51 protein-coding genes and 1 tRNA gene (1 of these 52 cut by a window edge) are annotated in these 55,825 nt (G+C 73.0%); 23 read left to right on the top strand and 29 right to left on the bottom strand.

All coding sequences use genetic code 11. The features are described from left to right. Window positions 1–350, bottom strand: the start of a protein-coding gene (locus tag KZX45_RS17915) for an aldolase/citrate lyase family protein (protein ID WP_248259120.1). It extends 943 nt beyond the left edge of the window; 350 of the gene's 1,293 nt are visible here — the first part of the coding sequence; its start codon is at window positions 348–350; its stop codon lies off the left edge, out of view. A gap of 116 nt (window positions 351–466) precedes the next feature. Here KZX45_RS17915 and KZX45_RS17910 point away from each other — a divergent pair, with 116 nt between their 5' ends. Beyond that, the gene (locus KZX45_RS17910) at window positions 467–1,219 is read left to right on the top strand and encodes an IclR family transcriptional regulator (protein ID WP_248259119.1); all 753 of its coding nucleotides are present in this window, start codon (window positions 467–469) and stop codon (window positions 1,217–1,219) included. A 136-nt stretch (window positions 1,220–1,355) separates the two neighbouring features. Here the strand turns inward: KZX45_RS17910 and pucL are convergent, their stop codons facing one another. The 3 genes from pucL to uraD are packed head-to-tail and all read right to left on the bottom strand — an operon-like array spanning window position 1,356 to window position 3,207. After that, a complete protein-coding gene (gene pucL, locus KZX45_RS17905; RefSeq protein ID WP_248259118.1) occupies window positions 1,356–2,315 on the bottom strand; it encodes a factor-independent urate hydroxylase in 960 nt (319 codons plus the stop codon). Window positions 2,316–2,371: 56 nt separating this feature from the next. Further along, a complete protein-coding gene (uraH, locus tag KZX45_RS17900) occupies window positions 2,372–2,710 on the bottom strand; it encodes a hydroxyisourate hydrolase (RefSeq protein ID WP_248259117.1) in 339 nt (112 codons plus the stop codon). Beyond that, complete coding sequence (uraD, locus tag KZX45_RS17895; RefSeq protein ID WP_248259116.1) at window positions 2,707–3,207, bottom strand: 2-oxo-4-hydroxy-4-carboxy-5-ureidoimidazoline decarboxylase; 501 nt, start codon at window positions 3,205–3,207, stop codon at window positions 2,707–2,709. The genes uraH and uraD overlap by 4 nt, the downstream gene beginning before the upstream one ends. Before the next feature lie 264 nt (window positions 3,208–3,471). Between uraD and KZX45_RS17890 the strand changes: the two genes are divergently transcribed. After that, a complete protein-coding gene (locus KZX45_RS17890; RefSeq protein ID WP_248259115.1) occupies window positions 3,472–4,017 on the top strand; it encodes a DoxX family protein in 546 nt (181 codons plus the stop codon). A gap of 81 nt (window positions 4,018–4,098) precedes the next feature. Here KZX45_RS17890 and KZX45_RS17885 read toward each other — a convergent pair whose 3' ends face one another. The 5 genes from KZX45_RS17885 to KZX45_RS17865 form a co-directional block, all read right to left on the bottom strand. Further along, on the bottom strand, window positions 4,099–5,520 hold the full coding sequence (locus tag KZX45_RS17885; RefSeq protein ID WP_248259114.1) for an NAD-dependent malic enzyme: 1,422 nt from the start codon (window positions 5,518–5,520) through the stop codon (window positions 4,099–4,101). 190 nt (window positions 5,521–5,710) lie between these two features. Next, a complete protein-coding gene (gene gatB / locus KZX45_RS17880; protein WP_248259113.1) occupies window positions 5,711–7,216 on the bottom strand; it encodes an Asp-tRNA(Asn)/Glu-tRNA(Gln) amidotransferase subunit GatB in 1,506 nt (501 codons plus the stop codon). After that, on the bottom strand, window positions 7,213–8,721 hold the full coding sequence (gene gatA, locus KZX45_RS17875; RefSeq protein ID WP_248259112.1) for an Asp-tRNA(Asn)/Glu-tRNA(Gln) amidotransferase subunit GatA: 1,509 nt from the start codon (window positions 8,719–8,721) through the stop codon (window positions 7,213–7,215). Before gatA ends, gatB begins: the two co-directional genes overlap by 4 nt. Further along, a complete protein-coding gene (gatC, locus tag KZX45_RS17870; RefSeq protein WP_248259111.1) occupies window positions 8,718–9,017 on the bottom strand; it encodes an Asp-tRNA(Asn)/Glu-tRNA(Gln) amidotransferase subunit GatC in 300 nt (99 codons plus the stop codon). Before gatC ends, gatA begins: the two co-directional genes overlap by 4 nt. A gap of 31 nt (window positions 9,018–9,048) precedes the next feature. Next, window positions 9,049–9,468, bottom strand: coding sequence for a pilus assembly protein CpaE (locus KZX45_RS17865; RefSeq protein WP_248259110.1), 420 nt, complete (start codon window positions 9,466–9,468; stop codon window positions 9,049–9,051). Window positions 9,469–9,649: 181 nt separating this feature from the next. Here KZX45_RS17865 and KZX45_RS17860 point away from each other — a divergent pair, with 181 nt between their 5' ends. Beyond that, complete coding sequence (locus KZX45_RS17860; RefSeq protein ID WP_248259109.1) at window positions 9,650–10,939, top strand: phosphatidylserine/phosphatidylglycerophosphate/cardiolipin synthase family protein; 1,290 nt, start codon at window positions 9,650–9,652, stop codon at window positions 10,937–10,939. A 21-nt stretch (window positions 10,940–10,960) separates the two neighbouring features. On the opposite strand, the gene KZX45_RS17855 is transcribed toward KZX45_RS17860, so the two are convergent. Further along, window positions 10,961–11,467, bottom strand: a complete 507-nt coding sequence (locus tag KZX45_RS17855; protein WP_248259108.1) for a GNAT family N-acetyltransferase — start codon at window positions 11,465–11,467, stop codon at window positions 10,961–10,963. A gap of 196 nt (window positions 11,468–11,663) precedes the next feature. On the opposite strand from KZX45_RS17855, the gene KZX45_RS17850 reads away from it, so the two are divergent. Then, window positions 11,664–12,056, top strand: coding sequence for a VOC family protein (locus KZX45_RS17850; RefSeq protein ID WP_248259107.1), 393 nt, complete (start codon window positions 11,664–11,666; stop codon window positions 12,054–12,056). 20 nt (window positions 12,057–12,076) lie between these two features. Here KZX45_RS17850 and ligA read toward each other — a convergent pair whose 3' ends face one another. Together ligA and KZX45_RS17840 are read right to left on the bottom strand one after the other, a co-directional pair. Beyond that, window positions 12,077–14,491 (bottom strand): NAD-dependent DNA ligase LigA, encoded by a 2,415-nt coding sequence (gene ligA, locus KZX45_RS17845; protein ID WP_248259106.1) that lies wholly within the window; start codon window positions 14,489–14,491, stop codon window positions 12,077–12,079. A 55-nt stretch (window positions 14,492–14,546) separates the two neighbouring features. Then, window positions 14,547–15,104 (bottom strand): MarR family winged helix-turn-helix transcriptional regulator, encoded by a 558-nt coding sequence (locus KZX45_RS17840; RefSeq protein WP_248259105.1) that lies wholly within the window; start codon window positions 15,102–15,104, stop codon window positions 14,547–14,549. A gap of 85 nt (window positions 15,105–15,189) precedes the next feature. Between KZX45_RS17840 and KZX45_RS17835 the strand changes: the two genes are divergently transcribed. Further along, on the top strand, window positions 15,190–17,040 hold the full coding sequence (locus tag KZX45_RS17835) for an ABC transporter ATP-binding protein (protein ID WP_248259104.1): 1,851 nt from the start codon (window positions 15,190–15,192) through the stop codon (window positions 17,038–17,040). Window positions 17,041–17,178: 138 nt separating this feature from the next. Here the strand turns inward: KZX45_RS17835 and ehuA are convergent, their stop codons facing one another. The 4 genes from ehuA to ehuB form a co-directional block, all read right to left on the bottom strand. Then, a complete protein-coding gene (gene ehuA, locus KZX45_RS17830; protein WP_248259133.1) occupies window positions 17,179–17,940 on the bottom strand; it encodes an ectoine/hydroxyectoine ABC transporter ATP-binding protein EhuA in 762 nt (253 codons plus the stop codon). Window positions 17,941–18,040: 100 nt separating this feature from the next. Then, on the bottom strand, window positions 18,041–18,694 hold the full coding sequence (ehuD, locus tag KZX45_RS17825; protein WP_248259103.1) for an ectoine/hydroxyectoine ABC transporter permease subunit EhuD: 654 nt from the start codon (window positions 18,692–18,694) through the stop codon (window positions 18,041–18,043). Between the two features lies 1 nt (window position 18,695). Next, window positions 18,696–19,415: an ectoine/hydroxyectoine ABC transporter permease subunit EhuC gene (gene ehuC, locus KZX45_RS17820; RefSeq protein ID WP_248259102.1), complete on the bottom strand. Its 720-nt coding sequence runs from the start codon at window positions 19,413–19,415 to the stop codon at window positions 18,696–18,698. Between the two features lie 10 nt (window positions 19,416–19,425). Next, complete coding sequence (ehuB, locus tag KZX45_RS17815) at window positions 19,426–20,331, bottom strand: ectoine/hydroxyectoine ABC transporter substrate-binding protein EhuB (RefSeq protein WP_374112614.1); 906 nt, start codon at window positions 20,329–20,331, stop codon at window positions 19,426–19,428. 443 nt (window positions 20,332–20,774) lie between these two features. Between ehuB and KZX45_RS17810 the strand changes: the two genes are divergently transcribed. From KZX45_RS17810 to KZX45_RS17790, 5 genes are all read left to right on the top strand, one after another. Beyond that, a complete protein-coding gene (locus KZX45_RS17810; protein ID WP_248259100.1) occupies window positions 20,775–22,031 on the top strand; it encodes a sensor histidine kinase in 1,257 nt (418 codons plus the stop codon). Further along, complete coding sequence (locus KZX45_RS17805) at window positions 22,028–22,720, top strand: response regulator transcription factor (protein ID WP_248259099.1); 693 nt, start codon at window positions 22,028–22,030, stop codon at window positions 22,718–22,720. The genes KZX45_RS17810 and KZX45_RS17805 overlap by 4 nt, the downstream gene beginning before the upstream one ends. A gap of 177 nt (window positions 22,721–22,897) precedes the next feature. Continuing rightward, a complete protein-coding gene (locus tag KZX45_RS17800; RefSeq protein ID WP_248259098.1) occupies window positions 22,898–23,647 on the top strand; it encodes an ABC transporter ATP-binding protein in 750 nt (249 codons plus the stop codon). Further along, window positions 23,644–26,238 (top strand): FtsX-like permease family protein, encoded by a 2,595-nt coding sequence (locus tag KZX45_RS17795; RefSeq protein WP_248259097.1) that lies wholly within the window; start codon window positions 23,644–23,646, stop codon window positions 26,236–26,238. The genes KZX45_RS17800 and KZX45_RS17795 overlap by 4 nt, the downstream gene beginning before the upstream one ends. 115 nt (window positions 26,239–26,353) lie before the next feature. Continuing rightward, entirely contained in the window at window positions 26,354–30,025 is a 3,672-nt protein-coding gene (locus KZX45_RS17790; RefSeq protein ID WP_308221768.1) for an FtsK/SpoIIIE domain-containing protein, read from the top strand. Here the strand turns inward: KZX45_RS17790 and KZX45_RS17785 are convergent. Continuing rightward, window positions 29,986–30,372, bottom strand: coding sequence for a hypothetical protein (locus KZX45_RS17785; protein ID WP_248259096.1), 387 nt, complete (start codon window positions 30,370–30,372; stop codon window positions 29,986–29,988). The genes KZX45_RS17790 and KZX45_RS17785 overlap by 40 nt on opposite strands. 284 nt (window positions 30,373–30,656) lie before the next feature. On the opposite strand from KZX45_RS17785, the gene KZX45_RS17780 reads away from it, so the two are divergent. Next, a complete protein-coding gene (locus KZX45_RS17780) occupies window positions 30,657–30,905 on the top strand; it encodes a WhiB family transcriptional regulator (RefSeq protein ID WP_248259095.1) in 249 nt (82 codons plus the stop codon). A 188-nt stretch (window positions 30,906–31,093) separates the two neighbouring features. Here KZX45_RS17780 and KZX45_RS17775 read toward each other — a convergent pair whose 3' ends face one another. Beyond that, the gene (locus KZX45_RS17775; protein ID WP_308221767.1) at window positions 31,094–32,578 is read right to left on the bottom strand and encodes a PAS domain-containing sensor histidine kinase; all 1,485 of its coding nucleotides are present in this window, start codon (window positions 32,576–32,578) and stop codon (window positions 31,094–31,096) included. A gap of 130 nt (window positions 32,579–32,708) precedes the next feature. Between KZX45_RS17775 and KZX45_RS17770 the strand changes: the two genes are divergently transcribed. Then, entirely contained in the window at window positions 32,709–33,206 is a 498-nt protein-coding gene (locus tag KZX45_RS17770) for a DUF2505 domain-containing protein (protein ID WP_248259094.1), read from the top strand. Window positions 33,207–33,437: 231 nt separating this feature from the next. Here KZX45_RS17770 and KZX45_RS17765 read toward each other — a convergent pair whose 3' ends face one another. Further along, complete coding sequence (locus tag KZX45_RS17765; protein WP_248259093.1) at window positions 33,438–34,874, bottom strand: glucose-6-phosphate dehydrogenase; 1,437 nt, start codon at window positions 34,872–34,874, stop codon at window positions 33,438–33,440. A gap of 128 nt (window positions 34,875–35,002) precedes the next feature. On the opposite strand from KZX45_RS17765, the gene KZX45_RS17760 reads away from it, so the two are divergent. Genes KZX45_RS17760 through KZX45_RS17750 form a run of 3 tightly spaced genes read left to right on the top strand, consistent with a single transcriptional unit; the run spans window position 35,003 to window position 36,971 of the window. Next, a complete protein-coding gene (locus tag KZX45_RS17760; RefSeq protein ID WP_248259092.1) occupies window positions 35,003–35,470 on the top strand; it encodes an OsmC family protein in 468 nt (155 codons plus the stop codon). Beyond that, a complete protein-coding gene (locus tag KZX45_RS17755; protein ID WP_248259091.1) occupies window positions 35,467–36,177 on the top strand; it encodes a hypothetical protein in 711 nt (236 codons plus the stop codon). The genes KZX45_RS17760 and KZX45_RS17755 overlap by 4 nt, the downstream gene beginning before the upstream one ends. Further along, window positions 36,177–36,971, top strand: coding sequence for an aldo/keto reductase (locus tag KZX45_RS17750; RefSeq protein WP_248259090.1), 795 nt, complete (start codon window positions 36,177–36,179; stop codon window positions 36,969–36,971). The genes KZX45_RS17755 and KZX45_RS17750 overlap by 1 nt, the downstream gene beginning before the upstream one ends. A 91-nt stretch (window positions 36,972–37,062) precedes the next feature. Here KZX45_RS17750 and KZX45_RS17745 read toward each other — a convergent pair whose 3' ends face one another. Continuing rightward, window positions 37,063–37,599: a flavodoxin domain-containing protein gene (locus KZX45_RS17745; protein WP_248259089.1), complete on the bottom strand. Its 537-nt coding sequence runs from the start codon at window positions 37,597–37,599 to the stop codon at window positions 37,063–37,065. A gap of 466 nt (window positions 37,600–38,065) precedes the next feature. Here KZX45_RS17745 and KZX45_RS17740 point away from each other — a divergent pair, with 466 nt between their 5' ends. From KZX45_RS17740 to KZX45_RS17730, 3 genes are all read left to right on the top strand, one after another. Continuing rightward, window positions 38,066–38,512 carry an Hsp20/alpha crystallin family protein gene (locus KZX45_RS17740; protein ID WP_248259088.1) on the top strand — a complete coding sequence of 149 codons (447 nt, stop codon included), beginning with the start codon at window positions 38,066–38,068 and terminating at the stop codon, window positions 38,510–38,512. 268 nt (window positions 38,513–38,780) lie between these two features. Continuing rightward, complete coding sequence (locus tag KZX45_RS17735; RefSeq protein ID WP_248259131.1) at window positions 38,781–39,554, top strand: thymidylate synthase; 774 nt, start codon at window positions 38,781–38,783, stop codon at window positions 39,552–39,554. Next, on the top strand, window positions 39,554–40,084 hold the full coding sequence (locus KZX45_RS17730) for a dihydrofolate reductase (protein ID WP_308221766.1): 531 nt from the start codon (window positions 39,554–39,556) through the stop codon (window positions 40,082–40,084). The genes KZX45_RS17735 and KZX45_RS17730 overlap by 1 nt, the downstream gene beginning before the upstream one ends. Window positions 40,085–40,141: 57 nt before the next feature. Here the strand turns inward: KZX45_RS17730 and KZX45_RS17725 are convergent, their stop codons facing one another. From KZX45_RS17725 to KZX45_RS17715, 3 genes are all read right to left on the bottom strand, one after another. Continuing rightward, window positions 40,142–41,080: a VOC family protein gene (locus tag KZX45_RS17725; protein ID WP_248259087.1), complete on the bottom strand. Its 939-nt coding sequence runs from the start codon at window positions 41,078–41,080 to the stop codon at window positions 40,142–40,144. A 371-nt stretch (window positions 41,081–41,451) separates the two neighbouring features. Continuing rightward, window positions 41,452–41,528: transfer RNA gene (locus KZX45_RS17720), tRNA-Met, on the bottom strand. Window positions 41,529–41,672: 144 nt separating this feature from the next. After that, on the bottom strand, window positions 41,673–44,708 hold the full coding sequence (locus KZX45_RS17715) for a UPF0182 family protein (RefSeq protein ID WP_374112613.1): 3,036 nt from the start codon (window positions 44,706–44,708) through the stop codon (window positions 41,673–41,675). 180 nt (window positions 44,709–44,888) lie between these two features. Between KZX45_RS17715 and KZX45_RS17710 the strand changes: the two genes are divergently transcribed. Further along, window positions 44,889–45,455 (top strand): PPA1309 family protein, encoded by a 567-nt coding sequence (locus KZX45_RS17710; RefSeq protein WP_248259085.1) that lies wholly within the window; start codon window positions 44,889–44,891, stop codon window positions 45,453–45,455. A 137-nt stretch (window positions 45,456–45,592) separates the two neighbouring features. Here the strand turns inward: KZX45_RS17710 and KZX45_RS17705 are convergent, their stop codons facing one another. After that, window positions 45,593–46,909, bottom strand: a complete 1,317-nt coding sequence (locus KZX45_RS17705; protein WP_248259084.1) for a S16 family serine protease — start codon at window positions 46,907–46,909, stop codon at window positions 45,593–45,595. 152 nt (window positions 46,910–47,061) lie between these two features. On the opposite strand from KZX45_RS17705, the gene KZX45_RS17700 reads away from it, so the two are divergent. Together KZX45_RS17700 and KZX45_RS17695 are read left to right on the top strand one after the other, a co-directional pair. Next, complete coding sequence (locus KZX45_RS17700) at window positions 47,062–48,558, top strand: zinc-dependent metalloprotease (protein WP_248259083.1); 1,497 nt, start codon at window positions 47,062–47,064, stop codon at window positions 48,556–48,558. Between the two features lie 127 nt (window positions 48,559–48,685). Then, complete coding sequence (locus tag KZX45_RS17695; protein ID WP_248259082.1) at window positions 48,686–49,789, top strand: thiamine biosynthesis protein ThiF; 1,104 nt, start codon at window positions 48,686–48,688, stop codon at window positions 49,787–49,789. A gap of 118 nt (window positions 49,790–49,907) precedes the next feature. On the opposite strand, the gene KZX45_RS20410 is transcribed toward KZX45_RS17695, so the two are convergent. The 3 genes from KZX45_RS20410 to KZX45_RS17680 form a co-directional block, all read right to left on the bottom strand. After that, window positions 49,908–50,288: a WhiB family transcriptional regulator gene (locus KZX45_RS20410; RefSeq protein WP_308221765.1), complete on the bottom strand. Its 381-nt coding sequence runs from the start codon at window positions 50,286–50,288 to the stop codon at window positions 49,908–49,910. A gap of 119 nt (window positions 50,289–50,407) precedes the next feature. Next, window positions 50,408–50,563 carry a hypothetical protein gene (locus KZX45_RS17685; protein WP_248259081.1) on the bottom strand — a complete coding sequence of 52 codons (156 nt, stop codon included), beginning with the start codon at window positions 50,561–50,563 and terminating at the stop codon, window positions 50,408–50,410. Between the two features lie 289 nt (window positions 50,564–50,852). Continuing rightward, window positions 50,853–52,892 (bottom strand): ATP-dependent DNA helicase UvrD2, encoded by a 2,040-nt coding sequence (locus KZX45_RS17680; protein WP_248259080.1) that lies wholly within the window; start codon window positions 52,890–52,892, stop codon window positions 50,853–50,855. A 322-nt stretch (window positions 52,893–53,214) separates the two neighbouring features. Between KZX45_RS17680 and KZX45_RS17675 the strand changes: the two genes are divergently transcribed. Continuing rightward, window positions 53,215–53,475: a mycoredoxin gene (locus KZX45_RS17675; protein WP_248259079.1), complete on the top strand. Its 261-nt coding sequence runs from the start codon at window positions 53,215–53,217 to the stop codon at window positions 53,473–53,475. Window positions 53,476–53,654: 179 nt separating this feature from the next. On the opposite strand, the gene nudC is transcribed toward KZX45_RS17675, so the two are convergent. Next, window positions 53,655–54,623: an NAD(+) diphosphatase gene (gene nudC, locus KZX45_RS17670; protein WP_248259078.1), complete on the bottom strand. Its 969-nt coding sequence runs from the start codon at window positions 54,621–54,623 to the stop codon at window positions 53,655–53,657. Window positions 54,624–54,879: 256 nt separating this feature from the next. Here nudC and KZX45_RS17665 point away from each other — a divergent pair, with 256 nt between their 5' ends. Further along, complete coding sequence (locus tag KZX45_RS17665) at window positions 54,880–55,275, top strand: nuclear transport factor 2 family protein (protein ID WP_248259077.1); 396 nt, start codon at window positions 54,880–54,882, stop codon at window positions 55,273–55,275. 38 nt (window positions 55,276–55,313) lie between these two features. Here KZX45_RS17665 and KZX45_RS17660 read toward each other — a convergent pair. Continuing rightward, on the bottom strand, window positions 55,314–55,825 hold a 512-nt coding region (locus KZX45_RS17660), incomplete at its 5' end, for a DUF222 domain-containing protein (RefSeq protein ID WP_248259076.1).

Below are 55,825 nucleotides of genomic sequence, written 5' to 3'. Positions count from 1 at the left end.
ATGCGCAGGTCCTCGACCGGCTCGCGGTCGAGCTTGGCACGCACCCGGTCGGCGACCGCGTCACGGAGCTCCGGGGGCACCCCGGCCGCGTCGAGCACCGCCTCGACCCCGCCCGCCCGGGCGAGGGCGGCCTGCGCCTGCTCGCCCCACTCCCCGGCGAGCCCGGCGTGGTAGCGGTCGGCCGGGACGTAGACGGTGTGGACGGGCTGACGGCTCACGTCGTCGCCCGGATAGTCCCGCTCGAGGCGGGCGTCCACGGGTGCGAGGAGATCCTCGACGGCGCGGAGGGCGGCTTCGTCCAGCGTGGTTCTCGTGGGTGGATCGTCGGAGCTGCGGCCGGGCACACGCATGGTCAGGAGTTTCCTTCCGGATCTGGCGCTGAACTTTCGACATGTGGAAGACTGGTTCCGCACGGTCGGCGGGACCGCGAGGCACCGGGCGACGCCCCGAACGGCGGGAGGCAAGGATGGCTGAGAACACCGGGGTCCAGTCCGTGGACCGGGCCATCGACCTGCTCGAGATCCTGACGGACGTGGGCGGCGACGCCACGCTGAGCGAGCTGGCCACCAGCACCGGCCTGCCGCTGCCGACGATCCACCGTCTCATGCGGACCCTGGTCAACCGCGGCTACGCGCGGCAGCTGCCCTCGCGCCGCTACACCCTCGGGCCGCGGCTGATCCGCCTCGGCGAGAGCGCCGGCCGCCAGCTGGGGGCCGGGGCCCGCCCCCACCTCGAGCGCGTGGCGCGGGAGCTCGGCGAGACGGCGAACATGGCCATGATCGACCGTGACATGGCCGTCTACGTCGCCCAGGCGTCGTCCTCGCACTCGATGCGCATGTTCACCGAGGTCGGCCGCCGCGTGTACTGCCACTGCACCGGCGTGGGGAAGATGGTGCTCGCGCAGCTTCCCGACGCCACGGTGCGGGAGATCGTGGCGCGCACGGGCATGCCGGCGGCCACGGACCTCTCGATCACGAACGTCGAGGATCTCCTCGTCGAGCTCGCCAGGATCCGCCAGCGCGGCTACGCCGTCGACGACGGCGAGCAGGAGATCGGCGTGCGGTGCTTCGCCGTCGCCGTCCCGGACGCCCCCACCCCCTCGGCCGTCTCCGTCTCCGGGCCGGCGGCGCGCGTCACCTTCGAGTTCGGCGAGAAGGCCGTGCCCGTGCTCCACGAGGCGGCCCAGCGGGTCGCCGGCGAGCTGCTCAGCGCGCGCTGAGCAGCCCTCAGCGCGCGCCGAGCAGCTCGGCCGCCCGGACGTCGTCGCCGTCAAAGGCGCAGCCGCAGCGGCAGCCCCCGCTCGACCGTACGACTCCGGACGCAGACCCACGCCCGTCCGCCGTCCCGCGGGCCGGTCAGCAGAAGCCGGTCACGGTGGCCCAGGCCCGGGGCTCAGGCTGGACCTCCGAACGCCGGACCTCCGCCTCGATGAGGCCGTAGGGCCGGTCCGCGGCGTAGAACACCTCGTTCGGGTTCTCCAGGCCGAAGGGCTTGAGGTCCACGAGGAAGTGGTGCAGGTTCGGCATCGAGAACTTGATCTCGCCGATCTCCGGGTGCGCCTCGAGCACCCGGGCGCCCATCTGGTACAGCGTCTGCTGCAGGGCGTAGGAGTGCACGTCCGCGAACGTCTCGAGCAGGATGCGGCGCACGTCGCCGTAGACGGCGTTGAAGTCGACGTCGTCGCTCAGGTAGCGCCACCGCGCGGTCACCGACGTGGCCAGGATCCGGTCGTCCGTCTCCTCCAGCGTCGTGTAGCGGTCGCGCGGGAAGCCCTTGAACTCCGACCCGGTGGACTTCAGGACCGACAGGTCCTCCAGCCCGGCCACGACGAACACCTCGTCGCCGTCCCGCTGGACGACGGCGGTGCGCGTCTCCGTGCCGCCCTTGACGAAGGAGTGGTTGTGCTCGCCGCCCGCCGCGTCGTTGAGGAGCGAGGTGCGGATGCGCTCCCAGGTGTACTGCTTGACGCCCCAACGCCCCCCGGTGACCCAGTCGAAGGAGGTGGTGAAGTGCTCCGAGAGGCGGATCGCGAACTCCTCGGGAGAGCCGATGCCGTCCTTGGCGAGGGCGAAGACGGTGTTCTTCTGGGTGTCGGTGGCCACGACCGGGGAGTTGTCGCCCTCGGTGTGCGCCACCGTGAAGTCGCCGCGCAGCTGGGAGGTCACCGAGAGGTCGGTGATGCGGTGGCGCGGCTGGTCCCGGTCCACCTTGACCAGCCGCACCTCGGCCTTGCCGTACTGGTTCTCGCCCAGCACGATCGAGCCGTCGCTCCTGGGGGCGCCGGAGGCCGCCGGGTCGGTGAGGGTCTCGCTCATTTCTCGCTCCTTCGATGGGTGGTGCGGCGGACGGACGGGAGGCGTGCGGCGGACGGTCAGCTTCCGCGGTACGTCGAGTAGGCGAACGGGCTGAGCAGGATCGGCACGTGGTAGTGGTCCTGCCCCTCCTCGACGACGAAGTCGATCGTGACCTGGGGGTAGAACGTGCGCCGGCCGTGGGCGGCGAAGTACTCCCCGGTGGCGAAGACGAGGCGGTAGGTGCCCGCCTCGAGCCGCTCCGGGCCAAGCTCGCGGTTGCGCCCGTCCTGGTCGGTGACGCCGGCGGCGACCTCGGTCACCCGGTCGGCGTGGTGGCGCGAGAGCCGAAGCCCGACGCCGGCGGCGGGGACGCCGGTGACGGCGTCGAGGACGTGGGTGGTGATGTGCGACGTCATGAGAGCTCTCCCTGGAGTCTGAGGACGGCGATCTCCCGGAGCTGCTCCGCGGCGGTCCGGCGCTCCGTGGCGCGGTCGTGGGTCAGGCGTTCGTCGAGCGCGGCGAGGATCTCCTCGGGCCCGCGGCCGGCGGCCCGGATGAGGAAGACGTGCCCGAAGCGTTCCTCGTAGGCGCGGTTGCCCTCGGCGAGCCGACGGGCGAGATCCTCGTGCATGCCGGCCACGCCTGCCTGCTCGCGACGGGAGTGCTCGGCGTCGGCCGCCTCCCCCTCCGGCCGCTCCCCGATCCGGGGGTGGCGCGCCAGCGCGGCGTCGACCTCCTCGTCCGTCCACGGGTCGGCCGCGGCACGGGCGGCGGCGACGGCGTCGGCGACCGTGGCGTACGGCCTGCCCCGCACGACCTCCTCGGCCCAGCGCGGGACGGTCGCGCACGCCAGCAGCAGCGCCCTGGCCTCCGCCGGGTCGGCCGCGTTGAACCGGTCGAGTCCTGGGGCCACGAAGTCCTCCGGCGATGTCGTCGAGATTTTCACATGTTGGAAGCACGCTTCCAATCCCGTGCAGTCAACTCGGCCCGGAACCGGGTGTCAAGAGGCCGGGACGAGCGGTCCTGCACTCCGGACCGCGCGGCTACGGGCATCTCCCCCGATCGGTCGGTGACAACTCCGACGGACGGGACGTTAGCCCCAGGAAACGGACATTTGGGCGCGCCATGCTCTTACTCAAGAGCTTCATCAGGTGACAACCGCTCGAAGGAGAGCACGATGGCTACCACGACCCCGCACCGCACAGCGCGAGCGGTGACCTACCAGGAAGACATCATCACCTCGTCCGCGGCCCGCAAGACGCTGGCCGTCGGCCGGATCATCATCGGGTGGGTCTTCCTCTGGGCCTTCATCGACAAGCTGTTCGGCCTCGGCTTCGCCACCCCGGCGGAGCGCGCGATGCTGAACGGCGGCACCCCTGCCCAGGGATACATCAACGGCATCGAGGGGCCGTTCGCCGGCTTCTTCCAGCTGTTCGCCAACCCGTTCGGCGACTACCTGTTCATGCTCGGCCTGCTGGGCATCGGCGTCGCGCTGATCACGGGCTGCGGGCTGAAGATCGCCGCCGTCACCGGCACCCTGCTCATGCTGTTCATGTACCTGGCGGCCCTGCCCTTCGTGGGTGAGCACGGGACCAACCCGATCACCGACTCCCACTGGGTCGAGGCCATGCTGCTGATCATCCCGGCGGTCACCCTCGCGGGCGACACGTGGGGGCTCGGCAAGTGGTGGGGCGGCAAGGTCGGCAACAGCTGGCTCCGCTGAACCACCGATGCCGACGGGTCGTACCGACCCGGCACGACGAAGGCCCTGGCCGCACGGCCAGGGCCTTCGTCGTGCCGGAGGTCAGCGCACCTCGGCGGCGTCGGCGCGCTGCTCGTCGAGGTGGCGCTGGGCCTCGGTCCGCACGGCGTCGGCCACGGCCTCCGCCACCCGGGTGTCGAAGACGCCGGGGATGATGAACGCCGGGTTGAGCTCGTCGTCGGAGACGACCTCGGCGATCGCCACCGCCGCCACCCGCAGCAGCTCCGGCGAGATGTGGGTGGCGCCGGCGTCGAGCAGCCCGCGGAACAGGCCCGGGAAGGCCAGGACGTTGTTGATCTGGTTCGGGTAGTCCGACCGGCCGGTCGCCACCACGGCCGCCGTCTCGCCGGCCTCGATCGGGTCGACCTCGGGGGTGGGGTTGGCCAGGGCGAAGACGATCGCGTCGTCGTTCATCGTCGCCACGTCCGCGCCGGTGAGGATGTTGCCCGCGGAGACGCCGATGAAGACGTCCGCCCCCGCCAGGCCCTCCTTCAGCGTCCCGGTGAACTCCTCCTCGTTGGTGTTCTCGGCGATCCACCGGCGGTACTCGTCGCCGTTGGTGGCGCCCCTGTGGAGGGCGCCCCCGCGTCCGAAGCCCACGATGTGCCGGGCGCCCTGGGCCTTGAGCAGCTTGATGATCGCCGAGCCGGCGGCCCCGACGCCGGAGACGACGATGCGCACCTCCTCCATCGACTTGCCGACCACCTTCAACGCGTTGATCAGCGCCGCCAGCACCACGATCGCGGTGCCGTGCTGGTCGTCATGGAAGACCGGGATGTCCAGCTCCTCGCGCAGTCGCGCCTCGATCTCGAAGCACCGCGGCGCGGAGATGTCCTCGAGGTTGATCCCCCCGTAGACCGGTGCCATCGCCTTGACGATCGAGATGATCTCCTCGGTGTCCTTGGTGTCCAGGCACACCGGCCACGCGTCGACGTGCCCGAACTCCTTGAACAGGGCGGCCTTGCCCTCCATCACCGGCAGCGCAGCCGCCGGACCGATGTCCCCCAGACCCAGCACCGCCGTGCCGTCCGTGACCACCGCGACCGTGTTGCGCTTGATCGTCAGCCGGCGCGCGTCCTCCGGCTTCTCCGCGATCGCCAGGCACACCCGCGCGACACCCGGGGTGTACGCCCGCGACAGGTCGCGCCGGGTCTTCAGCGGCACCTTCAGCGCCACCTCGATCTTCCCGCCCAGGTGCATCAGGAACGTCGAGTCCGACATCTTCAGCACCTGCACGCCCTCCAGGGCGTTCAGCGCGTCCCGCACGCGCTCCCCGTGCTCGCCGTCCACCGTGTCGCACGTGACGTCGACCGTCAGCTTCGTCGTCGAGGAGTGCACGATGTCGACCCCCATGACCGCCGCACCGGCCTCCGCGACGGCCGAGACGACCGTGCTCGTCGCCCGCTGCGACGCCGGAACCTCCACCCGCAGGGTGATCGTGTAGCTAGGGCTGGGGAGTGCCATGTCTGAAGCCTTCCGGGCGGGGTGAAAGTGCGTTGCATCCTATCCCGGCGGTCCGCGCAGCAGCCCCGGCCGCGCCCCGCGCGCCGCGCTCGCCCGCTCCCCGCGCGCCGTGCCCCGCCCAAATCGGCATCCGGCGGGGACGGCGACGGCGGGTCCTCCCCGCAGGGAGAACCCGCCGCGCGTGCGGGCGTCAGCCGATGCGCGCCATGAGGATCTCGCGCACCTTCGCGGCGTCCGCCTGTCCGCGCGTGGCCTTCATGACCGCGCCGACGATCGCGCCCGCGGCCTGGACCTTGCCGCCGCGGATCTTCTCCGCGACGTCGGGGTTGGCCGCCAGCGCCTCGTCGACGGCCGCCTCGAGGGCGCCGTCGTCGGAGACGACCTCCAGGCCCCGGGCCACGACGACCTCCTCGGGCGAGCCCTCGCCGGCCAGCACGCCGGCCAGCACCTGCTTGGCGAGCTTGTCGTTGATCCGCCCGGACTCCACGAGGGCGGCCAGCTCGGCCACCTGCGCCGGCGTCACGGACAGCTCCTCCAGGCTCACACCGTCGTTCTTCGCGGTCCGGGACAGCTCGCCCATCCACCACTTGCGGGCGGCGGCGGGGTCCGCGCCGGCCGCGACGGTGGCCTCGACGAGGTCGCTCGCGCCGGCGTTGACGAGGTCGCGCATCTCGGCGTCCGAGAAACCCCACTCGCCCTGCAGCCGGCGGCGGCGCACGGCCGGCAGCTCCGGCAGGGACGCCCGGATCTCCTCGACCCACTCGCGCGGCGGCGCGATCGGGACCAGGTCCGGCTCGGGGAAGTACCGGTAGTCCTCGGCGTCCGACTTCACGCGGCCCGGAGAGGTCGTGCCGGTGTCCTCGTGCCAGTGCCGGGTCTCCTGGACGATCGAGCCGCCGTCGTCGAGGATGCCCGCCTGGCGCGAGATCTCGTACCGCACGGCCCGCTCGACGGAACGGAAGGAGTTGACGTTCTTCGTCTCAGTACGGGTGCCCAGCGGGTCGGTGGGGTTCGCCCGCAGGGAGACGTTGACGTCCGCGCGGACGTTCCCGCGCTCCATCCGCGCCTCGGAGACGCCGAGCGAACGGAAGATGTCCCGCAGCGCGCTGACGTACGCACGGGCCACCTCGGGGGCGCGCTCGCCGGCGCCCTCGATCGGCCGCGTGACGATCTCGACCAGCGGGATGCCCGCGCGGTTGTAGTCCACCAGCGAGTGCGTGGCCCCGTGGATGCGCCCGGTGGAGCCGCCCACGTGGGTGTTCTTGCCGGCGTCCTCCTCCATGTGCGCCCGCTCGATCTGCACGCGGAAGATCTCGCCGTCGGAGAGCTCGACGTCGAGGTAGCCGTCGTGCGCGATCGGCTCGTCGTACTGCGAGGTCTGGAAGTTCTTCGGCACGTCCGGGTAGAAGTAGTTCTTCCGGGCGAACCGGCAGGACTCCGCGATCTGGCAGTTCAGCGCGAGCCCGATGCGCACGGCGTACTCGACGGCCTTGCCGTTCACCGCGGGCAGTGCGCCCGGCAGGCCCAGGGAGACGGGCGTGACGGCGGTGTTGGGTGCGGCGCCGAAGGTCTGGGGCGCGCCGTCGAACATCTTGGTGGCCGTGCCGAGCTCGACGTGCACCTCGATGCCGAGCACGGGGTCGTACTTGCGCACGGCCTCGTCGTAGTCGACCAGGGTCTCGGTCTGGGCGCTCATCGGGCGCTCACCTCCAGCTCGGGGGCCTTGTCGAGCAGGGGCACGCCCCACTCCTTGGTCAGCAGACGCTCGAGGACGCCGCCGACCCGGTACAGCCGGGCGTCCTCCCGGGCCGGGGCGAGCACCTGGAAGCCGACCGGCAGACCGTCGTCGCTCAGGCCCGAGGGGAGCGAGAGGCCGGGGATGCCGGCGAGGTTCGCCGGGATCGTGGCGACGTCGTTGAGGTACATGGCCATCGGGTCGTCCAGCTTCTCGCCGAAGCGGAACGCCGTGGTGGGCGCCGTCGGCGAGACCAGCACGTCGGCCTGGGCGAAGGCCGCCGCGAAGTCGCGCTGGATGAGGGTGCGCACCTTCTGGGCGGAGCCGTAGTAGGCGTCGTAGTAGCCGGCCGAGAGGGCGTGGGTGCCCAGGATGATCCGGCGCTTGACCTCGTCGCCGAAGCCCTGACCGCGGGTGGCGGCCATGACGGTCTCGGCGGTGACGGGTCCGTCGGCGGGCTCGACCCGCAGCCCGAAGCGCATGCCGTCGAACCGGGCGAGGTTCGAGGACGCCTCCGCGGGCATGATCAGGTAGTAGGCGGCGAGCGCGTACTCGAAGCTGGGGCAGGAGACCTCGACGACCTCCGCGCCGGCGGAGCGCAGCAGCTCCACCGCGTGCTCGAAGCTCGCGCGGACGCCGGGCTGGTAGCCCTCGCCGCCGAGCTCGGAGACGATGCCCACGCGCACCCCGGCGAGGTCTGTGGACCGGGCGGCCTCGACGAGGCCGCCGACCGGGTCGGTCAGCGAGGTCGAGTCGAGCGGGTCGTGCCCGCCGATGACCTCGTGCAGGAGCGCGGAGTCGAGCACCGTGCGGGAGACCGGGCCCGCCTGGTCGAGCGAGGACGCCATGGCGATGAGGCCGTAGCGCGAGACGCCGCCGTAGGTCGGCTTGGTGCCGACGGTGCCGGTGACGGCCGCGGGCTGACGGATGGAGCCGCCGGTGTCGGTGCCGATGGCGAGCGGGGCCTCGAAGGCGGCGACGGCGGCCGCGGAGCCGCCGCCCGAGCCGCCGGGGATGCGCTCGAGGTCCCACGGGTTGCGCGTGGGCCCGTAGGCGGAGTGCTCCGTGCTGGAGCCCATGGCGAACTCGTCCATGTTGGTCTTGCCGAGGATCGGCATGCCTGCCTGGCGCAGCTTGCGCACGATGGTCGCGTCGTAGGGCGGTACCCAGCCCTCGAGGATCTTCGAGGCGGCGGTGGTGACCTGCCCCTTGGTCACGACGACGTCCTTGACGGCGATCGGCACGCCGGCCAGCTCGGGGAGGTCCTCCCCCGCGGCCCGGCGGGCGTCGACGTCGGCGGCCGCGGCGAGCGCCTCGTCGGTGTTGGTGTGCAGGAAGGCGTGGACGGCGCCGTCGACGGCGGCCATCCGGTCAAGGTGGGCCTGGGTGACCTCGACGCTGGACACCTCGCGGGAGCGGAGCAGCTCGGCGAGCTCGGCCGCGGTGCGGCGGGTGAGGTCGCTCATGCGTCCTCCCCCAGGATCTGCGGAACGGCGAACATGCCGTCGTGCGCCTCGGGCGCCGCCGCCATGACGGCGTCGACGTCGAGGGTCTCGACCACCTCGTCCGCGCGCCAGACGTTGCTCAGCGGGATGGGGTGGGAGGTGGCGGGCACGTCGGGGGTGGCGACCTCGTTGACCCGGGCGACGGCGCCGGCGATGACGTCGAGCTCGCCGGCGAGCCGGTCGATCTCCTCGGGGGTCAGCGCGATCCGTGCCAGGGCCGCGACGCGCGCGACCTCGTCGGAAGAGATGGTGGACATGCCGCAGATTCTACGTGGCGGGCGGCGGCCCTTAGAGCGCCGAGCGGCCGATGAGGTCCAGCAGCGCGGCGCCGTACGCGTCGGCGGGCTCCGCGGCCGCGTGCTCGACGTCCTCCGTGCCCGGGCCGGCGGGGAACCTCGCCCGCACGCGGTAGCCGTCCACCTCGCGCTCGAGCCGGCGGAACGTGGCGCCGAGGAGCTCTCTCAGCTGGTCCTCACGGGGCCGCCACACCGTCTGGTCGATCGTCACCGAGTCCAGAGCCCACTCGGTGGTGCCGTTGAAGCCGAGGATCGTGCCCGTGGGGTACGTGCGCGCCTCGACGGTCATCTCCGAGATCGTGAAGACGTCGCCGGCGAGCTCGGGCTGGTCGATCGAGAAGCGGTCCCCTGGCGCCGGGTGCCAGCGCAGTCCGGCCTCCTGCAGGGCCCGCGCGAGTTCGAGGGAGATCATCGGCCCAGTATCGGCCAGCCAGGCGCGGGCGGCCCGGCAGCCGGGCTGCGGGCTCAGCTGCTCGGGGTGCCGGCAGCCCCGAGGGATGGCTAGAAGGTAACGGGGTGGGCCGCCGTCGCGCGTGGCGGGCGGAGGCCGCGCAGCGGATGTTCCGGACCGCGCCGTGCCATAGGTTTGGGCCATGTCGCTCCGTCAGCGCGTCGGCCACGCGGTCCTCAGCCTCCCGCACGTCGAGCCTCGGGACGTGTGGCGTGCGGTTCGGTGGTACGTCGGTGCGGTGGCCACGCTGCAGGCCTCGGCGATCGCCACGGTGCTGGCCGTCGACCGGGTGCGCAAGCACCGGGAGCCGCCGTCGGGCGAGTTTCCCCGGACCGAGCCCGCACGGGTGGCGGTGGCGGACTCGCAGGTCACGACGTTCACCTACGGCGCCGACCTGTACGAGGACATGCTGGCGCGCATCGAGACCGCCGAGCACACCATCTACTTCGAGACCTTCATCTGGAAGGCGGACAGGACCGGGCACCGGTTCAAGGACGCCCTCCTCGCCGCGGCGCAGCGCGGCGTGGAGGTCTTCATCGTGTTCGACAGCTGGGGGAACGGCGTGGTCTCCCCCCGGTTCAAGCGGTTCCCCGACCTCCCGAACCTGCACGTGCTGAAGTTCCCCTTCTTCCGGCCCGGCCTGCTGACCCTCAACCTGCGCAAGACCGGTCGCGACCACCGCAAGCTGCTGGTGGTCGACGGCGTGACCGGTTACGTGGGCGGGTACAACATCGGCGACCTCTACGCCACCACGTGGCGGGACACCCACCTGCGGGTGGACGGCCCCTCGGCCTGGGAGCTGGAGAACGCCTTCGTCGACTTCTGGAACGACCATCGCAAGAAGAAGCACCCGGAGATCCCGGACCGCGGTGCGCGGTCGTGGGACGCCCGGATCCGCGCGGCGCAGAACGCGCCCGCCCGGCTGATCTTCCCGGTACGCGGCATCTATCTCGAGGCGATCGACCGCGCCGAGGACCACGTGTACATCACGCAGGGCTACTTCATCCCCGACCGGGAGATCCTTCACGCCCTCATCTCAGCCTCCCGCCGGGGCGTCGACGTCCGGGTGCTCATCCCCGAGTACTCGAACCACATCCTCGCGGACTGGGCGGCCCGCACCTACTACTCGCGCCTGCTGGAGGCGGGGGTCACCATCTGGCTCTTCCAGGACGCGATGGTGCACGCGAAGACCATGACCGTGGACGGCCGCTGGACGACGGTGGGCACGACCAACATCGACCGGCTGTCCATGACCGGGAACTTCGAGATCAACCTCGAGCTGTACGACGACGACCTGGCCGAGCAGATGGAGAAGATCTTCCTCAACGATCTCGGCAACTCCCGCCAGCTCACGCTCGAGGAGTGGGAGCAGCGTGGGCTGCACCGCCGCGTCCTGGAGCGGGTCCTCAAGCCGCTCGCGCCGCTGCTGTGAGCCGGCCGGCGTCCGGCCCGGTCAGACGGTGAGCTCGTAGACCCACATCTGCGGGTGCGGTTCCCAGCCGCCCACGTAGTCACGGGACGGCTCGCGGCGAAAGCCGAGCCTCTCGTAGAGACGGTGCGGCGCGCCGGGGCCGTCGCTGCTGACCACCGAGAGCACGAGCGCCGGATATCCCTGCTCCTGCGCCCACTCCGCCGCACCGCGCAGCAGCGCCTCGCCCGCCCCGCGGCGCTGCGCCGTGGGGTCGACGGTGAGCATGCGCACCTCGAGCTCGTCACCGCGGGCGAGGTCCGCGTAGGCGCCGCCCGCCGCGGCCAGCGTCAGCGAGCCGAGGACCTCCCGGCCGGAGCGTGCCACCAGCACGACGGCGTCCGCCGCCCGGGCGGCGACGTCACGCAGCGCGGCGGCGTACTCCTCGGACAGGTCGAGGACGGCGCCGTAGGCGGCGACGCCGATCTCGCCGGCCCGCTCGAAGTCCTCCGGGCGGGCGAGGTCGACGGTGATGCGCGCGGTAGGGAGCACGGGCGACATTATGCAGCCGCACACAGGCGTCCGCGACGGACCGGATCCGACCGACGTGCGCGCTTGATCGACCTCGCTCCGTCGGCCATCGCGCGTCGCCCGATCGTGCTCCCGGCCGTTCCCGTCCCCAGCGTCCCTTCCTATGCTGGGGACCTCGGGCGCCGGCCGGCGCCCCCGGCACGAGGAGGTGTCCGCCATGACCGGGCGAGTGGTGCACTTCGAGATCCCGTTCGACGACGCCGAGCGCGCCAAGGCCTTCTACCGGGAGGTCTTCAGCTGGCGGCTTCAGGACATGCCCGAGTGGGACTACGTCACCGTCTCCTCCGGCCCCACCCGGGAGGACGGGACGGCGACCGAGCCCGGCTACATCGGCGGCGGCATGACGCCCCGGAACGACATCAACCGCGCCACCGTCATCACGATCGACACCGACGACGCGGACGCCACCCTGGCGACCGTCGCCGCGCACGGTGGCGAGGTGCTCCAGGAGAAGCTGCCGGTGGGCGACATGGGCTTCGCGGCCTACTTCAGGGACTCGGAGGGCAACGTCGTGGGGCTCTGGCAGGACGCCGCCCGCCCGTCGACGTAGTTGTACGGGCGGCGTGGCGGCTACGCCTCGACCTGCACCAGGTCGGACACGGCGTCCGGTCCCCCGGCGAGCAGGGCCGTGAAGCCGGCCTCGTCCAGGATCGGCCGGCCGAGCTCGCGCGCCTTCGTCTCCTTGGTCCCGGCGTTGTCGCCGACGACGACGAAGTCCGTCTTCTTCGACACCGAGCCGGAGGCCTTGCCCCCGCGGGCGATGATCGCCTCCTTGGCGGAGTCGCGGCTGAACCCCTCCAGGGACCCGGTGACGACGACGGTGAGCCCCTCCAGCGTGCGCGGGACGGACTCGTCCCGCTCGTCCGCCGTCCGGACGCCGGACGCCGCCCATCGGCGCAGGATCTCCTGGTGCCAGTCCACGGCGAACCACTCCTGGAGGGCCGCGGCGATCACCGGGCCCACGCCGTCGACGGCGGCGAGCTCCTCGAGCTCGGCGGCCTGGATCGCCTCGAGCGAGGCGTAGTGGGTGGCCAGGGCACGCGCCGCGGTCGGGCCGACGTGCCGGATCGAGAGGGCCACGAGGACCCGCCACAGGGGCTGCGTCTTCGCCTTCTCGAGCTCGGCGAGCATGCGCTCGAGGTTCTTCGACGGCTTCGTCGGCGCACGGACCGTGCCGTCGGGCTTGCGCTGCTCCTTGGTCCAGAACGCACGGACGGCGCGCCAGTCCCCGGTGGGCTCACCCTTCAGGGTCTTCGGCTGGTAGACGACGACGTCGCGCAGGTCCTCGGCGGTGAGCTCGAACAGCGCCGCCTCCGTGGTGAGGACCGGTCGCTGGGGCAGCGGCACCCCGAAACCTGCAAGCTGTTCCTCGTCGGGCAGGCGGCCCTGCTCGTCGGCCGGCAGCCGCACCGTCGCGGTCTCCGTCTCGAGGCTCCGGCCGGCGGTGAGGGCGCGCAGCGCCTCGGCGCGGCGCACGTCGGGGTTGGTCAGGGCGAGGGCGGCCTCGTACCCCAGGGCCTCGATGTCCAGGGCCCCGCGCGAGGCGACGTGCGCCACCCGCTCGGTGAGCTGGGCGGGGCAGGACCGGGCGTTGGGGCAGCGCAGGTCGACGTCGCCCTCCTTCGCCGGGGCCAGCGGGGTGCCGCACGAGGGGCAGTTCTCGGGCATGACGAACTCCCGCTCGGTGCCGTCGCGCAGGTCCACCACCGGCGCGACGATCTCGGGGATGACGTCGCCCGCCTTGCGCAGGACGACGGTGTCCCCGATGAGCACGCCCTTGCGGCGCACCTCGTTGGCGTTGTGCAGGGTCGCCTGGGCGACGGTGGAGCCCGCCACCAGCACCGGCTCCATCACGCCGTAGGGCGTGACCCGCCCGGTGCGACCCACCTGCACGCGGATGTCGAGGAGCTTGGTGTTGACCTCCTCCGGCGGGTACTTGTAGGCGGCCGCCCAGCGCGGGGCCCGGGAGGTGGAGCCCATCTGCCGCTGGAGCCCGAAGTCGTCGACCTTGACCACGATCCCGTCGATCTCGTGCTCGACGGTGTGCCGGTGCTCGCCGTAGAAGGCGATCATCTCCTCGACCGCCGCGCGCGAGTCCACCACCCGGGTGTGGGAGGAGACCGGCACGCCCCAGGCCCGCAGCTGCTCGTAGAGGTGGGACTGCGAGGACCACCGCTCGGGCGGGCCGGCGGGGCCCCAGTCCACCGCGCCCACGCCGTGGGCGATCATGTCCAGCGCCCGCGAGGCGGTGACCTTCGGGTCCTTCTGGCGCAGGGAGCCGGCCGCGGAGTTCCGGGGGTTGGCGAAGGGGGCCTTGCCGGCCGCGACGAGCGAGGCGTTGAGCTCCTCGAACGCGGTCACGGGGAAGAAGACCTCGCCGCGGATCTCGATGCTCGCCGGGTGGTGGTCCCCGGCCAGCTGGCGCGGCACGGAGGCGATCGTGCGGACGTTGAGCGTGACGTCCTCGCCGGTCCGGCCGTCCCCGCGCGTGGCGGCGCGCACGAGCCGCCCGTCCTCGTAGAGGAGGTTGACGGCGAGGCCGTCGATCTTCAGCTCGCACGTCATCGCCACGTCCGTCCGGCCGGCGGCGGCGTGCACGCGGGTCGCCCACTCGCGCAGCTCCTCGAGGGAGAACACGTCGTCGAGGCTCTGCATCGGCTGCCGGTGCTCGACGGTGGCGAAGTCCGTGGAGTACGTGCCGCCGACCCGCTGCGTGGGCGACTCCGGAACCCGCAGGTCCGGGTGCTCCTCCTCCAGCGCCTCGAGCTCGCGGAGCAGGGCGTCGTACTCAGCGTCCGAGATCGTCGGGGCGTCGCGCACGTAATAAGCGAACTGCGCGGCGTCGACGGCCTCGGCCAGCTCGGTCCACCGCTGGCGCACGTCGGCCTGGGCAGCCCCGGGCACCTCGGCGGTCGAGCCCTCCGTCAGCGGGCCGAGCGCGTCGTCGGAGTCTGGCGTCGATGAGGTCGCGGTCACGAGGGACATGATGGCAAACCCCGCCCACGTCGGCCGGTCAGTGGTGGATCGACCGCCGCCGTCGTCAGTCCCGGAGGACCTTGCCGAGCAGCTCCGCCAGGGTGGCGCGCTCCGACGGGGTCAGCGCGGCGAGGAAGGATGCGGACTGCTCGGCGCGGTGCCGCTCGACCACCTCCCGGACCCGCGCCCCCTCCGGCGTCGGCCGGACGACCACGGCACGCCGGTCGCGGGCCGACGGCGAGCGCTCCACCAGACCCCGCGCCTCCAGGGCGTCGATCACCTCGGTCGCGGACCGCGGCGCGATGCGCAGGGCGTCGGCGACGTCGGAGAGCCGGGTCTCCCCCTCCCCCGCGCGGGCGCACACCACACGCAGCGCGCGGACGTGGTGGGGCGAGAGCTGCCACGGCGCGAGCGCGTCCGCCGAACGCCGGCGCAGCGTCCGCGCGGCCCGCATCAGCAGCTCGGCCGGGTCGGCGGCGTCGTGGGACGCGCCGCCCTCGTGGGCGGCGCCGCGGCCGTGACCCGTTCCACGGTCGTGGGTGCCACCGTCGTGGGGGCCACCGTCGTGGGGGCCACCGTCATGGGCTTCCCGGTCAGCGTGGGCCGCCTTCTCGTCGCTCATGCGTCCACCCTATCGGTGGCGTCATCACCTCATTGTGAGGTAGCCTCACCATCTAGTTCCTCCAGACTGAATCGAGGTGGTGTCCGTGAGCGACATCATCACCGGGCCGCCACGGGGCGGCCCCTCCGGCGGCCCCGTCCGCAAGGACCCGAAGGATCTCGCCCAGCTCGAGTCTCACCCGGTCAGCCTGCGCCGGATCGGCGCGCTCTTCCGACCGTTCCGCGGTCGCCTGGCCGTCGTCGTCGGACTCATCGTGGCCGCCTCCGTCGTCGGGCTGGCCACCCCCTTCCTCACCCGGCGCCTGATCGACGAGGCGATCCCGGAGCAGGACGTCCCGCTCCTGCTGCTCCTGGTGGGCGGGATGCTCGCGGTCACCGTGGTCGCCGCGGTGCTGGGCGTCGTCCAGACCTGGCTGTCCACGACTGTGGGCCAGCGCGTGATGCACGGGCTTCGCACGGACGTCTTCGTCCACCTGCAGCGCCAGTCCCTCGACTTCTTCACCCGGACCCGCGGCGGCGAGGTCCAGTCGCGCCTGACCCACGACATCGGCGCGATGCAGTCCGTGGTGACGACGGCGGCCACGTCGATCGCCTCCAACGTCACCACTGCCGTCGGCACCGCCGTCGCCATGGCCGCACTCAGCTGGCGCCTGTCTCTCCTCTCCCTCGTGGTCCTGCCGCCCGCGATCTGGCTCACTCGCCGGGTCGCGCAGCTGCGCCGTGCCGTGACGGCGAAGCGCCAGCGCGCGCTGGCCGGCCTGCACGGGCAGGTCGAGGAGTCCCTCTCCGTCAGCGGGGTGCTGCTCGGCAAGACGATGGGCACCGGACCGCTGCTCTCCGAGCGCTTCCGCGCGTCGTCGGAGGACCTGCTGGACCTCGAGGTGCGCGCCGAGCTCGCCGGCCGCTGGCGGATGGCGACCATGAGCGTGGTCTTCGCGGCCATCCCGGCCCTGATCTACCTCGCCGCCGGCCTCCCGGCCACCTCGGGCGGGATGACCATCGGCACGCTCGTCGCGTTCACCGCCCTCCAGGCCGGACTGTTCCGCCCGCTGATGGGCGTGCTGAACGTCGGCGTGCAGATCACCAGCTCCCTGGCGCTCTTCAGCCGGATCTTCGAGTACCTCGACCTGCCCGTCGACATCGCCGACCCCGCGGACCCCGTGGACCTGGACCCCGGCCTCGTGCGCGGCACGGTGCGGTTCGAGGGCGTGGGCCTGACCTATCCCGGCGGCGACCGGCCCGCCCTCGCCGCCGTCGACCTCGTGGTCCCCGCGGGCGCCCGGCTGGCGCTGGTGGGCTCGACGGGCGCCGGCAAGACGACGCTCGCCTCGCTCGTCGCCCGCCTGCACGACCCGTCCACCGGGCGGGTGAGCATCGACGGCGTGGACCTGCGGGACCTGCGGCTGGGCACCCTCGCGCAGATCGTGGGCATGGTCTCCCAGGAGACCTACCTGCTCCACGCCACCGTGCGGGAGAACCTGCGCTACGCCCGCCCGGACGCCACGGACGTCGAGATCGAGCAGGCCGCCCGCGCCGCCCAGGTGCACGACCTCATCGTCTCGCTGCCGGACGGCTACGACACGGTCGTCGGGGCGCGCGGGCACCGCTTCTCGGGTGGGGAGAAACAACGGCTCGCGATCGCCCGGACGCTCCTGCGCGACCCGCGGGTCCTCGTCCTGGACGAGGCGACCAGCGCCCTGGACACCCGGACCGAGCGGAGCGTGCAGGCCGCGCTCGACGCCGTCAGCCACGGCCGCACGACCATCACGATCGCCCACCGTCTCTCCACCGTGCGCGACGCGGACCTCATCGCGGTGCTGGACGGCGGACGCGTGATCGAGGTCGGCGACCACGCCACCCTCGCCGCGGCCGGCGGGCGTTACGCCGCCCTGCTCGCGGCGTCGGAGGAGCGCCGGGAGCCCGCGCTCGCGGGCTGATGGGCCCTGTGGTCCCGCGGGCCGTGGCCGCGCGGGGCACGGGTGCGGCCCCGCGACCCCATGGCGCCGGGTGTCCCGCGACTCCCGGCGCCCCGCGGCTCCGGTCGCGCCCCCGGCGGCTCCGGACGCCCACAGAAACTAGAGGACAGCCTGGAGGAACACCTGGGTCCGTTCCTGCTCGGGGTCGGAGAACATCACCTCCGGGGACGCCTCCTCGATGATCCGCCCGTGGTCGAACATGAGGACCCGGTCGGAGACCTCGGCCGCGAACTGCATCTCGTGCGTGACGATGAGCATCGTGATGTCCGTGTCACGGGCGACGTTGCGCAGCACCGAGAGCACCTCGCCCACCAGCTCGGGGTCGAGCGCCGAGGTCACCTCGTCCAGCAGGAGGACCTCCGGGTCCATCGCCAGGGCCCGGGCGATGGCCACGCGCTGCTGCTGGCCGCCGGACAGGCGGGTGGGGTGAGCGTCGGCCTTGTCGGCCAGGCCCACGAGGTCCAGGAGCTCGCGGGCCCGCCGCTCCGCCTCCGACCGGGACCGGCCCAGCACGTGCACCGGGGCCTCGGTGATGTTCTCGAGGACGGACATGTTCGGGAAGAGGTTGAACTGCTGGAAGACCATTCCGATCCTCGTGGTCATCCGGGCGACGTCCTTCGGCCTGCGCTCGACGCGCCGGTCGCCGCGCCGCTCGTGGGTGAGCGGTTCGCCGTCGACGTAGATGTACCCGCCGGTGAGGTGCTCCAACGTCATGACCAGTCGCAGGATCGTCGTCTTTCCCGAGCCCGAGGGGCCGATGAGGGTGACGCGCTCACCCTTCCTGACCTCGAAGTTGAGGTCGTTCAGCACGACGTTCTCGCCGAACTTCTTCACGACGTTCTCGAACCGCAGAGCGGGCACGGCGGCACCGTCCGGTGCGGCCTGGTTCTCGGTCGCGGCCTGGTTCTCGGTCGCGGCCTGGTTCTCGGTAACGGGCTGGTTCTCGGCAGCAGTCTGGTCTTCAGTAGCGGGCAAGGCGGGTCTCCAATCTGCGCAGCAGGACCGAGGTGGGGTAGCTCGCGGCGAGGAAGATCAGGCCGGCGAGCGTCAGTGCCTCGGTGTAGGTGAAGGTCTGGGCGCCGTACTCCTCCGCCCGGGTCACCATCTCCACGACGAAGATGACGGTGAGGAACGGGGTGTCCTTGAACATCGAGATCACCCAGGTGCCCAACGCGGGCACCGTCGTGCGCAGCGCCTGCGGGATGACGATCTTCCGCCAGGTACGGGTCCTGGACATCGACAGCGCGGTGGCTGCCTCCCACTGGCCCTTCGGCACCGCGTCGATCCCGGAGCGGTACACCTCGGCCATGTAGGCGGCGTAGTGGATGCCGAGGACGGTGATGCCGATGGTCAGGTTCGAGAAGCTCCCGAAGGTGTAGTAGGCGAACAGCAGCTGGATCACCAGCGGTGTCATGCGGACGAACTCCATGACCCAGTGGACCGGCCGGGCGATCCAGACGGGCGCAAGCCGGCGGACCATCGCGACGGCGAGTCCGAGCACGGCCGCGATGACCGAGCCCACCACGGTGGCGACCAGGGTGACCTGGAGGAAGGTCTCGACGAGCTGAGGAAGGACGGCCGCGGCACGGTCCCAGCTCCAGATGTCGTTGTCCATGTCAGCCCACCACCCCCACCGGTGCGGCCGCGGCCGTGGGGCGACGACGCGTGGCCTCCCCCCGACCGAGACGACGCTTCGCCCGCCGTTCGAGCGCGTTGGCCACCATGACGATCGCCAGGGCGATGAGGAAGTAGAGCACCATGCCCACGCCGTAGGAGAAGAAGGTGTCCCCGGTGGCCTGGCGCAGCTGGCCCGTGACGAACGTGATGTCGTGCATGAGGATCACGTACGCGACGGCGGTGCCCTTGAGCAGCATGACGAGGAGGTTGCTCAGGGACGGGATCATGATCGCCCAGGCCTGCGGCCAGACGATCTTGACCATGGTGCGGGCCGGGCTCATGCTCAGCGCGGTCGTCGCCTCCCACTGTCCCCTGGGCACCGAGTTGATGGCCCCGCGGACCACCTCGGCCCCGTACGCGCCGTAGTTGAGGCCCAGCGCGAGGATCCCGCAGAGCAGCGAGCTCAGCTGCACGCCTAACAGCGGCAGGACGTAGAAGAACCAGAAGAGCTGGACGAGCAGCGAGGTGCCGCGGAAGAACTCGATGAAGACGCGTGCGGCGCCGCGCAGGAGGGTCGGGCCGCTGCGGGCCGAGAGGCCCAGCAGCACCGCGATCACGAAGGCGAGCGCGCCGCCGCCGAGCGTCAGCTGCAGGGTGACGAGCACCCCGTCAGCCAGGCTCGGCAGCCGCGCCGCCAGTACCTCGACGTTGTCGGTCATCAGCGGGGCGTCAGCCCAGGTCGCCGGCGCAGAGCTGCTCGGTCGTCAGGTCCCCGGTGGGCCGCTCCTGGGCGGTGAAACCGAAGTCGCCCACGACGTCGAGGTAGGCGGTCTCGTCCTCGACGATCTTCGCCAGCTCCTCGTTGTAGGCGTCCCGCAGCTCGGTGTCGGCGTCGCGGAAGACGGTGCCGCCGGCACCGACCTGCTCGACGCCGTCGATGACGGCCTCGAAGGACTCCGTGACCTCGACGGGGGCGTCGGGGTTGTTGTCAGCCATCCAGTTCAGCGAGATGCCGGTCAGCGCGAAGACGTCGGCGCGGCCGCCGGTGACGGCGTCCATCCCGTCCTGCGGGTTGCCGACCTGGAGGGTCTCGAGACCGAGCGAGTCGGCGTAGGAGGCCTCGATCGCCCCGGTCATGGCGGCCATCTGGACGCCCTCCGCCTCGGCGATCGACTGCATGTCGGTCAGGCCGTGGGGGTTGCCCTCCTCGACCATGAGGGCGGTGGTGTACATGAACTCCGGCTCGGAGAACGATGCCTGCTCGCAGCGCTCGGGCAGGATCGACATGCCGGCGGCGATGACGTCGAAGCGCCCGGCGTTCAGCCCCTGGATCAGCTGGCCGAACTCGGCCTGCACGCCCTCGACATTCTCGACGCCGAGCTCGCCCCAGATCTTCTCGTGCAGCGCGACGGTCGCGCCGGTGAGCTCCCCGTCCTCCTGGTAGCTGTAGGGCGCCTCGCCGGCGAAGCCGACGGTGATCGTGCCGTCCTCGGTGAGCTGCTCGAGCGTGAGCGCCTCTCCGGACGCGGTACCGCCGGCGGAGGCTCCGTCCCCTGCGCTGCAGGCGCCGAGCCCGGCCGCCAGGACTCCGGCGGTGGCGGCGGCCGCAGCTCTGCGGCGGGTCGTGGTGGTCATCATGGTCCCTTCGGTTCGGACGAGGCACAGCCTCCCGACGCCGTCGCCCGGGGCGCACGGCACCGGACGGGTCACCCCGAGTGGTCATGGTGCCCGGCCACGCTAGGGAGGCCCTCGGAGGGTGACAAACAGGCCGTCGTGGTCTGGCTCGCTGACTTCTCGACTCCCCGGCGACCGCCGGACAGCCGCAAGGTGGCGCGGTTTCGTCACCCTCGACCGGCCTGGCGACAGAGTCGGGTTTCCGACGGATTTGACAGGAATATCGTTACAGCTCTGTGACCTCTTTGACGCTCTTGTTAACTGGTTGCGAGACGGACTTTGCCCAACGGGACCGCTGACCGCGCCGTCCGGCGCCGGAGCGACCGCGGGATGACGCCGCGACGGCCGGGGTCCGTCCAGCGACTGATCCGCCGTCGTCATCGGACCTCCTACTCTCGGAAGTCATGGAGACGATCGGGGGCGTGCGCGAGCGCCTGCGTGACCCCGCGACCCGGCGCAGGACCGTGGACTCCCTCGTCGCGCTCCTCGCGGTGCTCCTCCTCGGCCTTCCCTCCGTCGCGGCCGTCACCTCCTTCACGTCCCTCCCCGCCGCGCAGGCCGTCGGGGCGGCGGCCTCGCTCGTCATGTGCGCCATGCTCGCGTGGCGTCGGTCCCGCCCAGCGGCGTCGGCGGCGGCGGTCTACGCCGCCGCTCTCGGGCACCTGCTCGCCGGTGCCTACTTCCTGCCCACGGACCTCCTCGTCCTGGTGGCGCTGTACTCGGTGACGGTCTACGGACCGCTGTGGGCCCGCCGGGCCGGGCTCGGCGGGGCGCTCGTCGGCGCGCTGGCGATCGCCGTGACGGTGGGCGTCGTGGTCCCCGGGCAGCTGCTGTGGTCCACGTTCGTCCTGATGTTCCTCGGCGTCGCCGGCACCGTCTTCGCCACCTGGGCCGTCGCCCTCAGCCGCCGCAGCAGGATCGAGCGGCTCGAGGCGCTGATGGAGCGGGCCCGCCGCCTCGAGGTCGAGCGCGACCAGGAGATCCGCCTCGCCACCGCGGCCGAGCGCACCCGTATCGCGCGCGAGATGCACGACGTCGTCGCGCACTCCCTCTCCGTCGTCGTCGCCCAGGCCGACGGCGGCCGGTACGCGGCCCGCACCGACCCCGAGGCGGCGGAACGGGCACTCAGCACGATCTCCGCCATGGGGCGGGACGCCCTCGCGGACATGCGCCGCATCCTCGGCGTGCTGCGCACCGAGGACGCCACCGAGCGCCTCCCCCAGCCCGACGACGCCGATCTCGACCGCCTCGTCGAGCAGGTCCGCGCCACCGGGCTCGGGGTCTCCGTGGTCCGCACCGGCACCGGCGGCTCCCTCCCGCCGGGCGTGGGGCTGAGCGTCTACCGGATCGTCCAGGAGGCCCTGACGAACGTCCTCAAGCACGCCGGGCCCGACGTCCGGGTGACCGTCGCGCTGCACCGGGGACCGCAGGTGATGGCCGTCCAGGTCGACGACGACGGCCGTGGTGCCGCCGCCACCTCCGACGGCCGCGGGCAGGGCCTGGTGGGCATGCGCGAGCGCGCCGCCCTGTTCGGCGGCACCGTGGAGGCGGGGCCGCGACCCGGCGGCGGCTACCGTGTCCGTGCCGAGATCCCCCTGCCCGTGCCCGGCACCCGGCCGCCCCTCGCCCCCCGCCCCACCGTCCCCGGAGCTCCTTCATGACCACCACCGACACCGCCACGATCCGCGTCGCCCTGGTCGACGACCAGCAGCTGGTCCGCGCGGGGTTCGCCATGGTCATCGGCTCGCAGCCGGACATGGACGTGGTGGTCGAGGCGGGCGACGGCGCCCAGGCGCTGCGGCTGCTCGGCTCCCACCCCGTGGACGTCGTACTCATGGACGTGCGCATGCCCACGATGGACGGCCTCGCCGCCACGGCGGAGCTCACCGGCGGCCCCGGGCCGGGCGCGCTCGCGCCGCGCGTCATCATCCTGACGACCTTCGACCTGGACGAGTACGTCCTCCAGGCGATCAAGGCCGGCGCCAGCGGGTTCCTGCTCAAGGACGCGCCGCCGGAAGAGATGCTCGCCGCCATCCGTACCGTCCACCGGGGCGACGCCGTCATCGCGCCGTCCTCGACCCGGCGCCTCATCGAGCACCTGGCCGACGTCCTGCCGGACGAGCAGAAGACCTCGCCCGCGATCCTGGACGCGCTGACCGACCGCGAGCGCGAGGTGCTCGTGCTCATGGCCCGCGGTCGATCGAACACCGAGATCGCGGCCGAGCTGTACGTCGCCGAGGCGACCGTCAAGACCCACGTCGGCCGGGTGCTGGCCAAGCTCGGCGCGCGGGACCGGGTCCAGGCCGTCGTCGTCGCCTACGAGACGGGACTCGTCACCCCCGGCTCCTGACGCCACGGGTGGAGCAGGGCGCTACATGTCAGACCACGGCATGACGAGCGGATGAGCCCGCCGCCCGACGACGCCGACGTGGGCCGTCCGTAGCGTCGTCGGTGCCGGGGAGCTCCCGGCCACGGGCCCGGACCGCTGCGTCCGGGCGCGTGCACCGCCCGCTGCCAGGAGCCGCACATGAGCCCCCATCCCGCCGTCCGCGCCACCGGCCTGACGAAGGTCTACGGACGTGGCGACGTCGCCGTCCACGCGCTGCGCGGCGTCGACGTCTCGTTCGACGCCGGCGCCTTCACCGCCATCATGGGGCCGTCCGGCTCGGGGAAGTCCACACTCATGCACCTGCTCGCGGGGCTGGACGAGCCCAGCGGAGGCAGGGTCCTCCTGGGCGAGACCGACCTGGGCGGTCTGGACGACCGCCGGCTGACGCTGCTGCGCCGCGAACGGGTCGGCTTCGTCTTCCAGTCCTTCAACCTGCTGCCGATGTACACCGCCGAGCAGAACATCACGCTGCCGTGCGAGCTGGCCGGGCGGCCGGTGGACCGGACGTGGTTCGACACGCTGGTCGGCATCCTCGGGCTGCGGGAGCGGCTGACGCACCGTCCCGCCGAGCTCTCCGGCGGCCAGCAGCAGCGGGTCGCCATCGCTCGCGCCCTCGTGACCCGGCCGGACGTCGTCTTCGCCGACGAGCCCACCGGGAACCTCGACTCCGCCGCCGGCGCAGAGGTGCTGTCCTTCCTGCGGACCTGCGTGCGCGAGCTCGACCAGACCGTCGTCATGGTCACGCACGACCCGACGGCAGCCTCCTACGCCGAGCGGGTGGTCCTGATCGCCGACGGCCGGCTGGCCGGGGAGATCACCGACCCGACGCCGGAGTCCGTGCTCACCGGTCTCGACGCCCTGCGCCCCGCCGTGGCGGTGGCCCGATGATCCGTCTGACCCTGTCCCAGATGCGCGCGGGCGTGACGCGGCTCGGCGCGGCCGCCGTGGCGATCGTCGTCGCGACGGCGTTCGTCACGGCCACGCTGCTGGGCGGCGGCCTGGTGCGCGACACCGCCTACCGTGCGGTGACGGCGTCGCTGGGTGACGCCTCCGTGGTGGTCCACCCGACCGACGAGCGGCCCCTCGACGCCGCCTCGGTCCGGGCCCTGACAGAGCTGGACGAGGTGGCGGCGGCGGACGGCGTCGTCCAGGTGCCCGGGCAGGTCCTCGCGGGCGGCGAGCGGGACGCCGCGCTCCTCACCCCGACGGCGTCGTCCCCGCGCCTCGACCCGTTCGACGTCGTCGAGGGTGAGGCACCGGCGGGCGACGACGAGGCCGCGGTCACCGAGTCGACGGCGGAGCGCCTGGGCGTCGGCATCGGGGACCGGCTCCGCGTGGAGCACGAGGTCCTCGACGGCGAGACCTCGACAGTGCGTGCGGTCCAGCTGCGGCTGAGCGGGATCCTCAGCGACCCGTCGCTGATCTCCGCACCGCTCGGCGTCGTCCTCGTCTCCCGCGCCAACGTGGAGGCCTGGGCGGCGGAAGGGTCGCCGGACGGACGGCTGGCCTACGACCACGTCCTCGTGGCCGGGGACGCCGCAGCCGGCGCCGACGCCGTGGCGGAGGCGGTCCGCGCCGAGCTGCCCGGGACGCTCGTGCGCACCGCGCTGGAGCAGGCGGAGGCGAGGACGGCGGAGCTGACCGGCGAGGCCGAGACGCTGACGTACTTCGTGCTCGCCTTCGCCGCCGTGGCGATGTTCGTCGCCGCCCTCGTCATCTCCAACACCTTCCAGGTGCTGGTCGCCCAGCGGGCGCGGATCCTGGCGCTGCTGCGCTGCGTGGGCGCCACCAAGACCCAGGTGCACCGCTCCGTGATGCTGGAGGCCCTCGTCCTCGGCATGCTCGCGTCCGTGGTCGGCGTGCTGCTGGGCCTCGGGCTGGGTCAGGCGGCCCTGTGGTTCCTTCAGGGGGTCGATCTCTGGATCGAGGTCGCCCCGACGGTCCCGGTCACGGCGGTCGTCCTCGCCGTGCCCGTGCTGACCGGCACCGCCGTCACCGTGGTCGCGGCGCTCGCGCCGGCCCGTGCCGCCACCCGGGTGGCACCCCTCAGCGCCCTGCGCCCGGCGCCGGACCCCGGCTCCCGCGGGGGCGGGGGGCGGCTGCGCCGGTGGTTCGCCGTCTCCCTCGTCGCCGTGGGGGCTCTCCTGCTCGGCGGGGCGACCGCCGGGATGCTGCTCCTCGAGGAGCCCCTCGAGCTGGCGCCTGCACTGCTGATCGGGATCCTCGGCGGCATCGTCTCCTTCGCCGGCGTGATGGTCGGCGCGGTGTTCCTCGTCCCTCGGGCCCTCCGGGCCGTCGGCGCGCTCCTTGCCGCGCTCGCCGGGCGTGGGTGGCGCCCGACGGTGCGCCTGGCGACGGTCAACGCGGTCCGGAACCCGCGGCGCACGGCGGCGACGGCCTCCGCCCTGGTCATCGGGGTGGCGCTGGTGACCATGATGGCCACCGGGGCGGCCACCGCGCGCTCGTCCCTGGACCGCACGCTGGCGAGCACCTTCCCGGTGGACGTCATCGTCGACGGCGCGGCCCTCACCCCGGCCCACCTCGACGCCGTCTCCGGCGCCCGGGGGATCGCGGAGGCGCTCGCCGTGCCGGCGGCCACCGTCGTGGTCGACGCCGGCTCGCCAGCCGAGATGGACGCGATCGGGCTCGACCCCGACCGGGCCCGGACGCTCCTGCGCGACCGCGAGATCTTCGCCGCCCTCGCCGACGACGTGATCCTGATGGGCGACAAGGCGGCCGCCGCGGCCAGCGTGGAGGACGGCGAGGTGGTCACCGTGTCGGCCGCGGTCGCCGGAGCGGGCGAGCTCGCCCCGGTGGACGAAGCTGCCCCGGTCGCCGAGGTGATCCTCACGGTGGAGGTGGTACCCGTCGGCACGATGACGGTGCTCTCGGCCGCCACGCTCGAGGAGCTCGCGCCCGGCAGCCCCGTGGTGGGCATCTGGGCCCGGGTGGGCGACGGCGCGGCGGCGGCCGACGTGGTCGTCGACGTCCAGGACGCGCTGGCCGCCGTCAGCACCGACGCCGTGCCGTTCGTGACCGGCCTGGCGGCCGAGCGGGAGGGGTTCACCCAGATCGTCGACACCCTGCTGGCCATCGTCGTGGGCCTGCTGGGCGTGGCGGTGGTCATCGCGCTGGTGGGCGTGGCCAACACCCTCTCGCTGTCGGTCATCGAGCGCCGCCACGAGCACGCGCTGCTGCGGGCGATGGGCATGACCCGCAGGCAGCTGCGCGGCACGCTGATGGTCGAGGGGACGCTCATCGCCGTCGTCGGCACGCTGCTGGGGACGGTGCTGGGGCTGCTGTACGGCTGGGCGGGCTCGGCGGTCCTGCTCGGTGGCACCGGGGACCTGGTCCCGGCGGTGCCGTGGGGGCACCTCGGGGCGGTCGCCGCCGTCGCCCTGCTGGCCGGGATGGTGGCCTCGGTGCTCCCGGCGCGCTCCGCCGCGCGCACGCCGCCGGTGGCCGCGCTCGCCGCCTGAGCGGTGCGCGGGCCCGGCCGAGGCGCGGCGCGGCCTGCGTCCACAGGGCGGAGCCCCCTCCTCCGGTCCACAGGGCGCCGGCCGCGCGGCCCGGCCAGCGGCCACGCTTGCTCGGGTGAGCCACCACCCTGACCCGCGGGAGGCGTTGCGCTCCGCCTGGCACCTGGCCGTCGTAGAAGGCCCGGACACCGGGTGGTGCCTGGGCCTGGGCCCGGAGCCGGCGGAGGTCGGGCGCGGCGCCCCCGACCTACCGCTGACCGACCCGCTCGTCTCGCGGCGCCACCTCCAGGTCCGCGAGCGCCGGGGGCGGGTCCAGGCCCGCGACCACGGTTCGGCCAACGGCACCCGGTGGCGACCGGCCGTCCGCCGGCCGGGGCGGCGGACGCGCCGTCCGTCGCCGATTCTTCGCATGCCACGGCTGCTTCCCTCCCTGCAGTGGCTTCCCGTCCTGCGGCCCGGCAACCTGCGGCGCGGCGCCGTGAGACCCGGCGTCCTGAGACCCGGCGTCGTGAGGCCCGGCGTCGTGAGGCCCGGCGTCGCCGACGGAGCACCACGGTTCCGTCGTCGCCTGCCGGCGCGCTGGCACGACCTCCCGCCCGGAGCGCGGCTCTCGCTGGGGACGACCGTCCTGGAGGTCCGCCGTCGTCCCACGGAGCTCTCCCCGCCCGCCGCGCCTGAGCCCACCCGGCCCCACGAACGGCGGGACTGGCTCCGCCTGGCGCTGCCGCTGGTCGCCTGCCTGACCATGGTGCCGCTGCTGCTCTCGAGCGCCGCGGGGCCCTGGCGGTGGGCGATCCTCGCCGTCCCCCTCGTGCTCGTGGCCGCAACGGTGGCAGGGAGCAGGCCGCCCGCCGCTCCGCAGCTGCCGGACCCCGCCGGCCTGCTGCTCCTCGCCGCCGCCCGCGCCGCGCGGATGGCGGCGGGCACGCCGCTCAGAGCCCGCGTGGCCGCGACCCCTGGCGGAGAAGATCTCGTCCTGGGCGACGGCGACCGCGTCGCCCTGGTCGGCGCGCCGCACGACACCGCGGCGGCGGCGCGCTGGCTCGTGTGCCAGCTCGCGACCTGGCACGGCGACCTGCGGGTGGACCTGCCGCAGCCCTGGCGCTGGGCCGGGCGACTGCGCCGGCTCGGCCCGGCGGACGCACCCCGGCGGCTCACGGTCCACCTCGCGCCGTCGCCCCTCCCGGCCGTGGCCGGTGCCGAGGGAGGTGCAGCACCGGTCGTCGCCGCCGACGAGCCCGCCGCCGGCTCCGCACCTGCCGCAGGGACGGCGCACCTCGTGCTGGCGACGTCGCTGGAGGACGTCCCGTCCTGGTGCACCCGAGTGGTCAGCGTCCCGCGCGGCTGCGTCCCCGAGGCCTGGGCCGCCGCCGTCGCCGCACTGGTTGCCCCGAAGCCGGAGGCTCACGCCACGCTGCCCTCCGAGGTGCACCTCGCCGACCTGCTGGGTCCGGCGGAGAGCCCCGGTTTCGTCGCGGCCGAGTGGGCCCGGGAACACCCGGGTCTGGCCGCGCCGGTCGGGCTTGCCAGGGATGGGGCGGTCGAGCTCGATCTGGTCGCTCACGGGCCGCACGCGCTGCTGGCCGGAACCACGGGCTCGGGGAAGTCGGAGTTGCTGCTCGCCTGGCTCCTGGGCCTGGCGGTGCGCCACGCCCCCACCGCGCTGCAGCTGGTGCTCGTGGACTACAAGGGTGGGGCGACCTTCGCCGGCCTCGCAGGCCTGCCGCACACCGCGGGGGTGCTCACGGATCTGGAGCCTGCGGCAACGCGGCGGGCACTGACCAGCCTGCACGCCGAGGTGCGCCGCCGCGAGCGGCTGCTCGCGGACGCCGGCGCCAAGGACCTCGCCAGCTACCTCGCCGACCGCCCCGCCGTGGCGCTGCCGCGGCTCGTGGTGGTGGTCGACGAGTTCCGGGTGCTGGCGGACGCCCATCCGGACGTCCTCGACGCGCTCGTGCGGCTGGCGGCGCAGGGCCGGTCGCTGGGTATCCACCTCGTCCTTGCCACCCAGCGGCCCGGCGGCTCCGTGAGCGCCGACGTGCGCGCCAACCTCACCGTGCGCATCTGTCTGAGGGTGCTCGAGGCGGCGGAGTCGCAGGACGTCGTGGGTACCGCCGGCGCCGCGCACCTGCCGGCCGTGCCGGGGCGGGCGCTCGTGCGCACGGACGGGCTCCGGACCGTCCAGGCCCCGTGGTGCGGCGAGGACGGGTGGCCGGACCGGGTGGTCCGTGCAGTCGCAGACGCGTGGTCTGCACGCAAGGAGCCGATCGCGGAGGGACCAGCGCCCCGCGGGGCGGTCCCGGGGCGTCCCTGGGCTCCCCCGCTCCCCGGTCGCGTCGCGCTGGCGGACCTGCCGGCGACCGGCACCGGGCTCGCGCTCGGCCGCACCGACCTGCCGGAGGAGCAACGCCTGGGAGTCTGGGCGTGGGAACCGTCCGCGCTCCTCGTGGCCGGAGGCCCCGGTACCGGGCGGACGGAGACGCTGCGCACCGTCGTGGCGGCCGCGCTGCAAGCGGGCGTGGTGGTGCACGTGGTCGCCACGGAGCCGCTCCGCTTCGCGGACCTGCGAGGGCCTACCGCGGGCACGCTCGTCGGCAGCGACGATCCTCGCCGGGTCGCGCGGCTGCTCCAGCTGCTGGAGAGGGCGGAGGGAGCACCTCCCGCACCGGACGGCTCAGATCGCCGGGTCAGTCCCCTGTCGACGAGCGCAGCCCCTGGGGCCAGCGGCGCCCACCTCCTGGTCATCGACGACGCGGAGACCGTCGCCGAGGAGCTCGACCTCGCCGTCGGGCCGGGCCAGGGCCTGCAGCTCCTCGCCCGCGCGCTGCGGTCGGGACGCCGATCCGGCGTGGACACCGTGCTGTCCGGTCCGCCGTCGCTGCTCGCGGCCCGCTGGGCGGAGCTGGTCCGCACCCGTCTCGTGCTCTCGCCCCGGGACGAGACCGAGGCGCTCCTCGCCGGCGTGCCGCGCGGCCTGCACCTGGCGGACTCGGTCGCGGGCCGCGGCGTCCTGCTGGACCCGGGCCGGGCCACAGCCGTGCAGGTGGCGCTCACCGGACCGGTCGACCTCGGTCCGCCCGCGTCGGGCGTGCTGCGGGTCGCGGCGCTGCCGGACGCCGTCCAGCTCGGCGAGCTCCTGCGGGTGGCCGCGGCGAACGCGCCCCGCTGCGCGGCACCGGCCGGGGCGCGTGCCGCCCTGCAGGTCGCGGGGCCCGGGGCGGGCGAGTGTGTCGTGCTCGGCCGGGGTGGCGACGACGCCGGGCCGCTGCGGGTCGGGTGCGGGCCTGGCGACGTGCTCCTCGTCGTCGGCCCGCCGGGCAGCGGTCGCACCAGTGCGCTGGCCACGCTCCGGGCCCAGCTCGCGGTGCGGGCGTCGGCCCCGTCCGCAGCGGCCGACGTGCCGGCCGGGCGCGCGGTGCTGGTGATCGACGACGTCGACCGGTGGTCGCCTGCCGCGCTGGACGACCTCGATCACCTGCTGGCGTCGCGGCGGGACCTGACGGTCCTCGCCTCGGCGCGCCCGGAGCCGGTCGCGGGCGCGTACCGCGGCGCCCTCGCCACCTGGCGCGTGACAGCCGACCTCCTGCTCCTGCGCGCCTCGCACCCGACGACGGCGCAGCTCACCGACGTCGACCTGGCTACGGCTGCCGACCGGGCAAGGCCGAGGCACCCGGGCCGCGGCGTGCTCGTCGCACGGGGTACGGCGACCGCCGTGCAGGTGGCGACGCCGGACATTGCGTCAGCCCATCACATCACAGCACTCGGTGCGCGCGTGCCCGAGGCGTAGTCGCGGGAGGCGGGCCAGAGGATCCCGACCACCGCTGCGACCGCGACCCCCACGGCCAGGACGACGAGCGCCGTCGGCAGGCCGGCGAAGGTCAGCACGCTGGCGGCCTGCAGCACCTGCCACGTGATGGTGGGCCCCCTGCCCCAGCGCTGTCCGCGCCACAGCGCGCGCACCGCGCCTGCCAGCATGAGGGCGAACCCGACAAAGAAGACCGCGAGCGCAATCGCGGAGGGCAGGTGCGGCGCTGCTCCACGAAACGCGTCCACGACGAACGTGCCGGCCATGCCCACAAGGGCGACCGCCTCGGCCAGCACCAGGAGCCCGGCGGCGCGGAGCGGTGCAGGCACTGCGCCCCGTTCCGGTGCGGGCGGGCGTCGTGGGTCGGCTTCGCGGGTCACGTTCCGAGCGTACTTACCCCTCGGCCACGGGTGGCGAGGGCGGCGCAGGCGGTCCCGGGAAAGCCCCCCGCGTTGTGAGGAACGTTACGGCCGTTACCGGGCAGTCATTTTCCGGAAACCTCTTGTCGTGGGTTGCACCGCGTGTCAGGCTTGGTGAAGCAGTTGACCCCGTCGCGTCGGGCCGCTGCTCCCCTCCAGATCTTGTGGTCCGACGCATGCGCTAAGGAGACCGAATGGATTGGCGTCACCGCGCCGCCTGCCTCACCGAGGATCCGGAGCTGTTCTTCCCGATCGGGAACACGGGCCCCGCCCTCGTGCAGATTGAAGAGGCCAAGGCCGTGTGCCAGAAGTGCCCCGTCGTCGACACGTGCCTGAAGTGGGCGCTGGAGACCGGGCAGGACTCCGGGGTCTGGGGCGGCCTGAGCGAGGACGAGCGCCGCTCGCTCAAGCGTCGCACCGCGCGCGCACGTCGCGCCGGCTGACCGCCGAACCGAGACGCACCCAGCACGACGCCGCCGGGAGACCGGCGGCGTCGTCGTGTCTGCGCCGTCCTCACCTCCGCGGCCCGCGCCGGCGAGGGCCGCGCCGTCCGACGACCGCCGGCGGTAAGCCTCGACCGCCGTCGGGCCACCACCTACCGTCGCACCACCGCGTGCCGTGGGACTCCCACCTACCGTCGCACCACCGCCGGGTCGGGCCCGTAGGCCCCGATCCGGGCGTGCAGCTCCACCTCGGTGCCGCCCTCCGGCCGGCGGTGCCACGCGATCGCCCCCCGCAGCTCCCCGGTCACGAGCGTCTTGACGATCTGCGTGCCCAGCCCGCTGAGCACGCGCCCCTCGTCGATGCCCGCGCCGTCGTCGCACACCAGCACCTCGAGTTCGGGGCCCGTGCGCCTCGCGGTGACCGAGACGGTCCCCGACCGTCCGGCGAGCCCGTGCTCCACCGCGTTGGAGACCAGCTCGGTGAGCACGACGGCCAGCGACGTCGCGGCCTCCGCCCCGACCGCACCGAACGTGCCCTCGACGACGGTGCGCACGGAGGAGTCCGGCGAGGCGACGTCCCCTGCGAGCCGGAGCACCCGGCCGAAGACCTCGTCGAAGTCGACCACCTCGTCGATGTTCTGCGACAACGTCTCGTGCACGAGCGCGATGGTGGAGACCCGTCGCTCCGCCTCGTCCAGCGCGGCCTTCGTCTCCGGGTTGGCGCTGCGCCGGGCCTGCAGACGCAGCAGAGCAGAGACCGTCTGGAGGTTGTTCTTCACCCGGTGGTGGATCTCCCGGATGGTGGCGTCCTTGGTGATCAGCTCCCTCTCGCGGCGACGCACCTCGGAGACGTCGCGGCACAGCAGCAGCGCCCCGCGCCGCTCGCCGCCGTCGGTGAGCGGGACCGCTCGCAGCGACAGGGTGACCCCACGCGACTCGATCTCGGTGCGCCACGCCGCCCGCCCCATGACGACGACGGCCATCGTCTCCTCGACGGGCGTGTGATCCTCGATGAGCTCGGTGACCACCTCGGCGAGCACCTGGCCCTTGAGCTCACCGATGACGCCGAGCCGGTGGAAGTTGCTCAGGGCGTTCGGGCTGGCGTACACGACCCGGCCCTCCGGGTCGAGCCGCACGAGGCCGTCGCCGACGCGCGGCGCCCCGCGCCGCGAGCTCGTGGGAGCCCCCTCCTGGGGGAACTCGCCGCGGCTGATCATCCCGCACAGCACGTCGGCGATCTCGATGTAGGACACGTCGAGGCGCGAGGGCACGCGGGAGGTGGGCAGGGCGACCTCGCGGGTCAGCACGCCGAGGACGCGGTCCTCGTGCACCACCGGGAGCACCACCTCCCGCATCGCGTCCGCCCCCTGCCCGTGGGGGTCTGCGCGCACGTGGATGCCCCGGTCGAGCAACGTCTGGCGCATCAGCTCGCGGCGCACCTGGGAGGGGCGCTGGCCGACGATGTCCTCGTAGTGGACCGTGGCGGCCGTCGAGGGCCGGCAGTGGGCCGCGACGATGAAGTCGTCGCCGTCCGTGGGCAGCCACAGCACGAGGTCGGCGAACGCGAGGTCGGCGACGACCTGCCAGTCCCCGACGAGCTGGTGGAGCCACTCGGCGTCGCGCTCCTGGATCTCTCCGGACTGGGCGATCATGTTGGCGAGCGTGGTGGGCACCACCCCAGCGTAGGTGCTGGCGGGCGCCGGGCCGGTCACCCCGGCGACCTGCCGGTCCGCACCGTGCCGGTTACGCTGAGCCGGCCAGTTCGCTCGCCCCCGGGGCGCCACCGCCCGAGAAGGAGTCGCCGTGCGCTTCGCCGCCACCATCGCCTACCCCGCCGACGTCGAGACGGTGGCCGCCATGCTGGCGAGCCAGGAGTTCGTCGAGCGCAAGATGGCGGCGGCGGGCGCCCTGGAGACCGACACCGAGATCATCCGCGACGGCCAGGCGTTCACCGTGACGACGCGGGCGAAGATGCCCACGACAGCCGTTCCGGCGTCGTTCCGTTCCCTGGTCGGCGAGTCGCTCGACGTGCGCCTCGTCGAGGCCTGGGAACCGCCGGCCGCGGACGGCACCCGGACCTCCACGCTCGCCCTCGACATCCAGGGAGTGCCGGTCAGGGTCAGCGGCAGCCAGCGCCTCGCGCCGACGGCGGCCGGGTGCGAGGAGACCTACGACGGCGAGGTGACGGCGTCCGTCCCGCTCTTCGGCAGGCCGATCGAGCAGGCCGCCGTCGACACCGTGGACCAGGTCGTCGACGTGGAGCGACGACTCGGGCTCGAGCACCTGGCGGCCCAGCGCTGAGTGCGCGCGGCCCCTGCCGCCGGGCCGGTGGACTAAGCACGGCTCCGGGCCGAGGCGCCTGGCTCGCCGTTGAGCCAGGTGCGGCCCTACCGTACCTGATCCGTGATCTGCGCCACGCACACTCTCATGGCCCCCGCACCGAGCGTGCCTCGCCGTCCCGAAAGGAGCACGAGCGTCGAACGGGGCTGCGGCTGAGGGTTCGACGGGTCGCTGCGGCCAGCTGCCAGCCGCCTACTCCCCCAGCATCCACCGGTGCGGCGCGGCGAGCCGGTGCGCCTCCTCGGGGCCCCAGGAACCGGGTGCGTACGGGACCGGGTCGGGACGTTCGGGCCCCTGGAGCGGGGCGAACGCGGCGAAGGCGGCCCGCAGCCCCTCTGCCGTCGTGTAGAGCGAGCGGTCCCCGACCAGGGCGTCGTGGATGAGCGACGCGTACGGCGAGATCGGGTCCCCGCCAGGGACGTCGTCGAGCTCGAGCACCGCCTTGCCGGACGAGTAGCTCAGGTCCGGACCCGGGGTCTTGACCGTGATGCCGAGCTGGATCTCGCCGTCGCCGCTGAAGCAGATCTCGATGGTGTTCGGGGCGTCGAGCTTGTCGGCCAGCGGCCCGAACGGTGGCTTGAGCACGAGCGTGATCCGCTGCGTCTTGCGCGCCATGCGCTTGCCCGTGCGCAGCAGGAACGGCACGCCGCGCCAGCGCTCCGTGTCCACCCAGAGCCGGACGGCGGCGAACGTGTCCTGCGTCGAGTCCGGCGCGGCCCCCTCGATGTCCCGGTACCCCTCGAACTGGCCGAGGACGACGTCCTGCACCGGGTCCAGGGGGCGGAAGGCCCGCAGCACGGCCTCCCGGGCGGCGATGACCGACGCGGGGTCGCGCAGGTCCGTCGGCGGCTCCATCGCCACCTGCCCGGCCACCTGGAACAGGTGGGTGACGATCATGTCGAGCGCCGCCCCGGTGGCCTCGTAGAACGCGATGCGGTTCGCGACGTCGAGGTCCTCGGGCACGTCGATCTGCACCTGGTCGACGCTCGCGCGGGACCACTCCGAGCCGAAGAGCTGGTTGGCGAAGCGCAGGACGTAGATGGTCTGGACACCCTCCTTGCCCAGGAAGTGGTCGATTCGGAAGATCTGGTCCTCCGCGAGAACCTCCTTCACCGCGGCGTCGAGCTCCTCGAAGGACTCCAGCGACGTGCCGTACGGCTTCTCGAAGACGACCCGGGCGCCGTCGGCGAGCCCGTGCGCGCCCAGCCCGCGGGCGATCGGCGTGAACGCGACGGGCGGCACGGCGAGGAAGTGCAGGACGAGGGGCTCGCTGCCACTCTCGGCCACCAGCTCCTCGCGGACCTCCGCCAGCGTGCGAGGCAGAGCCCCCGGGTCGTCGGCGCTGAAGGTGCCGCCGCAGTACCGGAGCCACGAGCGGGTGGTCGCCCAGTCGGCCGGCCTGCCGGTGTCGGAGCCGTCGAGCGACGCCGCCACGCGGTCCCGGAACCCCTCGTCGTCGAGCTCCTCCGCCGCGCACCCGATCAGACGCCAGTGGTCCGGCATCAGGCCGCGGGAGTGCACCTCGTGGATGGCAGGCATCACCATGCGCCCGGCGAGGTCGCCGGTGGCGCCGAAGAGGACGATGACCACGGAGTCCGGCAGGGAGTGCCGTTCTGTCGGAGCGTTCACGCCGACAACCTACGCCGACGGACGGGGCCCGGCGCGCCGCCTCTGCCGTGCGGGCGTCCGGCGCGACACCGTCCCGCGGACGCGCACGCGGCAGGCATCCCGCTCCGTGGCGTGCCACGATCGTGCCCATGAGCGATGTCGAGCTGGACACCACCACCTCCCCGGACACCGTCGACGACCCACCCAGCCGGGCGCTGTGGGCCGAGCGCACCGGCACCCGCGCCTACACGGGACACAACGCCCGCGGCGCGCAGGTGCGCGTGGGCGACGGCGAGGGCGAGTTCACACCGGGCGAGCTGCTGCAGCTGGCCCTTGCCACCTGCAGCGGCCTCTCGGCGGACCACCGCCTCTCGCACGCCCTCGGCGCGGACTTCGCCGCGGCCATCGGGGTCGCGAACCAGAAGAACGAGGACGAGAACCGGTACGAGGCGCTGACCGTCGAGATCGTCACCGATCTCTCGGGCCTGGACGAGGCGACCCGCACGCGGACGCTCGAGCGGGCCGAGGCGGCCATCGAGCGGCACTGCACCGTCGGGCGGACGCTGGACGCCGGCGCGCCGCACACCATTCTCTTCACCGACGAGGTGGCCGGATGAGCGCGCGCAACGGTGCCGCGGCCTCCGTGCGCGACGAGCAGGACGTGCGCGGATCGGCGAGGCGGCGCAACGCCCCCGAGCGGCTCCTGGACCTGGCGGTCCGCCGGGCGTCGCGGGCGGACGAGCACGTGGCAGAGCTGCGCCGCTCGAACCCGGCTCTGAGCCCGGCGGAGCTCGTCGCGCTCCTCGAGAAGCGCTACCTGCGCCGCGCGTCCCGCCTCGGCGGCGCCGTGGGCGCCACAGCGGCGGTCCCGGGCGTGGGCACCGTCACCGCCCTCGGCCTCACCACCGTCCAGACGGTCGCGTTCCTCTCCGCCTCGGCCAACCACGTCATGGGCCTCGCCTCGATCCACGGGGTGCGGGTGGAGGACGTCGAACGACGTCGCACCCTCCTCCTCGCCGCACTCCTCGGCGAGGACGGCGCCGAGGCGATCTCGGGGCAGCTCGGTCTCGGCACGCTCTACTGGACCAAGGCGGCCATCACCAAGCTGCCGCTCGGCACCGTCCGCGCGGTGAACAAGGCCATCACCCACCGGCTCCTGCGGTGGGGGGCCGCCCGCGGCGGCGCGCTCGCGCTGGGGCGTCTCGCACCCTTCGGCGTCGGTGCCGTGATCGGCTACGCCGGCACCCGTGCCATGGCCAAGAACGTCATCGAGGGGACGCAGGCACTGTTCGGCCCGGCTCCGGCGACCTTCGCGGAGGCATGATGACGGCGGTGACCGTGCCGACGGTGCCGCTGGCGACGGCGGGCGGCACCGTTCCGGTCCCCCTGCTCGGGCTCGGCACCTGGCAGGCACGCGGCGACGAGGCGTACCGGGCGGTGCGGACGGCCCTCGACCTCGGCTACCGCCACCTCGACACCGCCACGATGTACGGCAACGAGGCGGAGATCGGCCGAGCCCTCGCCGACTCGGGCGTGGATCGTGACGAGCTCTTCATCACCACGAAGTGCCCGCCCGACCGCCTCGGGCAGGAGGACGCGACCCTCGAGCGGTCGCTGCGCGACCTCCGGCTCGACCGCGTCGACCTCTGGCTCGTGCACTGGCCGCCGCACGGCGAGGACGGCAGCGTGCGGATGTGGGAACGCTTCCTCGTCGCCCGCGAGCGCGGGCGGACGACCGCCGTCGGCGTCTCGAACTACTCCCCGGACCTCATCGACGAGCTGGTCCGAGCCACCGGCACCGGTCCCGCGATCGACCAGGTCCCCTGGAGCCCGACGGACCACGACCCCAAGCTGGTCGAGTCCCTCCGCGACCGCGGCGTCGTCCTCGAGGGGTACAGCCCGTTCAGGCGCACCGATCTCGACCATCCCACGCTCGCCCGCGTGGCGGACGCGCACGGCGCCACCGCGGCCCAGGTGGTGCTCGCCTGGCACCTCGGGCACGGGTACGTGGTCATCCCCAAGTCCGTGCGGGCGGAGCGCCTCGCGTCGAACCTCGCCTCCGTCGAGCTCGACCTGAGCGCGGAGGAGATCGCGGCGATCGACGCGCTCGGGTCCTGAGCCGGACGAAGGACCGTTCCCTCTGCGCGGGGAGCGTCCACCTCCGCCGCGTGAGCCGGAGAGGGTCCTCTGCGCGGGAGCCGTCACCGGCTCACGCGGCGGCCTCCCCGCCGTCGGTCACCCCCTGCCGCGCGGGCCGCGGGCCGGCCCGCAGGTGCGCGTCGATGCGCTCGGCCCACTCCCGCACCGCCGCGGGGTCCCTGAAGTCCCCCTCGGGCACGTGCGACGCGCGCACGATCAGCCGCTCGCTGTACTGCAGCTTGTGCAGGTCGAGCGCGCCGGGGAAGGTCCGGTGCTCGATCGCACCGGTCGCCGCGACGAGCCCGGCGACGTCGGGCTCCTCGTGCGGCAGCGGCGGGTCCCCCAGCGGGCCGGACGAGAAGAGCCAGACCGGTAGCCGCCGCAGGTCTGGCCCGAGCCTGTCCACCGCGTCCCGCGCCGTCTTGAGCCACATGCCGGCGTACACGGCGCTGCCCAGGACGACCGCCTCGATCCCTTGCAGGTCCTCGACCTCCTCGGGTGGCCGCAGGTCGCCCTCGTGGCCGCGGGCGGCGAGCCGCTCCGCGAGCAGCCCGGCGATCTCGGCCGTCGCACCGTGGCGGCTGGCCGCTGTCACGAGGATCTTCATGGCGACTCCTTCGACGTGCCAAGGATGCGGCATGCGGAGGTCAAAAGCCAGACCTCGGCGCCCTCAGTCCGGCAGGAACGGTCGACATCCGGGTGGTGGCCGGTGTCGCTCTCGATGTCCGCTTCCGCAGCCCCGCCGTGTCCCCGCCGCACCCCCCGGCCGTCCGCCGTGGCGCCCCCCCGACGCGCGCGACCAGGGCCTGCCTGCAGCGCCCGGCGACGGTCGCCGTGACGCCCGACGCGCACGATCAGGGCCTGCCCGCGCTGCGCGTCCGGCCTACCTCTCCCGCGCGAACTGACCGTCCCACCTGCGGGTTAATAAGACTTGAGCGTCACCGGCTCAACTTTTCGCCGTCAGCGATAGCCCTTAGCACTCGCAGTGGCTGAGTGCTAAAAATGAGGCACCGGCCGGGAGCTCGGTCGGCTGGTCCGGACCGTCCGGACCGACACTCATGGAGGCTGATCCCATGGCTACCCGCTACGACCCGTTCCGTGACATGGACCGCTGGCTCACCAACGCGATGCGCCAGGTCCCTTCCTCGCCCGGCATGCCCCTCGACCTCTTCCGCCAGGGTGAGAACTTCATCGCCCGCATGGACCTCCCCGGCGTCGACCCGTCCTCGATCGACATCGACGTCGAGGACCGCACCCTGACGGTGCGCGCCGAGCGCCGTTCCGACGTCGCCGAGGACGCCCAGTGGCTCTCGCACGAGCGCCCCACCGGCACGTTCGCACGCCAGCTCTCCCTCGGCAACGGCCTCGCACTCGACCGCATCGAGGCCTCCTACGCCGACGGCGTGCTGACCCTGACGATCCCGGTGGCCGAGGAGGCCAGGCCCCGCAAGATCCAGGTCAGCCACACGGCGAGCTCGGAGCCGGCGGCCGTCGAGCAGAAGGAGAGCGCGTCCGCCTAACCCCGCGTACCGCGGACCCGCCCGACGCCCACGCCGCGCCGGCGTGGGCGTCCTCACGTCTGCGGGCGCCCCACCCGCCGCCCCGCCGCCGTCACGCCCGCAGGTCCGCGGGTCCGCAGGTCCGCAGGGCCGCAGGGCCGCAGGGCCGCAGGGCCGCAGGGCCGCCTAGGATGCAGGGGTGACGTCCTCCCCCGCCGCCGCCCCGTCCGTCGCCGAGCCGCAGGAGAGCGCCGCCGGCGCTCGCGCTGTCAGCACCGCCTACGAAGACCTGCTGCGTCACGTCCTCGAGCACGGCACGCCCAAGAGCGACCGCACGGGGACGGGTACGCGGAGCGTCTTCGGCCACCAGATGCGCTTCGACCTCGCCGAGGGCTTCCCGCTGGTCACCACCAAGCGCGTGCACCTCCACTCGGTGGTCGGCGAGCTGCTGTGGTTCCTGCGCGGGGACTCCAACGTGCGGTGGCTGCAGGAGAACGGGATCCGGATCTGGAACGAGTGGGCCGCGGACGACGGCGAGCTGGGCCCGGTCTATGGCGTGCAGTGGCGCTCCTGGCCCACGCCCGACGGCGGGCACATCGACCAGCTGCAGCAGGTGCTCGAGACGCTGCGCACCAACCCCGACTCACGCCGCATCATCGTCTCCGCCTGGAACGTGGCCGACCTGGACAAGATGGCGCTGATGCCGTGCCACGCTTTCTTCCAGTTCTACGTGGCCGACGGGAAGCTGTCCTGCCAGCTCTACCAGCGCAGCGCCGACCTGTTCCTCGGCGTGCCGTTCAACATCGCCTCCTACGCGCTGCTCACCCACATGGTCGCCCAGCAGACCGGCCTCGAGGTGGGGGACTTCGTGTGGACCGGCGGGGACTGCCACATCTACGACAACCACGTCGAGCAGGTCCGCGAGCAGCTGGCCCGCGCCCCGTTCCCGTTCCCCACCCTCAAGCTGCGGAGGGCGCCGTCGCTCTTCGAGTACGGCTTCGACGACGTCGAGGTCGTGGGCTATCGGCACCACCCCGCCATCAAGGCGCCGGTCGCCGTCTAGTGCTCGGCCTCATCTGGGCCCAGGCCCACGACCGCGTGATCGGCGCCCACGGCACGATGCCCTGGCACCTGCCGGAGGACCTCAGGCATTTCCGCAGCACCACCTCGGGCGCGACGGTCGTCATGGGACGGGCGACCTGGGAGTCGCTCGACCCGCGCTACCGACCTCTTCCGGGGCGCCGGAACATCGTCCTCTCACGCCGCCCCGGCTTCGTCGCCGACGGCGCGGAGACGGCCACGACGCTCGACGAGGCGCTCGCCATGGCGGGCGACGGGGACGTGTGGGTCATCGGCGGCGGGCAGCTCTACGCCGAGTCGATCGACCGGGCGGACCGCCTCGAGGTGACCGACATCGACCTAGCGGTCGACGGCGACACCCGCGCCCCCGTGGTCGACGACCGGGAGTGGGAGGTCGCGGCCGCCGACCCCGACCGGGGCTGGCACGCCTCCGCCGGCGGGCTGCGGTACCGCTTCACCACGCTGGTCCGGGCAAACCAAGCCGAAGGGCCGACCACCACCGCGCAGCGGTGACGGCCGGCACCGTGCCGGGTGCGACGGTGACGACCGGCCCCCGGGTGCGACGTCGGCTCAGGCCGCGGCGCGGATCTCGATGAGGTTGTTCCACGGGTCGTTGACCCGCAGGACCGCGCCGTCGTGCCGCGTCGGCACCCCGTGGGCCACGAGCCGGGCGTTGACCGAGGCGACCTGCTCGGTGGTGGGCACCACGATGTCGACCGTTCCCAGCCCCAGGGCCGGCACGCGCGGGCCTGCGCCGGCGCTGTTCCAGGTGTTCATCGCCATGTGGTGGTGGTAGCCGCCCGCGGAGACGAAGAGCGCCTGGCTGCCGTAGGTCGTCGTCTCCTCGAAGCCCAGCCGGTCCACGTAGAAGTCGCGGGCGGTGGCGACGTCGCCCACCTGCAGGTGCACGTGCCCGACGACCGCGCCGGCCAGGGCCGGGGTGGAGATGGTCGGCCGCTCCGCCGTCGCGATGAGCTCGCGGGCGTCGTCGGTCAGGTGATCGGCGAGGAAGCGGTTCGGGTCGAGCCACTTCGTGCCCATCTTGACCTGACCGTCGGTCCACTCCCAGGAGCTGCGGGGGCGGTCGAAGTAGAGCTCGACGCCGTTGCCCTCGGGGTCGGTGAAGTAGAACGCCTCGGAGACGTCGTGGTCGCCGGCGCCCGCGTAGGTGCCCGGGGCCTTGACGGCGACGGACGCCAGAGCGGCGGCGAGGGCGGCGCGCGACTCGAAGAGGATCGCGGTGTGGAACAGGCCGGCGCTCCGAGGCGAGCCAGGAGGCAGCGACGGGTCGTGGCGCAGCAGGAGCAGCTCGACGCCGTGCCGCCCGAGGATCACCTCGTTGCCCTCGGCCCGCATGACGTCGAGCAGGACGATGTCGCGGTAGTAGCGGGTCATGAGGTCGAGGTCGCCGACCAGGAGCGTCACGGTCCCCATGGAGGTCTCGGCGGGCAGGAGCTCGTCGGCTCGACGGCTCGACACGGGTGCGGCGTGGCTGCTGGTGGCGCTCATGGGATTCCCCTCGGGTCGGTGGGTGCTGGCTTCCACGGTACAAGTAGTTGACACTTCAACTCAATAGGTTGGGACCTTGTTCCCACGTGAGCCGCGTCTCGTCCCGCTCGACCTGACCCTGGTCGTCCCGTTCGAGCCGTCCCCGTCCATCTGGGGCCTCGACCCGAGGACCTCGACGCGAGGGCCTCGACTCCCGGAGCCTCGACGCGAGGGCCTACCCGGGGGCCTCGACTGGGACCGCCGCGACGATCGGCCGCTCCGGCCCCCACGGGAACCGCGGGCCGCAGGTCCGCCCGCGCCCCCGCTCCCGCTCCCGGGTATGAAGAAGGCCCGCACGCTGAGCGTGCGGGCCTTCTTCGTCAACTACCTCGTGGTAGCGGGGGCAGGATTTGAACCTGCGACCTCCGGGTTATGAGCCCGGCGAGCTACCGAGCTGCTCCACCCCGCGTCGGTATGTACAGATTACGTCGCCGTGGACCGCCGGTGCAAACCGGCCGGGCGTGCGCTCGGTCACAGCCGGTCGCCGGCGTTGCCCCCACCGACGACGGAGGCCGCCCGCACCGGCGGACGGCCCCCGTCTCGAGGTGTTGGCTCAGCCCTCGGTGGGCTGCTCCGTCGCACCGTCGGCCGGAGCCTCGGTGGCGGCGCCGTCCGGCGTCTCCCCCGCGGCCTGGGCGATCTCGTCCTCGGCGGCGAGCGCCGCCGAGATGGCCGCGCTGAGCCGCTCCTGCGCCTCGCCGTACGCGGTCCAGTCCCCCTCGGCCAGGGCGGCGTTGCTGTCGGCGAGCGCCTCCTGCGCGTCCGCCAGCGCCCGCGTCAGGCGCTCCTGGGCCGCAGCCGGCACCTCGGTGGTGCCATCCGGCTCGGTCCCGCCGTCGGTCGGCTCCTCGCCCGGCTGGACGTCGGCGTCGCCCGCCTCGGCCCCGGAGTCCCCGCCGAAGACCTCGTCGAGGGCCTCGTCGAGGGTGGAGGCGAACCCGATCTCGTCACCGAACGAGACGAGCACGCGCTGCAGGAGCGGGTAGGACGTGCCCGCCGCGGACTGGACGTACACCGGCTGGACGTACAGCAGGCCGCCACCGACCGGCAGCGTCAGCAGGTTGCCCAGCTGGACGTTCGAGTTGCCCTGGCGCAGCAGGTTGAGCTCGGAGGAGACCGCCGGGTTGGAGTTGAAGTTGTTCTGGACCTGGCCGGGACCGGGGACGGTGACGTCCGAGGGCAGCTCGAGCAGCCGCATCGTCCCGTACCCGTCGCGGACCTCGCCCTCGGCGTCGCCGGTCTCGGAGTCGACCGCCAGGAAGCCGGTGAGGATGTTGCGGTCCGTGTTACCGCCCGGGATGAAGCTGGACGTCAGCGAGAAGCGGGCGTCCTCCTGGCCGGGCATCTGCATCGTGAGGTAGAACGGCGGCTGCTGGACACCGGTCGCGACCGTGGGGTCGGTGGGGATGTTCCAGAAGTTGGAGCCGGAGTAGAACGATGCGGCGTCGGTGACGTGGTACTCGGTGAGCAGCGTCCGCTGGACCTTGAAGAGGTCCTCCGGGTAGCGCAGGTGGCTCATCAGGTCCCCGCTGATCTCCGTCATCGGGGTGATGTGCTCGGGGAAGATGTTCTCCCAGGTCTGCAGGATCGGGTCCTGGTCGTCCCACTCGAAGAGCGTGACCTCACCGTCGTAGGCGTCGACCACGGCCTTGACGGAGTTGCGGATGTAGTTGACCTGCTCGGGCAGCGCGCCGACGGTGACCGGCTGGCCGTTGGCGTCGACGATGGAGTCCGTCGTCGCCTCCTCGAGGGACTCACGCGCCGAGTACGGGTAGTCGTTCGTGGTGGTGTAGCCGTCCACGATCCAGACGAGGTCCTTGGGGGTCGACTCGTCCCCGTCCATGTCGACCACCGCCGGGTACGCGCGGTTGTCGAGGGTGAGGTACGGCGCCACCTTGGCCACGCGCTGGTGCGGGTCGCGGTCGAAGAGGATCTGCGACTCCTCGGTCACCCGGTCGGAGAAGAGGATCTGCATGTCGCCGAACTTCAGGGCGTAGAGCAGCTTCTGGAAGAAGTTGCCGACCGACGGGCCGCCGTCTCCGGTGTAGGTGGTGTTCACGGCGCTGTTCTCGGCGTCGTCGTCGGGGTAGTCGAGCTCCCACGGGTCGGTGCCCTCGGGTGCGCCGACGATCGAGTACTGAGGGCTGTTCTGCCCGAAGTAGACGCGCGGCTCGTACTCGCCCAGCTCACCCACTGAGGGGATGCCCTGCTGGAAGAACGCCGGGCGGCCGTCGGCGCTGGTGGTGTTGCCGTACGCGGCGACGACGCCGAAGCCGTGGGTGTAGACGGTGTGGTCGTTGATCCACGTGCGCTGGTCCGCCCCGAGTCCGTCCTGGTTCAGCTCGCGCACGGCGATGACGGTGTCCCGCTTCTCGCCGTCGATGTCGTACCGGTCCACGGACAGCGTCGTCGGGAAGCCGTAGTACTGCCGGTTCTGCTGCAGCTGGTTGAACGTCGGGGAGACGATGTTCGGGTCGAGCAGGCGGATGGAGGCGGTGGACTGGCTGTCCTCGCGGAGCTGGCCGGCCTCGGCCTCGGTGGTGGCCGAGTAGGTCTCCACCTCGACGTCCTCGAGACCGTAGGCGGCGAGCGTGGCGTCGATGTTGCGCTGGATGTACGGCCGCTCGACGGTCTGCGCGTTGGGCTCGACCTGGAAGCGCTGGATGACGGCCGGGTAGGCGGTGCCCACCACCAGGGCGGAGACGATCATGACCGCGATGCCGGCGACCGGGACCGTCCAGGAGCCGCGGAAGGCGGCCACGATGAAGAGGACGACGACGACGAGCGCGATGGCCGCGAGGATCGCCTTGGCGGGCAGGTTGGCGTTGATGTCCGTGTAGGAGGCCCCGGCGAAGCGGGTGTTCTCGCCCACCAGCATCGAGTAGCGGTCGAGCCAGTAGCTGACCGCGATGAGCAGCACGAAGACGGCGGCCAGCACCGACAGGTGCACCCGGGCCGCCGGCGAGACCTTCTGCTGGCGCGGCGCCAGCGAGATGCCGCCGTAGAGGTAGTGGGTGATGAGCGCGGCGACGGCGGAGAGGAAGACGACGGTCATGAGGAACGAGACCACCGCCCGCACGACCGGCAGCGTGAACACGAAGAACGCGATGTCCATGTCGAACTGCGGGTCGGTCTCGCCGAAAGGCACCTGGTTCAGCGCCGTGAGGACCGGACGCCACATCCCGCTGAGCGAGGACCCGGCGAAGAGGCCGAGCACCACGGGCGCCCCGATCATGATCAGACGGCGCAGCGGCTCGATGCTCTCCCGGTACCGGTCGAGGTTGCGCTCCTCGGGCGTCGTCGGCGGGTAGACCTGCCGGCGCGCGTAGGCGAGATGGAGGTTCAGCCAGACGGCCCCTCCCATGAGCACGAAGCCGATCGCGAAGAGGACGGCGCGGGTGACCCACTCACGCACGAGGACGTCGGTGAACCCGAGCTGGCTGTACCACTGCACCTCGGTCCACACCTGGGCCGCCGCCATGACCAGCGCCGCGAGGACGCCCAGCACGACGAGGGTGGGCACGAGGGCGCCGCGGCGGCGGGGGGCAGGCGCGGGTCCTGATGTACGTGGGGCGGATGCGAACGTCACTGAGCACCTTCGAGTCGTCGTGCAGCTGTCTTGTCGTGGCTTCGGTTCCAGGGGTTCCACGTCCATCCGCACAACGCCCCGGCCTGCTCCAAGGTTCCCACAACCGCCGGAGGCATGGAGAAACGGTCCGGTCACGATGCGGGTTTCCGATCACGCGCGGGGCGGCGCAATGATGGAGGCATGAGCGACGAGCAGCCCGTCCCCGACGGCCCCACCGCCCGCGAGCGCGCCCTGCGGCTGGCGGTGGACGACATCGAGCGGCACGTCTCCTCCCTGGGGTGGGACGGGCCGGTGTTCGTCTTCGCGCTGGTCCGCACGGCCGGCGCGATCGCGGCGACGCCGTCGCTCGCCCAGGAGCTGCCGTCCGAGGCGGTCCTCGCCGCCCAGGACGACCCCGAGCACCTGACCAGCATCGAGCAGGACGGTCTGCCGGAGGCGTCGACGATCGAGGAGCTGCTCGGTCAGCTCGCGTGGCCCGACGAGGTCGACGGGGCCGCGATCGTCGTCGAGCGGATGGTGGTCCCGCCGGAGGCGGAGCAGGGCATGCCCGAGGATCCGCAGGCCGCGGTGGAGTACCTGATGGGTCACCCGGAGCGTCAGGACGTCCGGATGGCCGCAGGGGTGCTCCGGACCGGAGAGTCCTGGTGCGCGCTGCGCAGCCGCAGCCACGACTTCGACGACGCCGTCGCGGGCTCCCCCGACGCCGTGCCCGGGCTCGTCGAGGCGCTCCGCGCGACGCTGGCCTGACCGGCCCCGCCCGGACCAGCCAACCCAGCCCCGCCCACAAGCACCGCCCGGGCCCGCCCGGCCCGGCCCCGGCGCGAGCTCGCGGGTCTGCCTGGTCGGACGGCCGACGGTGGTGGTCCGGTGGTCCGGTGGTCCGGTCAGCCGGCCTCGCAGGTCGGGAGCGATGCGCCGTCGCCGGAGCCGATGGCCTCGACGGCGTCGCGCGCCTCGCCCAGGGTGCCGACCCGCACCACCCGCAACCCGTCCGGCACGTGCCCGACGACCTCGCCGCAGTTTCCCTGCGGCGCGAGGAACCACTCGGCGCCGGCGCGGGTGGCCCCGGCGAGCTTCTGCCGGATCCCGCCGATGGCGCCGACCTCGCCGGCGAGGTTCACGGTCCCCGTGCCGGCGATCTTCTCCCCGCCGGTCATCTCGCCGGGTGTCAGGCGGTCGATGATCCCCAGCGCGAACATCGTCCCCGCGCTCGGGCCGCCGATGTTGTCGATGTCGAAGTCGATGTCGACCGGGAGCTCGACCTCCGGGTCCAGGACCACGCCGAGGAGCGATCCCTGCCGTGCCTCGTCCGGGTCGGCGGCGGTCCCGGGGTGGCTCATGGTCGCCACGGTCAGGTCCGTCGGCTCGCCGTCGCGCAGGACGCCGAGAGTCACCGGCGCGCCCGCCTCCGTGCGCGAGAGGACGGCGGCGAGGTCGGAGAACGCCTCCACCTCGGTGCGCTCCTCCCCCTCGGGCTGGATCGACGCGATCACGTCCCCCTCCTCGACCACGCCCTCGGCCCCGGACCCGGGCGCGACGTCCCTGACGGTGAGGACCATGGGGACGTCGTACCCGAGCTCCTCGAGGGCGGCCACCGTGGCGTTGTCCTGCGAGGAGGCCATCTGCGCCGTCGACTGCTCGTCGATCTCCTCGCGCGTGGTGCCGTCCGGGAAGACCGCCTCCACCGGCATCACCACCTCCTCCTCGTCCAACCAGCCGGCGACGACGTCGGCTGCGGTGACGGGATAGCCCGGTCCCCCGATGACCGAGACGGTGGTGAGGCGGAGCTCGCCCGAGGTCGGGTAGGTCTCGGCGCCGTCGATCTGGATGAGCGGTTCGCCGTCGGCCTCCCCGAGGGTGTTCACGGTCGGCCCGGGCCGCTGGACGGCGTAGGGCAGGGGCACGAGCATGATCACCAGCAGCAGCGCCGAGAGCAGGGCCCCCGAGACGACCATGGTGACCGCGCGACGCGAGACGTACGGCTCGTCAGGCTCGGCGTGCCCGTCCTCCGGTTCCCGGTGCGGAGCGGCCTGCTGCGCCGTCGTAGCCCGCCAGCCGGGCCGCGCCGGCTCCGCGGGGACGGGATCCGCGTTCGCCGTCGTCCCGAGGTCTGAGGGCCGTGGGACGCCCACCCTCCCGGCGGGCGAGGGCGGTACGGGACGACGGTCGTGACCGGTCCGGCCGGTGCCCTGCTCGCTCACCGGGTCATCATGCCGCACGAGGCTGGGTGTTCCCTGGGGGCGTCCGGCGTCGCTGCGCCCTCAGCGAACCAGCGGCCACGGAGGCCGCCCCGCCGCTGCAGAGGCGCGTCGCGGCCGGTTACCGTTGAGGCCCGCCACCGTCAGGAGCTGTCATGAGTCAGGACCCCACCCGCCCGGAGGGCGGCGAGCCCAACAGCTGGGAGGAGCTGCTCCGATCGATGATGGGCCCCGCCGCCGCCGAGGAGGCGATGCGGGCGATGCGGGCGTCCGGTCTGGACCCTGAGGCGATGTCCCAGGCGGCCGGGCTCCCGGCGGACCGCAACCAGCTGATGATGATGATCGGGCAGATGCAGCAGCTGCTCGCCTCGGGCGGCGGCGACCCGGTCAACTGGCGCCTCGCCCACGACCTCGCCCGCCAGACGGCCCACGCCGGCGGCGATCCCTCCGTGAGCGCCGCCGAGGCCGAGCGCGTGCGCTCCACCCTGTCCGTGGCCGACCTGTGGCTGGACACCGCCACGGAGCTCGGGCCCGCGGGCGGCCGTCAGGAGGCGTGGAGCCGCGCCGACTGGGTGGAGCGAACGCTGCCGACGTGGAAGCGGCTCTCGGAGCCGGTGGCCACGTCCGTCTCCCAGGCGCTGGTCGAGACCATCGAGGCCCAGGCGGAGCACCTGCCGCCCGAGGTTCAGGCGATGGCGGCGCAGATGGGCCCGGTCCAGGGGATGCTGCGCCAGCTCGGCAGCGCGGTCTTCGGGATGCAGGTGGGGCAGGCCGTGGGCACGCTCGCCCGCGAGGCGTTCGGCACCGCCGACACCGGGCTGCCGCTGGTGGAGGAGCCGACGGCGGCGCTCGTGCCCGCCAACGTCGCCGACTTCGCGGAGGGCCTGGACGCCCCGGCGGAGGAGGTGCGACTGTTCCTCGCCGTCCGCGAGGTCGCGCACGCCAGACTTTTCGCCCAGGTGCCGTGGCTGCGGGCGCATCTGCTCGGCATCGTCGAGTCCTACGCCCGCGAGATCACCATCGACACGGACGCGATGGAGGAGGCGGTCCGCGGGATCGACCCGACCGACCCGGAGCAGCTGCGTGAGGCGTTCTCGGGCGGGGTGTTCGCGCTCGAGCAGTCCCCGGCGCAGCGTGCCGCGCTCGTGCGCCTCGAGACGGCGCTCGCGCTGGTCGAGGGCTGGGTCGAGGAGGTCACCGCGCAGGCGGTCGCACCTCACCTCCCCCACGCCGTGCCGCTGCGCGAGATGCTGCGGCGTCGGCGCGCGAGCGGAGGCCCGGCGGAGCAGACGTTCGCCACGCTCGTCGGGCTCGAGCTGCGTCCGCGCCGCCTGCGCGAGGCGTCGACCCTGTGGGCGACGCTCGGGGCCGAACGGGGTACCGCGGAGCGTGACGCCCTGTGGTCCCACCCGGACCTGATGCCCACGCCTGAGGAGCTGGACGACCCCAGCGGTTTCGTCGCCGCCCGCCGCGCCGCCCGCGCTGCCGAGGAGGATGTCGACGCCGCGCTGGCGGCGATGCTCGACGGAACGCTTGCCGACGGCGGAGCTGGCGGGGACGTCGACGACGCGCCGGCCCAGCCGGAGAGCGACGCGGGAGGCCCGGGGCCCGACGGCGGCCCGGACGACACCGGAGACCGCCCGGCACGCTGAGCGTGCGCTGCTGCGGTTCTGGCACGGCCTGGTTCGAGGGGACCCAACGGTGACCTGTGGATTGCGCCTGCGCCCGTCGGAGCGTCCGTGCCACAGTCCGTCCCACCAGAGGTGAGACGGGGGCGAGATGCGGTTACGGCCGGGACTGACGGTGCTCTGGCGCCGCAAGGGCGAGAGCCAGGTGGGGGTCGACCCGCGGTGCGCCGTCGTCCTGGAGGAACTGACGCCGGGTGAGCAGCACGTCCTCGACCACCTGCGGCACGACCCGACCGAGGCGGACCTCATCCGGGTCGGCCGTGCGTCAGGGGTAGCCCCCGAGCGTGTCCGCGAGCTGGTTGCGCTGCTGCGCCGGTCCGGGGTCCTCGATCCGGATCAGCGTCCGCGACCACCCGGTTCCGCCGTCACGCCGGACGAGGCGTACTGGTCACGCCTGCTGCCCGACGGCGACGGCGCGGCGCTCATGGCGCGCCGGGCGGCGGCCGCGGTAGCCGTGGTGGGTCTGGACCAGGTGGGCATGCGGATCGCGATGCATCTCGCCGAGGCGGGCGTGGGGACCCTGCTGCTGGAGGACGAGACGCTGGTGCGCCCGTCCGACGTCGGGCCTTACCACCCGCGGGACGTCGGCGGACCTCGCGGGGCACGGGCCGAGGCAGTGCTGCGCTCCACCTTCCCCCAGCTGCGGACGACGGCACGGGCGGCGGCGCGCCCCGACGTCCTGGTGGCAGTCTCCACCGGGGTGGCCGACCCCGTGCGGCTCCTCCCCCTGGTCCGCGAGGACGTCGTCCACCTGCCTGTCGTCGTCGGAGAGGTGGACGTCGCGGTCGGCCCGCTGGTCGTCCCGGGCGAGGGACCCTGCACCCGGTGCCTGGACCTGCACAGGACCGACGCGGACCCGGCCTGGCCGGCCCTGGCCACCCAGCTGCGAGCGTCACCGCCGCCCCTCGCGGCGACGCACCTCGGGCAGCTCGGGTCCGCGGTGGCGGCGAACCAGGTCCTCGCGGCGGTCGACGGCCGGGAGCTCGTGGTGGACCGGGCGAGCGTCGAGATCGGGATGAGCCCTCTGCCCGTCATCCGGCCGTGGGGCGTGCATCCCGGGTGCGGCTGCTCCGGGGTCGGTGTCGACGTGCCGGTCGGGCCGCGCGGCGCCGCGGCGCCACCGGAGGTCGAGACCGGAAGTGACCGGGACCCGAGCGAGGGAGCGCCGGCCAGGCGGGTGCCCACACCCGCCTGACCGTGCTCCTGGCATCTCCCGGTTCTGGGTCGCTGCCTCGGGCAAGCCGCCGAGCGCTCCCGCCTCGGGCGAGCCGCCGAGCGGTCCCCGCCCTCGGGCGAGCCGCCGAGCACGAGTCTCAGGCGGCCGCTTCGTCCTTCCGCGGGCGCCCTCGGCCGCGCTTGCGCGCGACGACGACGCCGTCGACGAACACCTCGCCACCCCAGACTCCCCACGGCTCCCGACGCTCGAGGGCGCCGGCCAGGCACGCCTCCCGCACCGGGCACTCACGGCACAGCGCCTTGGCCGCCTCGACGTCGGCGGTGCGCTCGGCGAACCACAGGTCGGTGTCCTCCGCGGTCTGGCACGGGGTCGCCGGCGCGCCGCTGCGGGACGGGGTGGAGAGGACCCCCCAGCCGGCCTCACCGTCGAAGGGTGCCGCGACTGACCTGGACTGGGTCTCGGGCCAGGTGACGGATGATCCCTGGCTGATCTGGTCGAGTAGAGCCGTGAGCTGCACAGCTGCTCCTGTTGAGTCGTTCTCTGTCCGGGGGCTGAGGGGGCCTCGGGACGTCGTCCAAAGACGACGGCCGCGGTCCCGATCGGGATCGCGGCCGGAGCGTGCAGCTCGGTGTCGAGCTACGTCCGGGAGGCGATCCTCAGGGTGGTGCCGATGAGCCGGGTGCGTCGGCGCAGGCCGGCCACGGCGGTGCCGAGGGCAGACGGGTACCCGGGCACGGCGGACGTGGGCGCCATCGCGCAGGCGGCGTTCACGGCGAAGACGTTGTTGATCACTCTCGGGCACCTCCCTCAGCTGCTGGGATCCTTGGTGCTGGCTAGGCAGGATCCGGTCGACTCGGACAGGAAAGAACACTAGACCCGGCGCGAGAGCACGGGCAATCCTTTTTTCGGGGGATATTTCCGGTGTGTTCCTCATCCTCCGGGATGAGACATTTCGGGCCTTCCTCACCCCGGCGACACGCCCGGGGCCAACTTCCCGGCACGGGGCTCACGTTCGTCACCGCCCGGCGTGAGGGGCGCGCGCCGTTCACGCCCCGCTCGTCCCGGGCGTCCCGGAGACGGCTCAGCGGGCCAGCCACTCCTGGACGTCGACGTCCTCACCCCGGACCACCGCGAGCACCTGGCCCCCGTACGCCTCGAGCTTGGTCGCACCGATGCCCCGGAGGACGGCCAGCTGTCGCAGGTCCTTTGGCTTCGAGGTGGCGATGGCCTGCAGGGTGGTGTCGTGCAGGACCGTGTAGGCAGGCTTGCTGATCGCAGCGGCCACCTGCCCGCGCCAGGACCGCAGTCGCTCGAAGAGCTCGGCGTCGGCGGGGTTGTCCTCGAGGAAGCCCGTCGTCCGCGCCCTGGCGGCCGCACGGCGCGAGACACCGCCGCGCCCGCCGGGTCCGTCGTCGGGCCACACCCCGTCGAGGAACCGGGAGCGCTTGCGCGAGGCCCGTCCCCCGACGGTGCGGGCGCGCGCGAAGGAGAGCTGCAGGTGCTCGCGCGCCCGCGTGACCCCGACGTAGAGCAGGCGCCGCTCCTCCTCGACGGCGTCGTCGCCCTCTGCCAGGGAGATGGGGAGCAGGCCCTCCGAGACGCCGATGAGGAAGACGGCGTCCCACTCGAGGCCCTTGGCTGCGTGGAGGCTCGCCAGCGTCACCCCTGCGACGGTGGGTGCGTGCTGCGCGGACATGCGCTCGTCGAGCTCCGCGACGAGCCCAGCCATGTCAGCGCTGCGGGTGCGGTGCAGCTCGTCAGCCAGGCTGACGAGCGAGTTGAGCGACTCCCAGCGCTCCCGCGCCGCGCCGCGCGCCGCCGGCGGCGACGGTGCCCAACCGACCGAGGCCAGCACGTCCCGGACGGCCTCGGGCATCGGCTGCTCGACGCTCGAGCGCACAGCCCCGCGCAGCATGACGATCGCCTCGCGCACCTCGCGACGGGAGAAGAAACGCTCGCCGCCACGGACGAGGTAGCCGATCCCGGCGTCCGCGAGCGCCTGCTCGATGGCCTCGGACTGCCCGTTGGTGCGGTAGAGGACGGCGATCTCGCTGAGCGGGACGCCCTCCTTCTCCAGGGCGGCGATGCGCTCGGCGACACCGCGCGCCTCGGCAAGATCGTCGTCGTACGTCTCGAAGCGGACCGGCGCCGACGACGGACGCTGAGCCACCAGCTCGACAGCGGCCGCGTTGCGGTGCCGGCCCGCACGGGCGAGCACCTTGTTCGCGAGGTCGACGACCTGAGGGGTCGACCGGTAGTCGCGCACGAGGCGCACGACTGGCGCACCCTCGAACTTCCGTGGGAAGTCGGTGAGGAACGCCGGGGTCGCCCCGGTGAAGGAGTAGATCGTCTGGGAGACGTCGCCGACGACGCAGAGCTCCCGGCGTCCCCCGAGCCAGAGGTCGAGGAGTCGCTGCTGGAGCGGGGAGACGTCCTGGTACTCGTCGACGACGAAGTGCCGGTACTGGGTGCGGACCTGGGCGGCGACGTCGTCCCGCTCGAGGAGGATTCCGACGAGCAGGAGGAGGACATCCTCGAAGTCGATGACCCCGCGTTCGTTCTTGACGTCCTCGTACACGCTCAGCAGGCGCGCGATGGTGGCGTGGTCGTGGCCGCCGACCGCCTCGCGCCCGGCCCGCGCCGCCCGGGCCACGTAGTCGTCGGGGGTGATGAGGGACACCTTCGCCCACTCGACCTCGCTGGACAGGTCCCGGATGGCGGTGCGGTCGGCCCCGAGGCCGAGCCGGCCGGACGCCTCCGCGACCAGGGACGCCTTGTGCTCGGCGATGCGGGGAACCTGGCCGCCCACCGCCGTCGGCCAGAAGAAGGACAGCTGGCGAAGGGCCGCCGCGTGGAAGGTGCGTGCCTGCACGCCGCCGACACCGAGATCGCGCAGCCGCGAGCGCATCTCGCCCGCCGCGCGCGCCGTGAAGGTCACCGCGAGCACGGTCTGGGGGTTGTAGACGCCGGAGAGGACACCGTTGGCGATGCGGTAGGTTATGGCGCGCGTCTTGCCGGTGCCGGCGCCGGCGAGCACGCACAGGGGGCCCGTGAGGTGCTCGGCCACGGCACGCTGGTCGTCGTCGAGCGCGGCCAGCAGTTCTTCGGTACTCGTACTCATCAGTGCCAGTGTCTCAGCCCCCGGCGACACCGGGGCCGCCGATCCCCATGTCCGGAGCGCACGATCGGCCGCGACGGCGGTCGTCCGCTGGCGTACGCCGCCTCGAACGACGCGGGTCTGCGCGACGCCCACTCCCCCGGAGGTTCGAGCGTGCCCGACGCCTCACCCTCCCGCGTCGGCGCTCCGAGCGTGCCCGACGCCGCTATCCCGAGCGTGCCCGATGCCACTATCCGGCCAAGCGGGTCCGGGAAGAATCGGAACGGTCCGGGCGTTACGCCAATATTGGGCGACGAGACGCCCCGCGCGGACGAGAGGAGCACTCATGACGGCTCAGGCACCCGAGACCGGCACGATCACGATGTACTCGACCACCTGGTGCGGCTACTGCCGCCGGCTGAAGACCCAGCTGGACCGCGAGGGCATCGGCTACAACGAGGTCAACATCGAGGAGGACGAGGCGTCGGCGTCGTTCGTCGAGTCGGTCAACAACGGTAACCAGACCGTCCCCACGGTGGTGTTCCCGGACGGGTCGGCCGCGACGAACCCCTCGCTCGCTGAGGTCGTGGAGCGGCTCAAGAGCTGAGGCTCTGCACGAACGCCAGGCCCCGCGCACCGAACAGGTGCGCGGGGCCTGCTCCGTCGCGGACACGCTTCGCTCGGCACATGGCGGGCCGCCGTTCGGGCGGGGGGCGCGTGTGCGGGTGAACGTGCGCCACGACGCGGTCGGTCGCTCGCGTCCCGGCGACCGTAGGCCCGTCCGGCTCAGGCGGTGGGCACCGTCGGCAGCGGTCCGCCGAACCACTCCTCGATGAGGGCGCGCGCGATCGAGGACCGCATGGGCAGCAGGATGTCGCCTGCGCGCACGGCCGCGGCGAGCTCGTCCCGGCTGAAGAAGCGCGCCTCGGTGATCTCGACGCCGTCGACCCGGATCTCGCCGTCGGAGCGGTCGGCGAGCCGGGCACGGAAGCCGAGCATGAGCGAGGCGGGGAAGGGCCAGGGCTGCGAGGCCACGAACTCGACCGAGCCCACTTCGAGCCCCGCCTCCTCCATCACCTCTCGGGCCACCGCAGCCTCGATCGACTCACCAGGCTCCACGTACCCGGCGAGCGTGGAGAAGCGTCGTTCCGGCCAGTGGGCGGCGTGGCCGAGGAGGACACGGTCGTCCTTGTCGGTGACCAGCATGATCACGGCGGGGTCGGTGCGCGGGTAGTGGAGCGAGCCGTCAGCAGTGCATCGGCGCACCCAGCCGGCGTCGATCACCTCGGTCGGCTCACCGCAGCGGGGACAGCGGGGGTGGCGAACGTGCCAGGCGCTGAGCGCGACGGCCGTGGTGGCGAGCCCTGCGTCCCGGTCGTCGAGCGCGTCGCCGACATCTCGAAGGTGGCTGAAGTCGAGCGTCGCCACGAGGTCGACGAGGCCGGCGTCCTCCATGACGGGCACACCGTCAAGGTCACGCTCCTCGCCCAGGTGTTCGGGGAGCGTGAGCGCCAGGTAGGCGGCCCCGTCGTCCCGCCCGAGATAGACCACGTGGTCGGCCGCCCAGACATCCCCCGGAATCTCGGCCGGCGCTCGGAGGTCGAGGGCCGCGGCGCGTGTCGCCACGAGACCGCGCTGGACGAGCAGCACCTTCGTGGTGGGATCTGCCAGCAGTCTGGGCACGAGCCCGTCGACCGGGCGAGAGACGGCGTCGGGATCGACGGTGGACCGGGCGAGCGGGAGGACGTCGTGCACGGGGCCACCGTACGGCGTCAGGAGGAGCCGCGGCACGACCGATCCGCCAGCTCGCGGTCTCACGGCTCAAGGGCTCACGGTCCAGGACCCACGACCCACGACCCACGACCCACGACCCACGACAAGAATCTGCCAGCCGGACCGAGAACGGCAGTGCGCGGCTTCTCCGGCGAGATCATGATCTTGCTTGGCGACACTTGTTGGCGACTGCTCCACGTGCACAGAACAGGTGGAGCGACGACGGACGGGGCAAACCGTGGATGACGGCGTGACGGACGACGGAAAGACCAACGACAGGCTCACCGCATGGATGGACGGCTACCGACGGGCCTGGAATTCCAACGACCCAGCAGAGATAGGCGCATTGTTCAGCGACGGTGCGACCTACCGAACCGAGCCCTACGTCGAGCCGGCGCGAGGGCGCCGAGCGATTGTGGAGAAGTGGCTCGAGCTCCAGGACGAACCGGGCCAGACGACGTTCTCGTGGCAACCGCTGGTCGTGACGGCTGATGTGCAGGTCATCGAGGCGAGGACGGAGTACCTCACCGATCCGCCGCGCGTCTACAGCAACCTGTGGGTGCTGCGGCTCGACGGCGACGGCAGGTGTCACGAGTTCACTGAGTGGTACATGGAGCATCCGACACCTGGCTGACCTGGGGCGTTGTGCACGATCAGAGCGGCGAGCACGGTTCAGCCGCTTGGCGCGCTGCGTGTGGTGGCTTCAATCTCGCTGCCGTCCCGGCGGAGAAAGACCCACCTACGCTGTCTTCGTTCGATGGTGATGCGGTGCTGGTGCACGTGGTCGTGGTGGGCCCAGCAGAGCAGGACGCCGAGCTTGACGCTGGTGGAGCCGAACTGTTCCCACCACCAGACGCTGTGGTGGATCTCGCCCTCGCCGGGCGGGGCGTCGCAGTCCGGGTACTGGCAGTGCTTGTCGCGGGCGATGATCGCCCGGGTCTGGGCGGCGGTGAAGATCCGCTGCTCCCGGCCCACGTCCAGGACCTCCGAGTCCGGGCCGAAGACCACCCGGTGCACCGCACCGGTGCAGGCCAGGCGCGCCAGCAGGGCCGGCGAGAGCGGACTGCCGTCCTCGAACGTCGCCGGGGCGACCTCACCCATCACGGCGGAGTCCAGATCCGCACCGATCACCGCCTCCGGCAGCACCTGCCCGCAGCCGCACAACCCGTCACCCTCAGTAGAAC

Source organism: Georgenia sp. EYE_87 (assembly GCF_023148685.1).
GTDB lineage: Bacteria > Actinomycetota > Actinomycetes > Actinomycetales > Actinomycetaceae > Georgenia.
The sequence above is the reverse complement of the archived record's forward strand: the minus strand, read 5'-3'. Positions and strand labels throughout refer to the sequence as shown.

Excerpts from the sequence above, each read along its gene's own strand:
- KZX45_RS17750 (WP_248259090.1), top strand. The coding sequence starts at position 36,177 with ATGACGGCGGTGACCGTGCCGACGGTGCCGCTGGCGACGGCGGGCGGC.
- pucL (WP_248259118.1), bottom strand. The coding sequence starts at position 2,315 with ATGAGCGAGACCCTCACCGACCCGGCGGCCTCCGGCGCCCCCAGGAGC.
- gatC (WP_248259111.1), bottom strand. The coding sequence starts at position 9,017 with ATGTCCACCATCTCTTCCGACGAGGTCGCGCGCGTCGCGGCCCTGGCA.
- KZX45_RS17680 (WP_248259080.1), bottom strand. The coding sequence starts at position 52,892 with ATGAGTACGAGTACCGAAGAACTGCTGGCCGCGCTCGACGACGACCAG.
- KZX45_RS17725 (WP_248259087.1), bottom strand. The coding sequence starts at position 41,080 with ATGAGCGCCACCAGCAGCCACGCCGCACCCGTGTCGAGCCGTCGAGCC.
- ehuD (WP_248259103.1), bottom strand. The coding sequence starts at position 18,694 with ATGGACAACGACATCTGGAGCTGGGACCGTGCCGCGGCCGTCCTTCCT.
- KZX45_RS17910 (WP_248259119.1), top strand. The coding sequence starts at position 467 with ATGGCTGAGAACACCGGGGTCCAGTCCGTGGACCGGGCCATCGACCTG.
- gatB (WP_248259113.1), bottom strand. The coding sequence starts at position 7,216 with ATGAGCGCCCAGACCGAGACCCTGGTCGACTACGACGAGGCCGTGCGC.
- ligA (WP_248259106.1), bottom strand. The coding sequence starts at position 14,491 with ATGTCCCTCGTGACCGCGACCTCATCGACGCCAGACTCCGACGACGCG.
- KZX45_RS17800 (WP_248259098.1), top strand. The coding sequence starts at position 22,898 with ATGAGCCCCCATCCCGCCGTCCGCGCCACCGGCCTGACGAAGGTCTAC.
- KZX45_RS17795 (WP_248259097.1), top strand. The coding sequence starts at position 23,644 with ATGATCCGTCTGACCCTGTCCCAGATGCGCGCGGGCGTGACGCGGCTC.
- KZX45_RS17885 (WP_248259114.1), bottom strand. The coding sequence starts at position 5,520 with ATGGCACTCCCCAGCCCTAGCTACACGATCACCCTGCGGGTGGAGGTT.
- KZX45_RS17850 (WP_248259107.1), top strand. The coding sequence starts at position 11,664 with ATGACCGGGCGAGTGGTGCACTTCGAGATCCCGTTCGACGACGCCGAG.
- KZX45_RS17840 (WP_248259105.1), bottom strand. The coding sequence starts at position 15,104 with ATGAGCGACGAGAAGGCGGCCCACGCTGACCGGGAAGCCCATGACGGT.
- KZX45_RS17865 (WP_248259110.1), bottom strand. The coding sequence starts at position 9,468 with ATGATCTCCCTCGAACTCGCGCGGGCCCTGCAGGAGGCCGGACTGCGC.
- KZX45_RS17755 (WP_248259091.1), top strand. The coding sequence starts at position 35,467 with ATGAGCGCGCGCAACGGTGCCGCGGCCTCCGTGCGCGACGAGCAGGAC.
- KZX45_RS17675 (WP_248259079.1), top strand. The coding sequence starts at position 53,215 with ATGACGGCTCAGGCACCCGAGACCGGCACGATCACGATGTACTCGACC.
- KZX45_RS17700 (WP_248259083.1), top strand. The coding sequence starts at position 47,062 with ATGAGTCAGGACCCCACCCGCCCGGAGGGCGGCGAGCCCAACAGCTGG.
- KZX45_RS17805 (WP_248259099.1), top strand. The coding sequence starts at position 22,028 with ATGACCACCACCGACACCGCCACGATCCGCGTCGCCCTGGTCGACGAC.
- ehuB (WP_374112614.1), bottom strand. The coding sequence starts at position 20,331 with ATGACCACCACGACCCGCCGCAGAGCTGCGGCCGCCGCCACCGCCGGA.
- KZX45_RS17710 (WP_248259085.1), top strand. The coding sequence starts at position 44,889 with ATGAGCGACGAGCAGCCCGTCCCCGACGGCCCCACCGCCCGCGAGCGC.
- KZX45_RS17745 (WP_248259089.1), bottom strand. The coding sequence starts at position 37,599 with ATGAAGATCCTCGTGACAGCGGCCAGCCGCCACGGTGCGACGGCCGAG.
- KZX45_RS17740 (WP_248259088.1), top strand. The coding sequence starts at position 38,066 with ATGGCTACCCGCTACGACCCGTTCCGTGACATGGACCGCTGGCTCACC.
- KZX45_RS17890 (WP_248259115.1), top strand. The coding sequence starts at position 3,472 with ATGGCTACCACGACCCCGCACCGCACAGCGCGAGCGGTGACCTACCAG.
- KZX45_RS17780 (WP_248259095.1), top strand. The coding sequence starts at position 30,657 with ATGGATTGGCGTCACCGCGCCGCCTGCCTCACCGAGGATCCGGAGCTG.
- KZX45_RS17810 (WP_248259100.1), top strand. The coding sequence starts at position 20,775 with ATGGAGACGATCGGGGGCGTGCGCGAGCGCCTGCGTGACCCCGCGACC.
- gatA (WP_248259112.1), bottom strand. The coding sequence starts at position 8,721 with ATGAGCGACCTCACCCGCCGCACCGCGGCCGAGCTCGCCGAGCTGCTC.
- KZX45_RS17860 (WP_248259109.1), top strand. The coding sequence starts at position 9,650 with ATGTCGCTCCGTCAGCGCGTCGGCCACGCGGTCCTCAGCCTCCCGCAC.
- ehuC (WP_248259102.1), bottom strand. The coding sequence starts at position 19,415 with ATGACCGACAACGTCGAGGTACTGGCGGCGCGGCTGCCGAGCCTGGCT.
- uraH (WP_248259117.1), bottom strand. The coding sequence starts at position 2,710 with ATGACGTCGCACATCACCACCCACGTCCTCGACGCCGTCACCGGCGTC.
- KZX45_RS17760 (WP_248259092.1), top strand. The coding sequence starts at position 35,003 with ATGAGCGATGTCGAGCTGGACACCACCACCTCCCCGGACACCGTCGAC.
- KZX45_RS17695 (WP_248259082.1), top strand. The coding sequence starts at position 48,686 with ATGCGGTTACGGCCGGGACTGACGGTGCTCTGGCGCCGCAAGGGCGAG.